This is a genomic window from Acidovorax sp. NB1, from assembly GCF_005405905.1.
Lineage (GTDB): Bacteria > Pseudomonadota > Gammaproteobacteria > Burkholderiales > Burkholderiaceae_C > Acidovorax.
On the sequence record NZ_BJHU01000013.1, the window covers coordinates 1 to 57,671 of the forward strand.

The following is a 57,671-nucleotide window of genomic DNA, read 5'->3' on the forward strand; positions in this document are numbered from 1 at the left end:
TGTGGCCAGCGTGCAGCGCGTGAGCGACCTGATCGGAGAGATCACGGCATCGTCCACCGAACAGCGCGACGGCATCGCCCAGGTCAACCAGGCGGTCACACACCTCGATCAGATGACCCAGCAGAACGCGGCGCTGGTGGAGGAATCGACAGCGGCAGCGGCCTCGATGCGCGACCAGGCACAGAGGCTGGCGGAAGTGGTGTCGGTGTTCAACGTGGGCGCGGTGGCGGCGCGGGCTCCGGTAGCGGCACCCCGGGCAACACCAGCGCCTGCGCCTCGCCCTGCGGTGGCCAAAGCTGCGACCAGCGCTCCGCGCGTGGCGTCGGCTGCATCCAAGGCATCTGCGCCGGCGCCTGGGCGCCTGCCTGCTGTCAAGGCACCGGCCCCTGCGCCCGCCAGCAAGGCTGCGGCGCAGGGAGGTGATGACGATTGGGAAAGTTTCTGAAGAGAAGGCTGGCAGCGCTTGGCGGGCCAGCGCTGGAGGCGGCTCTTTTACAGACCAGCCGCGCAGCGGGCTAGAGCTGCGCACCCTCCACCAAAAACTGCACCTTGCGCTCGCCCTTCCATTCGTTCACATCGAGGCGGAAGGCCAGCAGCACGCGCGCAGGCAGCTGCTCGGTGTGGCCGAACCAGATCGCGTCCACGGGGCTGCCCTGGTGCATGAGCTTGAGCGACAGGTGGTTTTTGGCCTCGCCCACCAGCCGCTGGCTCAGCACCTGCACTTCTTCGCTGAAGGTGGGGGGCGCAAAGCCCTGGCCCCAGACCTCGCGGTGCAGGGTGTCCACCATGTCGGCGCGGCAGTATTCGGGGGCCAGCGGGCCATCGGTCTCGATGCGGCGGGTGAGGGTGGAGGCGTCCAGCCACTCTTGTGCCACCTGGGCCAGGGCGCGCTCAAACACCTCGAACGCTTCTTCGGCCACCGTGCAGCCTGCCGCCATGGCATGGCCGCCAAATTTCAGCAAGACGCCGGGGTGGCGCTTGGCTACCAGGTCCAGCGCGTCGCGCAGGTGAAAACCGGGGATGGAGCGGCCCGAGCCTTTGAGTTCATGCTCCTTGCCCGGCGCACTGCTGGCCGCAAACACAAAGGTGGGGCGGTGCAGCTTGTCCTTGATGCGGCTGGCCACGATGCCGACCACGCCTTCGTGGAAGTCGGGGTCGAACACGCTGATCGCGGGGGGCGGTTCTTCGTCTTCCTGGAACAGGCTCTCGGCCATCAGCATGGCCTGGTCGCGCATGCCGCCTTCGATCTCGCGGCGCTCGCGGTTGATGCCGTCCAGCATGGCGGCCAGCTCGGCGGCGCGGCCCGCGTCGTCCGTCAGCAGGCATTCGATGCCCAGCGTCATGTCGGCCAGTCGGCCAGCGGCGTTGATGCGCGGGCCCAGGGCAAAGCCAAAGTCGAACGTGGTGGCAGCGGGCGCCTTGCGGCCTGCGGCGGTGAACAGCGCTGCCACACCGGCAGGCATCTGGCCCGCGCGGATGCGCTTCAAGCCCTGCGCGACCAGGCGACGGTTGTTGGCATCGAGCCGGACCACGTCGGCCACGGTGCCCAGCGCCACCAGGGTGAGCAGCGGGTCGAGCTTGGGTTGGGTGGTGGCGTCGAAAACTCCCCGCGCCCGCAGTTCGGCCCTGAGGGCCAGCAGCACATAGAACATCACGCCCACTCCGGCGATGGACTTGCTCTCGAAGGTGCAGCCAGGCTGGTTGGGGTTGACGATGGCATCGGCCGCCGGCAGCGCGGGGCCGGGCAGATGGTGGTCGGTGACGACGACCTGCAGGCCCAGCGCCTTGGCTTCTGCCACGCCTTCCACGCTGGCGATGCCGTTGTCCACGGTGATGAGCACATCGGCCCCGCGCTCGGCCACGCGGCGGGCGATGGGGGGCGTGAGGCCGTAGCCGTCCGTCACCCGGTCGGGCACCAGGTAGTCCACGTTGTGCGCGCCCAGCAGGCGCAGGCCACGCACGCCCACGGCGCAGGCGGTGGCGCCGTCGCAGTCGTAGTCGGCGACGATGATCAGGCGCTTGTTCTGCGCCATGGCGCCTGCCAGCAGGCGGGCGGCGTCGTTGATGCCTTTCAAGCCCGACGGGGGCAGCAGGCGGCCCAGGCCGTCGTCCAGCTCCTCATGGGCGCGCACGCCGCGTGCGGCGTACAGGCGCGCCAGCAGCGGGTGCACACCGGCCTGTTCCAGCGCCCAGGCGGCACGGGGGGGGATGTCTCTTGCTACTATTTTCATAGCTTATGGAGTAGGTCAGCCGCGCGCAGAGGCTTGAAAAAGCTTTGAAAACGCTGGGCCAGCGAGCGGGGTGCGCTGTGGAAGGCCAGTGCATTGCGATCGCCACACAGCGTGAGCGCTACGGGGGCGCCTGCCTCGGCCCGGCGCAGCAGGTCGGCCACGGGGCCCGCGTCCAGCGCCGTCCAGGCCTGGGCCCAGGCGCGCCAGTCTTCGCGCAGTGCGGCATCGCGCAGCGGAGTGGGCATGGCGGGGGCGACAGAAGGGGTGGGCACCGGCTGGGGCAGCGCGCCCGCGCCATGTACCCAGAAGGAGTTGACCACCGGCAGCCCCCGCGCCGCGCGCTCGTCGTTGAAGGCGTGGGTGTAGAGCAGCATCTGCATCTCGCTGTGCAGGCGGTGCAGGGTGCGGGCCTGTTTGGCATCGGGCATCCAGGCGCGCACGTCGCGCAGCAGCACACGCTCCAGCGAGGCGGTGGCCAGGTTGGCAAACAGCGGGCCACTGGCCAGCCAGCGCGTGGGCTGGTCGTAGTGCAGGGTGATGCCGTCTTCGGCAAACCAGGGCGAGACGATGGCGAGCAGCGCCCGCGATGCGGCTTCATCCAGGCCCAGCTGCTCCGGGTCGCGCAGCGTGACGTGGTCGGTGCTGACCTGCCACTGGCACGGCGTGACAAAAGCCCAGGCTTGGTCGTCCGCCCCAAGGCCCTGCTGGTGGCGGTGCCAGGCAGCCCAGGGGATATGGCCGTCATGGGCAGGCAGGCCCAGGGCGCGGGCCAGGGCGCGTTCGTGCGGGGGGGAGAAGCTGGTTTCCTCGGCGCTGTCGCTCTGCGCAGCGTGGGGGCTGAGCCGGGCCAGAAGCCGGTCCAGGTGGGGCAGGGCGAGGCCCTGTTGGACTTGCTGGCATCCCTCGGCGGTACTGCCCGCGCTGGGGATGAGCAAAAAGGTGGTGTCTGACATGGGGCCTATTGTCCGGGATGCCACAATCTGCCCCGGCCCGGGCCCGGCATTCCGCTGGAGCGCAAGGCCTTCTTTCCTCACCCATGAAAATCCCCTACGAACTGGCCCTGGGCTGGCGCTACACGCGCGCAGGCCGCGCCACGCGGCGCAATGGCTTTATCTCGTTCATCTCGGGCGTGTCCATGCTGGGCATTGCGCTGGGGGTGGCGGCGCTGATCATTGTGCTCAGCGTGATGAACGGCTTTCAGAAAGAAGTGCGCGACCGCATGCTCAGCGTGGTGTCGCACATCGAAATTTTTGCGCCCCAGGGCGCTGCGCTGCCCGACCCGGCGCGCACGCTGGCCGAGGCCAAACAAAACCCTAACGTGATCGGCGCCGCGCCCTTTGTGGCGGCGCAGGCCCTGCTGGCGCGCGGCGAGGACATGAAGGGCGCGCTGGTGCGCGGCATCGACCCGGCGCTCGAAGGCGCGGTGACCGACCTGGCCGCCACCAACGAAAAAACGCTCAACCTGCTGGTGCCTGGCGAGTTTCGCGTGGTGCTGGGGGGTGAACTGGCCCGTGCCCTGGGTGTGCGCGCGGGCGATGTGGTCACGGTGATTGCACCTGCAGGCCAGGTCACCCCGGCCGGTGTGGTGCCACGCCTCAAGCAGATGACGGTGGCGGGCACGTTTGACTCGGGCCACTATGAATACGACTCGGCCCTGGTGCTGCTGCACCATGAGGACGCGCAGCGCATCTTCCGCCTGGAGGGCCCCACGGGCGTGCGCCTCAAGCTCAAGGACCTGCACCAGGCCCGCGAGGTGGCGCAGCAGCTGGCGGGGAGCCTGAGCGGCATGCTGCTGATCCGCGACTGGACGCAGCAGAACCGCACCTGGTTTGCCGCCGTGCAGCTCGAAAAACGCATGATGTTCATCATCCTCACGCTCATCGTGGCGGTGGCGGCGTTCAATCTGGTCAGCACGCTGGTGATGACGGTGACCGACAAGCGCGCCGACATCGCCATCCTGCGCACGCTGGGCGCGAGCCCGAAAAGCATCATGGGCATTTTCGTGGTGCAGGGCGCCATGGTGGGCGTGATCGGCACGGCCGTGGGCCTGCTGCTGGGCCTGGGGATCGCGTTCAACATCGACGTGATCGTGCCCGCCATCGAAAAAGCGCTGAACGCCAGCTTCTTGCCCAAGGACATCTACCTCATCAGCAAGATGCCCAGCGAGCCACAAAGCAGCGACATCGTGCCCATCGGGCTCATCTCCCTGGTGCTGGCCTTCGTGGCCACCCTGTACCCCAGCTGGCGCGCCAGCCGTGTGAACCCTGCAGAAGCTCTCCGCTATGAATGAGAAACACCCCCCTGAGACGCTTCGCGTCTTCCCCCCGCTCTCGCATTGCTGCGCAATGCGGGCAGGGGGACGCAGCCAGCGCGGCGGGGCGGCCCTTGCGCGGCTGCCCTCGCCTGAGCTGCGCCAGTTGCATGCCATGGATAACTGAGATGAACGCTGAAAAAAACACTGTCGTGCTGGAAGCCCGGGGCCTGACCAAGCGTTTTACCGAGGGCCGGCTGGACGTGACCGTGCTGCAAGGCGTGGACCTGCAGGTGCACGCGGGCGAAACCCTGGCCATCGTCGGTGCCTCGGGCTCGGGCAAGAGCACTTTGCTGCACCTGCTGGGCGGGCTGGATGCGCCCACGTCCGGGTCGGTGCGGCTCAAGGGGGCAGAGCTGTCCGCGCTGTCGCCCCAGGCGCAGGGCCAGTTGCGCAACCAGCACCTGGGTTTTATCTACCAGTTTCACCACCTGCTGCCCGAGTTCAGCGCGCTGGACAACGTGGCCATGCCGCTGCGCATCCGCCGCATGCCTGCTGAGCAGGCCCACCAGGCGGCCGAGCAGGTGCTGGCGGCCGTGGGCCTGAAGGCGCGCGTGCACCACCGCCCGGCCGAGCTGTCAGGCGGCGAGCGCCAGCGTGTGGCGATTGCGCGCGCGCTGGTCACGCAGCCGGCCTGCGTGCTGGCTGACGAACCCACCGGCAACCTGGATCGGGGCACGGCCGATGGCGTGTTCGAGCTGATGCTTCAGCTTGCGCGCGACCACGGTACGGCTTTTGTGATGGTGACGCACGATGAATCCCTGGCCGCGCGTTGCGGCCGTGTGGTGCGGATTGCCGAAGGAAAGCTGCAGGCACCACGCGCCTGATCGCCCCTCATCCCCCGCCGGATGGGGGCGCCGTTTCACATCTGTTCAGATCCCGAGGATCTTCTTGGCCTCGGCCAGGGCCTTCATCGAGTCGTCGTGTTTGCCCGCCTTGTGGTGGGCTTCGCCGTCGGCGCGCAGTTGTTTGACCTTGGCGGCGTTGTCGGCCGAGAGACCAGGGTTGGTGGCCAGCTTGGCGTCGATGGCCTTCATCTCGTTGGGGCAGTTGTGGGCCAGAGCCATGCCTGCAGTAGTGGCCAGCAGGGCCGCCAGGGCCGTGGTGCGGATCAGGGAACGCATGGGGTCTCCTTTCGTGGTGCAGAGCCGGGCTTGTTGTGCGGGCAGGGGCGGGGCCCGGTGCCCGCCGTCTGTCATCCTTTTCTTGTGTGATCGAGGGTGTCGGGCCGCGAGCCTGGCTACATCACCCGCCCGTACCACCACACCGACAGCGCCGCCGCCAGCAGGGCCAGCACAGCGCCTGCCAGCGCGAGCAGGGCAGAGATTTCAGTCTCCCGCTTTTCCACCGTCAGGCGCGTGCTGAGGGTCTGGTAGACCTTCTTGAGGTCGGCCGCCGTGGCCGCATGGAAGTATTCGGCGTTGGTGCGCGCGGCCACGGCTTTCAGGGTTTCTTCGTCCAGCCGCACGCGCATGGACCAGCCTTCAAAGCCAATGGTTTCGCCCTGCACCGTGCCCACGCCCACGGTGTACACGCGCACGCCCCGGTCTGCGGCCCATTTGGCGGCTTCGAGCGGGTCCACGCCTGTGGTGCGCTGGCCGTCGGTGAGCATGATGATGGCGGCCGAGTTGTAGGAGCCCGGCGCCACCGGGGTGAAGGGCTTGGCCGGGTCCTGCTTGCTGATTTCGTCAATGGGCTTGGGGCGCATGGCTTGGCGGCCTCCCAGTGCGGCGATATCGATGCCCGCATCGGGAAAGATGGTGGCCAGCGACAGCATGATGCCGTTGCCCGTGGCTGTGCCGCGCTGCAGCTGGAAGCTGTCGATGGCCTTGACCAGGTCTTCGCGGCTTTGCGTGGGCAACTGGGCCAGCTGGGCGCTGCCTGCAAATGCCACGATGCCCACGCGCACATGGCGGGGCAGTTCGGCAATGAAGGCCTTGGCGGCGTTCTGGGCGGCGGTGATGCGGTCGGGTTCCACATCGGCGGCGCGCATGCTGCCCGACACGTCCATGGCCAGCATGATGGTCTGATCCTGCGAGGGCAGGGTGATCACGGCGAGGGGGCGCGCTGCGGCCAGCAGCAGGGCGATGAGGGCCAGCAGGAAGAGGGCGGGCGGAATGTGGCGGCGCAGGCGCTGGCCGGGCCCCAGGGCCTCGCGCACCAGCGCCAGGCTGGAGTAGGCGAGCGCAGTCTTCTTGCGGCGGTGCAGCAGCCACCAGTACAGCAGCACCAAGAGGGGCGCAACCAGCAGCAGCCAGAGCAGGGAGGGCCAGAGAAAAACCATGGTGCGGGTCCTCAGGTGGCGTAGTGGGGTTGGGGCGGGGTGGTGCCCGCAGTGGCGCGGGGCGCCCGCACGCGGCGCTGGCGCAGGTCCATGAAGCGCAGCAGCGCATCCACCAGGTCGTCGTCGGTGCACAGCTCCAGCGTGTCGGCCCCGGCATGCGCCAGGCCGTCGCGCAGTGTCGCCTCGCGCTCGGCCGCCAGGCGGGCGAAGCGGCGGCGGAAGGCGGCGTCGTGGGTGTCCACCTGCAGCTGCTCGCCGCTTTCGGCATCGCGCAGCGTGATGAGGCCCAGGTCGGGCAGCTCCAGCTCCAGCGGGTCGAGCAGGCGCACGGCCACCACGTCATGGCGCTGCGCAAGCTGGGCCAGGGGCTTTTCCCAGCCAGGGGCGCTGATGAAGTCGGACACCACGAACACGGTGGCGCGGCGGCGCAGGTTGGCCATGGCAGACTGCAGCAGCCGGTGCAGCTCGGTTGCCGCGTCGCCGCCTGGGGGCTGTGGCGCCAGCAGACGGTGCACCAGGTGCAGCACATGGGCACGGCTGCTGCGGGGTGGCAGTACGGCATCCACCGCATGGTCGGCCTGGTGGCTGGCGCCGCCGTAGAGCATGGCGCCCACGCGGTTGCCGTGGCGCGTGAGCAGGCGCGAGAGCACGGCCACAAAGCCGGTGAGGATGTCGCGTTTGGCGCGCCCCTCGGGGCCGAAGCTGATGGAGGGGCTCAGGTCCAGCAGGAACCAGGCGGTCATCTCGCGGTCTTCGGTAAATACGCGCACGTGGGGCTGGTTCAGGCGCGCGGTCACGTTCCAGTCGATGTGGCGCACGTCGTCGTGGGGCTGGTATTCGCGCAGGTCAGCCAGGTCCAGCCCGCTGCCGCGCATGAGGGTGCGGTAGTCGCCCTGCAGCAGGCCGTCGAGCCGGCGGATGACCTTCCACTCCAGCTCGCGCAGCAGCCGGTCAGCCTGCCCGGGCAGGGTCGGCAGCGTGTGGACCGTGGCGGAGGGGTTGTCAGGCGACTTTGTGCTCATGGTGAAGCTCAGGCCACTTTTTGCTCATGGTGCAAAGGCCGCGCGGGGGCAGGAATCTTGGCCATGATGCGCCCGATGAGTGCGTCGGCATCCAGCCCTTCGGACAGGGCCTCGTACGACAGGGCCACCCGGTGGCGCAGCACGTCGGCGGCCAGGTCGGTCATGTCCTCGGGCAGCACATAGTTGCGCCCGCGCAGCATGGCCAGGGCCTGGGCGCCCTCGGCCAGGGCAATGGTGGCGCGGGGGCTGGCCCCGCAGGCAATGAAGCCGCCCAGGTCCTTGAGGCCATGGCGTGCCGGTGCGCGCGTGGCGGCCACCAGCTTCACCGCGTACTGCAGCAGGGACGGGTCCACATACACCGTGCGGCATTCGGCCTGCAGCGCCGCCAGCTGGGCGGTGGTGGCAACTGGCAACACCTGCACGGGCAGGTCGAGCGCGCGTTGCGCAATGACGAATTCTTCCTCCTCGGTCGGGTAGTCGATGAGCACCTTCATCATGAAGCGGTCCACCTGCGCCTCGGGCAGCGCGTAGGTGCCCTCGGTTTCGATGGGATTCTGCGTGGCCATCACCAAAAAAGGCTCGGGCACCTTGTGGGTCTCGCCCGCAATGGTGACCTGGCGTTCCTGCATCACCTCCAGCAGCGCGCTCTGCACCTTGGCGGGTGCGCGGTTGATCTCGTCTGCCAGCAGCAGGTGGGTGAACACGGGGCCCAGGGTGGTGCTGAATTCGCCCGTTCTCTGGTTGTACAAACGCGTGCCTACCAGGTCGGCGGGTACCAGATCGGGGGTGAACTGGATGCGCTTGAAGCTTCCCTGGATAGTGCTGGCCAGTGTTTTCACCGTGAGTGTCTTGGCCAGGCCCGGCACGCCTTCGACCAGCAGGTGGCCCTGGGCGAGCATGGCGACCATGACGCGCTCCAGAAAGCGGTCCTGGCCCACCACCACGCGTTTGACTTCGTAGAGCACCTGCTCCATCAGGGTGGCGGTGGCGGCGTTGTTCATGGCAGAGGGCGAAGGATGGGTTTCCATGGTGCTCCTTGTCTTGTGGAGTGGCGGGGTCAGAAGGGGGGCATGCCAACGGCCGAGGCCGCGTTCTCTATGGGAACCGCAAACCCGATGCCGATGAAGGTGCGCGCGGGCGTGGGGTTGAGGATGGCGGTGACGATGCCCACCACTTCGCCATCCAGCGTGACCAGCGGACCGCCCGAGTTGCCCGGGTTGGCCGCTGCGTCGAACTGGATCAGGTTGCTGAGCTGGCGCTTGCCCTCGGGCGAGGTGAATTCGCGCTGCAGGCCCGACACCACCCCCGCCGACACGGAGGGGCCGATGCCAAAGGGGAAGCCCACGGCCACCACGTGGTCGCCCGGGCGCAGGTTCTGGGTGGATCGCAGCGTGGCGGCCTCCAGGTCATCGGGCACCTTGTGCGCCTGCAGCACGGCCAGATCGTTCTCGGGCTGCGCGCCGGTGATGCTGGCGGTGGTTTCCAGCCCGTCGTGGAAGGTGATGCCGATGCGGTCGGCGCCCGCCACCACATGCAGGTTGGTCAGGATGACGCCCTTGTCCACGATGACCACGCCCGTGCCGATGCCGCGCTCGACTTCCTCCTTGCCGTTTTTGCTGCGGCTGTAGCCCACCACGCGCACGATGGAGGGAGCGATGCTCTCGACCGCACGTGCGGCGGCCGAGGGCGGGGTGGTGGTCTCCAGCGTGCGCAGCACGGCGGCGTCAATGTCTTCCTGGGTGATCTTGCGGGTGGTGCTGCGGCTGTTGTGCCAGGCGCTGGCTACCAGCAGGGCTGCCAACAGCACCACGATGGTCCACAGCGCCCACAGCTGGCGACGGACGGCCGGAGTGTGTGGGGCGGTGGTCGGGGCGGCACCCTGCGGCGAGGGCGGCGCATCGGCCGAGCGCAGGGCGGCGGTTTCAGGCGCTGCGGGTGCGTCCACCGGGTCGGGGGCACGGCTGCGGGCGGGGCGAGAGCTGCTGTAGAGGGCGGGCCGGGGCATCCTGTCACCTTTGCTCTGGGAGCCTGCGGGTGGTCTCGGGGCGTCCCCGGAGGAGCATTCGCAGGTTCAATTGCGCTGAGGGCTGGCGCACGCAAATGACGGTAGCACGGTTTGCCCGCAAATGCACACGCAGGGCTACCGCATCCGGTGTTGGGCTGGTTCCATCGGGCATCATCGGCACATGACCGCCTGGATTGACACCCACTGCCACCTGGATGCGCCCGAGTTCGATGCCGACCGCAGTGCGGTGCGCCGCGAAGCGATGGTGCAGGGGGTGGGCCATTGCGTGATCCCGGCGGTGGAGCGCAGCAACTGGGACACCGTGCGCCTGCTGGCGCACCAGCATGGGGACAGCTACGCGCTGGGGATCCACCCGCTCTACACCGGGCGGGCGGGTGACGGGGATGTGGCGCTTCTGGAACAGGTGCTCGCGCAGCACCATGCCGACCCGCGCCTGGTGGCGATCGGAGAGATCGGGCTGGACTATTTCGTGCCGGGGCTGGACCCCGTGCGGCAGGAGCAGTTTTACCGGGCCCAGCTGCAGCTGGCCCGCCGGTTTGACCTGCCCGTGATCCTGCATGTGCGCCGGTCGGCCGACAAGCTGCTCAAGGGCCTGCGGGACCTGCCGGTGCGCGGCGGCATTGCGCATGCCTTCAATGGCAGCCTGCAGCAGGCTCAGGCCTTCATCGGCCTGGGCTTCAAGCTCGGGTTTGGCGGCGCCATGACCTATGACCGCGCCCTGCAGCTGCGCCGCCTAGCGGCCGAGCTGCCCGAGGAAGCGCTGGTTCTGGAAACCGATGCACCTGACATACCGCCTCACTGGCTCTACAGCACGGCCGCGCAGCGGGCCGAGGGCCAGCCCCAGGGGCGCAATGCTCCGGCTGAGCTGCCGCGCATTGCCGAGGCGCTGGCTGAGCTGCGTGGGCTGTCCCTGGCGGCGCTGGCCCGGGCCACCACCGCCAATGCCTGCGCAGCATTGCCCCGGCTGGCGCCCTTGCTGGCGTTGCGGGGCGCGAAGGGCGTTGATGCTGTCCAGAACGAAATTGAGGAGTAATTTGGGAGCTTTGGGCCGTGTGGTAAACGGTTTACAGCTATCTTTTTTTGCTGCCGCCCAAAAGCGCCTGCACGGTTTCGGTCCAGAATCGGCCCATGTCCGACCTCCGTACCCTCGGCTTCGCGCCTGTTCCTGCTCCCGTTCGGTGGCAAGGCTTGCCGCCGGTGGCGTCCAAAGAGACGGTGGTGCTGGTGCTGGGCAGTTTTCCGGGCGCGGCCTCCTTGCGGGCTCAGCAGTACTATGCCCACCCCCAAAACCACTTCTGGAAGATCCTGCAAGCGCTCTGGCCACAACATCCCTTGCCTGCTGCCGGGCCGGAACACTACACACAGCGCTGTGACTGGCTGCTGGCGCGGGGGCTGGGGCTCTGGGACGTCTATGCCAGCTGCGAGCGCGAAGGCAGCCTGGACATCAGCATCCGCAACCCCCAGGTCAATGACTTTGCCCGCTTGCTCGGGCGCTGCCCACGTCTCGCGGCCGTGGCCCACAACGGGGCCGAGAGCTTTCGCCACGCCCCTGCGGTGCTGGCCAGCCTGTGGATGCAGCACAGGCTGCAACTTCAGGCCGTTCGGCTGCCATCGACCAGCCCGGCCAATGCGTCCTGGAGTTTTGACCGTAAATTGGCGGCCTGGGCCGAGCTGCTATCGGCCCACCACCTGCTTTGAACACTTGGAATGACCCGCAAAAAAGAAAAACTGCAAGAGTTGCCCGAAGTCAGCGTGTCGGACGACGGCGAGGTGCGACACCTGCACCTGGGCACGCCCTGGATCCAGGGTTCCATGCGCGTTGCTGACCCGTTTGTGCTGGAGCTGGAGTACGTGCAGCGCATGATGGCCTGGTTGCTGTTTGCCGACCTGGCGCAGGTGTCCAAGGGCCATGCCATGCAGCTGGGCCTGGGGGCGGGCGCGATCACCAAGTTCTGCCACAAGAAGCTGCGCATCTGCAGCACAGCGATCGAGCTGAACCCCCAGGTGCTGGCGGTGTGCCGCCAGTGGTTCAAGCTGCCGCCCGATGGCCCCAAGCTGCGCGTGGTGCTGGCCGATGCGGCGCAGGAGATCCGCAATCCCATGTGGCTGGGCACGGTGGATGCGCTGGCTGTGGACCTGTATGACCATGAGGCCGCCGCGCCAGTTCTGGACAGCCCGGATTTTTATGCCGACTGCCGGGCGTTGCTGACCGAGAAGGGCTGCATGACGGTCAATCTGTTCGGCCGGGCGTCGAGTTTTGACCGTAGTCTCCAGAGCATGGCCCAGGCGTTTGGCAACGAGGCGCTCTGGGCCTTCAAACCCACGCGCGAGGGCAATACGGTGGTGCTGGCACAGCGCACTCCTTCCCGCCCCAAACGCACGGAGCTGGCTGAACGGGCCGAGGCGATCCAGGCGCGCTGGGGTCTGCCCACCACCAAATGGCTGCGGGCGTTCAAGCCGGTGGCTCCCTGAAAGGTTTGTGACATGACTGCTTCTGTGAACATCCCGGGCCGCCTCAAAGCCGCTACATACATGGGGCCGGTAGACTGGCGCCGCATGGTGCAGTGGCTCAGCGATGACCACGTCATTTCGCCCGAGGAGGCGCAGCGCACCATTGCCCGCTGCTCGCAGGCCGAAAGCTCCCAGCACGCGCTGGTGCGGCTGGCCAGTGTGGCCATGGAGCGCGCGAGCGACGGCAAACCGCTCGATATCGAGGCATTGTCCGAGTACCTGGCCACGCGTGCCGGGTTGGCCTATCTGCGCATTGACCCTCTCAAGGTCGATGTGGGCCGCGTGGCCGACAGCATGAGCGCCACCTACGCCGAGCGCCACAAGGTGCTGCCGGTGCAGGTGACGGCCAAGGAAGTGGTGGTGGCCACGGCCGAGCCCTTCATCGACGACTGGGTGGCCGAGGTGGAGCGCCAGTCACGCCGCACGGTGCGCCGGGTGGTGGCCAATCCGCAGGACATCCATCGATTCACTGCCGAGTTTTTTGCGCTCGCCAAATCTGTTCGTGCTGCGCAGAAGGCGGGGGGGAACTCGGGGGGCAGCAGCTTCGAGCAGCTGGTGGAGCTGGGTAAAAGCAATAAGCAGCTTGATGCCAACGACCAGGGCGTGGTCAAGGTGGTGGACTGGCTCTGGCAGTATGCTTTTGACCAGCGCGCGAGCGACATTCACCTGGAGCCGCGCCGCGAGCAGGGCGTGATCCGCTTCCGCATCGACGGGGTTCTGCACCCGGTGTACCAGATGCCCATGGGGGTGCACAACGCCATGGTGTCGCGCATCAAGCTGCTGGGCCGCATCGACGTGGTGGAAAAACGCCGCCCGCAGGACGGCCGCATCAAGACGCGCAACCAGCGGGGGGACGAGGTGGAAATGCGCTTGTCCACGCTGCCGACCGCATTTGGCGAAAAAATGGTCATGCGCATTTTTGACCCGGACAACGCGGTCAAGGACCTGGATGCATTGGGTTTTGCGCAGCACGATGCGCAGCGCTGGGAGGCTCTGGTCAAGCGCCCGCACGGCATCATCCTCGTGACTGGGCCCACGGGCTCGGGCAAGACCACCACGCTGTACTCCACGCTCAAGCGTGTGGCCACCGAAGAGGTCAACGTGAGCACGGTAGAAGATCCGATCGAAATGATCGAGCCCAGCTTCAACCAGACCCAGGTGCAGCCGCAGCTCGACTTCAACTTCGCCGAAGGCTTGCGCGCGCTGATGCGCCAGGACCCGGACATCATCATGGTGGGCGAAATCCGTGATCTGGAGACCGCCGAAATGGCGATTCAGGCCGCGCTGACGGGCCACCTGGTGTTTTCGACGCTCCACACCAACGATGCTCCCAGCGCCATCACCCGCATGATGGAGCTGGGTGTGCCTCCCTACCTGCTCAATGCCACCCTGCTGGGCGTGCTGGCCCAACGGCTGGTGCGCACGCTGTGCAAACAGTGCAAGCAGCCGGACGAGACGGCCTCGCGCGAGGCCTTGGCCGAGGTCGTCAAGCCCTGGAAGATCAATGGCGCCTACCAGCCCTACAAACCCGTGGGATGCGTGGACTGCCGCATGGGGGGCTTTCGTGGTCGCATGGGGCTCTATGAATTGCTCACGGTGAGCGAGGCACTCAAGGACAGGATTACCCAGGCCCCATCCATCGACACCCTGCGCCGCCAGGCCGTGCAGGACGGCATGCGCCCCCTGCGCTTGGCGGGGGCGCTGCGTGTGGCAGAGGGCTTGACCACCATGGATGAGGTGATTGCGGCCACACCGCCCCTGGAGTAGTTGGCGCTGCGCCGCTTGGCGTTCTCTTGGGCGTTGCATTGGCATTGCACGGGTTGTCCACAAGGCGTTTCTTGCGCTGAAGGGGGGCTGAGGCGTTACCGGATGTAGGTGGAATCCACATTCGCGCGGGCCCTGCTTGCACTCACAATCGCGCAGTCAAGATTTCCGCCTAGGAGACAATTCGTGAAAATCAAGAGTCAAAAAGACTTTTTTTCCGGCCTCATGTTCATGGGGGTCGGGGTGGCGTTTGCGTGGGGTGCAACCACGTACAACGTTGGTAACGGCGCCCGCATGGGCCCGGGCTACTTCCCTCTGTTGCTGGGTATTTTGCTGGCCCTGATCGGGGCAGCCATTACCTTCAAAGCCAGCACCGTGGAAACACAGGACGGCGACAAGATCGGCAAGTGGGCCTGGAAGCCGCTGTTCTTCATCCTGGCGGCGAACTTCGCTTTCGGCGTCCTGCTCGGCGGCTTGCCCAGCCTGGGCATTCCGGCGATGGGTCTTATCGTGGGCATCTACGCACTGACCTTCATCTCCAGCCTGGCTGGCAATGAGTTCAACGCCAAAGCAGTGTTCGTGCTGGCCACTGTGCTTGCCATCGGCAGCTATGTGGCATTCGTCTGGGCGCTCAAGCTGCAGTTCCCTGTGTGGCCAAGTTTCATCACGGGTTGAGCAGGAGCACCGACCATGGATTTGATTAACAACCTCTCGCTGGGTTTTGGCGTGGCCTTCACGTTCCAGAACCTGATCTACTGCTTCATCGGCTGCCTGTTGGGCACCCTGATCGGCGTGCTGCCCGGCATTGGCCCGGTGGCCACCATCGCCATGCTGCTGCCCGCCACCTACGCACTGCCCCCCGTGGCGGCGCTGATCATGCTGGCCGGTATCTACTACGGCGCGCAATACGGCGGCTCCACCACCGCCATCCTGGTGAACCTGCCAGGTGAATCGTCGTCGGTGGTGACCGTGATCGACGGCTACCAGATGGCCCGAAAAGGCCGAGCGGGCCCGGCGCTGGCGGCAGCCGGCCTCGGTTCGTTCTTCGCCGGTTGCGTGGGCACGCTGATCCTGGCTGCCTTTGCGCCTCCGCTGACCGAAGTGGCCTTCAAGTTCGGCCCTGCCGAGTACTTCTCGCTGATGGTGCTGGGCCTGATTGGTGCGGTGGTACTGGCTTCGGGCTCTCTGCTCAAGGCTGTGGGCATGATCGTGCTGGGCCTGCTGATGGGCCTGGTGGGCACCGACGTGAACTCGGGTGTGGCCCGCTTCAGCTTCGACATTCCTGAACTGACCGACGGCATTGGCTTTGTGACCATCGCCATGGGCGTGTTCGGCTACGGAGAAATCATCGCCAACCTCTCGCGTCCCGATGACGAACGCGAAGTGTTCACTGCCAAGGTCGAGGGCCTGTTCCCGACCAAGGAAGACTTCAAGCGCATGATTCCTGCCGTGCTGCGTGGAACGGCCTTGGGCGCTGCCCTCGGTATCCTGCCGGGTGGCGGGGCTCTGTTGGCTGCCTTTGCTGCCTACACGCTCGAAAAGAAGACCAAGCTCAAACCCGGCGAAGTCCCTTTCGGCCAAGGCAACATCCGTGGCGTTGCATCGCCTGAGTCTGCCAACAATGCCGGCTCGCAGACCTCGTTCATTCCGCTGCTGACACTGGGCATCCCTCCCAACGCCGTGATGGCGCTGATGGTGGGTGCCATGACCATCCACAACATCCAGCCTGGTCCCCAGGTGATGACCAGCAACCCCGAACTGTTCTGGGGCCTGATCGCTTCGATGTGGATCGGCAATGCCATGCTGATCATCCTGAACCTGCCTCTGATCGGTATCTGGATCAAGCTGCTCACGGTGCCGTACCGCTGGCTGTTCCCTTCGATCGTGTTGTTCTGCGCCGTGGGTGTGTACTCCACCAACAACAACACCTTCGACATCTGGATGGTGGGTATTTTTGGCCTGATCGGCTACATCTTCCACAAGCTGGGAACCGAGCCCGCGCCTTTGCTGCTCGGCTTCATCCTGGGCCCGATGATGGAAGAAAACCTGCGCCGCGCGCTGCTGCTCTCGCGTGGTGACTGGAGCGTGTTCGTAACGCGTCCGCTGTCTGCCGGTTTGCTGGCGGCCGCAGCCCTGCTGCTCATCATCGTGCTGCTGCCTGCCGTGAAGAACAAGCGCGAAGAAGCCTTCGTGGAAGATTGATAGCCCCCGGGCTTCCCGCTTTCCCCGACTGAACAACGGCACCCTCGGGTGCCGTTGTTTTTTGGGCAGAGGCATCCGCTGCTTGCGGCTTCTGCCGGTACACAATCGCGGGCAGAGGTCCGCATGTCCACTCCATTCCATCCCGCGCAGCATCCCCACCGGGCCATGCTGCACAACGAAATCCACGCCCGCCCTCCGGAGGCGATGAACGCTCCCCTGGCCATCGCCCACATCGTGATGCTGGCCGATGCTGCCGGGCGTGAGGCGAGCCGGGCCCATGTGGCCGCGCTTTTGCGCGATCACCACATGGCGCTGCCCGATGCGCACACCACCCACCTGCGGATGGATCTGGGCGCCTTTCGCATGCGCTGGGAACTGCACACCGAGTTTGTCACCTGGACCTTCATGGTGCCAGCCCCGGTGGAGGCTTTCGGCGAACGCGAGCCCGCCAGTGCCATTGACGCAGTGCCCCGCGACTGGCTGGCCGCCTTGCCAGGCCAGTGCCTGTGCAGCCTGAACCTGTGGGTGCTGCCCACGCACACCTTTGGCTCGGGGTCTCTGGTCAAGCATGTGCTGCACGAGGACACGCTGGTGGCATCCACCGTGGCCGATGGCCATGGTGAGGTCTACACCGACTTTGCGATCCATGCAGATGGCTTCTCGCGCATGGTGCTGCTGGCGGGTGGCATGACCCCACGGCGCCTGGGGCGCCTTGTGCAGCGCCTGCTGGAGATCGAAACCTACCGCATGGCTGCGCTGCTGGGGCTGCCTGCGGCCCGTGAAGCGGCCAGCGTACTGGCCTTTGCCGAGCGTGAATTGGCCGAACTGGCCAACGCGATCCGCACGGCCAACCGCGACGATGAGCCCGCGCTGCTGGACCGCCTGACCCGGTTGGCCGGGCAGGTGGAGAGCCAGTACGCAGCCTCGCATTCGCGGTTTTCGGCAAGCAGCGCCTATTTCGAGCTGCTGGACAAGCGCATTGAAGACATCGCCGAGTCGCGCCTGGCGGGCATGCAGACCATCCGGGAGTTCATGGACCGGCGCCTGACCCCCGCACGCAGCACCTGCGAGTGGGCGGCGCGCCGCCAGGACGCACTCTCGCAGCGCGTTTCGCGCATGAGCAACCTGTTGCGCACGCGCGTGGAGATCGAGCAGCAGCAAAGCAGCCAGGCGCTGCTGACCACCATGAACCACCGGCAAGACCTGCAGCTCAAGATGCAGTCCACCGTGGAGGGCTTGTCGGTAGCCGCGATCACCTACTACATCGTGGGCCTGGTGAGCTACCTGGCCAAGGGGGCACAAAAATTGGGCTGGCCTCTGTCGGCCGAGACCACGGCGGCCATTGCCATCCCCATGGTGGCTGTGGGTGTGTGGTGGTCGCTGCGGCGCCTGCATCACCGGGTGTTTCACAAGCAGGGCTGAGCGGGCTCGTCTTCACCTTAGTGTTCGCCTTCGGGGGCGGCTGATGCGGACTTCAGGCATCTCCCCCGCCATCGCTGATGAAGGGGGCGCCCGCGCGCAGCTTCGATGGCGCGGGTGGTGTATGCCTGTCACACTCGTTGGCTTGCGGGCTCGGCAGGTGCTGCATGCTGAGCCAGACTGTGTTCTGAAAAACGAGGCCCTGTGTCTTCAGCCCCTTCCCCATCCTCACAGAGGCCCACCCCCGTGCCTGCAGCCAGGGCACACATGGCATCCGGCCTTCTGCTGGCGCTGTTGGGTTCCATCGCATTCAGTGGCAAGGCCATCATCGTCAAGCTGGCGTACCGCCATGGGGTGGACGCGGTCACGCTCATCATGTACCGCATGCTGTTTGCGCTGCCCATCTTTGCCGTGATGGCTTGGTGGGCCAGCCGGGGCAAGCCACCCCTGAGCCGCAAGGACTGGCTGGGCGTGCTGGGCCTGGGGGTCACGGGCTACTACCTGGCCAGCTTTCTGGACTTTGCCGGGCTGGCCTACATCAGCGCCAGCCTGGAGCGGCTCATCCTGTACCTCAACCCCACCCTCGTTGTGCTGCTGGGCTGGCTGCTGTATGGCCGGGGCATCCGCTGGGCCCAGGCCGCAGGCATGCTGGTCAGCTACTGCGGCGTGGTGCTGGTGTTTGGCCACGAGGCCAACCTGCAGGGCACCAACGTGGCCTGGGGGGCGCTGCTGGTGTTTCTGAGTGCGGTGAGCTATGCCATCTATCTGGTCTACAGCGGAGAGCTGGTGCAGCGCCTGGGGGCGTTGCGCCTGGTGGGGCTGGCGACCACGGTGGCCTGCCTGTGTTGCTTGGCGCAGTTTGCAGTGCTGAGGCCCCTGAGCGCCGCTGTGGTGGCGCCGGAGGTGATCTGGCTGTCCGTGCTCAATGCCACGCTGTGCACGGCCGCGCCGGTGTTGATGGTCATGATGGCCATCGAGCGCATTGGCGCGGGCATGGCCGCCCAGGCAGGGATGGTGGGGCCGTTGTCCACCATCCTCATGGGGGTGTGGATTCTGGGCGAGCCTTTCACCGTCTGGGTGGCGGCGGGCACGGCGCTGGTGGTGGCCGGGATTTTTGTCTTCACCCGCCTGGCGCGCCGCCCGGGGGCTTGACGCAGGGCCCTCTGGCCCTGGCACCCGGGGAACGGTAGTGCCTTACCCCGCCTTTTTTGCTGCGGGCGTCGGCCGGTTGGCAGGCGCTGGGGCCGTGGGAGCGCTACCGCCACCCAGGCGCTGCGCAATCGTCGCCCGGGAGCCGCCCAGCCCGTCAAGCTGCCGGCCCATGGACTGCTCCAGGTAGTCCAGGCGGGCCTGGGCGGCGGGGTGGGTGGACATGGTCAGCGTGAACATCGGGTTGTCTGGCGTCACGCTGCGCAGCTGCTGCAGCACCGACACCAGCCCGTAGGGGTCGAACCCGGCCTTGGCGGCCATCGCCACGCCGCTGCGGTCAGCTTCAAACTCGTCGGACTGGCTCAGCCCTTTGGTGTAGACCGTGCGGAACAGCGACAGCAGCTGGTCCTTGACGAGCTGGCCTGCCACGTTGCCCGTGCGGATCTGCGAGGCCAGCAGCTGGGTGCCCACACCGGCCATGGCGCTTTGCCGGATGGCCTGCAGGTGGTGCTTGGCGGTCACGTGCGCGATCTCGTGGGCCAGGATGCCTGCCAGTTCGGACTCGTCGGCGCAGCGGTCGATCAGCCCCTTGGTCACAAACACATAGCCGCCGGGTGCAGCAAAGGCGTTGTAACCCGCGTCGTCCAGCACCACAAAGGTCCAGGGCAATCCAGGGCGGGGCGACTGCAGGCTGATCCACCGGCCCAGGCGGTTCACGTAGCGCTGCAGGGCCATGTCGGGGTGGGCCGGTTTGGCGCCCAGCAGCAGGGCGGCCAGCTGGCGACCGATCTCGATCTCTTTGGGCTCGTCGATGTTCTCCATCGACTGGGTGAGCAGGCTGATGAGGTCGTCACCTTGTGCTGCCGGCGCGGCCTTGCCGCCCGTGATGGCCGAACCCAGGCCACCGCCCAGGGAGTTCAGCAGGTTGTTCATGACGTTTTGGCTCTGGGCGGCCAGGGGGGCCGCCGCCATTGCCGCGAACAGGGCGACCGCCCCGGCGCAGCGCTTCCAGCTGGAATTCCGATGCATGGTCATTTCCTCAGTTCGGGCTGTAGTTGGGGTCGGACGGATTGCCCGAGCTGCCGCCGGAGCGGTTGCCCGCACCCGAGCCGCCCGAAGGCAGCGCAGGCTGGGCCATGGCCGGAACATCCCGCGCATGCAGCGAGGCCGAGCTGGCAAATTGGCGTGCCTGGTCGGCGTTCACCCGCATGCCTTCAACCCTGCCCACGGCGGCCGGGTTGGGTTGGGCCTTGGCGATGTCTTCAGCGTCCAGCCCGCGAATGCCCACGGTGGAGGTCGCCGTGGTGGTGGACCCGCTGTTGCCGCCAAACAACCCCCCCAGGCCCCGCAAGCCACCGGCAGCGGAGTTGTTGCTGTTCGCTGCCGCACCCGATTGGGGCCCCAGGTCGAACATGTGCACCCAGCCCGTGGCCCCCTGCGGGGTGCTCACTTTGGTCCAGGGGCCCTTGCGCTCGCTGCTGCGTGTGACGACCGTGTTGGCCTCCAGGGGCGCCAGGCTGGCACCGTTGTCTGCCGGGCTGTCGCGCAATTGTGTGGCGCGTTTGACCACGGCGGCTTCCTGGGCATGCGAAGCGCCTGCCACCAGGGCCAGTGCGGCCCCAGCCAGCCAGGCGGCCAGGGCGTCACGGTGCAGCCATTTCATCTTGCAACTCTCCACTTATGATTTGACAGGGCTGCAGGGTGCAGCACCAGAACCGGAGATTGTTATGGATTTGGGTATCGCAGGCAAATGGGCGCTGGTGTGCGGCGCGAGCAAGGGGCTGGGCTATGGCTGTGCGCAGGCGCTGGTGCGCGAGGGCGTCAACGTCGTCATCAACGCCCGCAATGCCGATGCGCTCGATCAGGCTGCTACCCGTTTGATAGCTGAATGCGCAAGCCAGTCGCGCGCAAAGGGCCAAAAAGATGCTGAAATCTCTGCACCCCAGGTGCTGGCCGTGGCGGCAGACATCACCACCCCTGCCGGGCGCGAGGCCGTGTTCTCCGTGGCGGGTGGGCCGGGTCGGGATTTCGACATCGTGGTGACGAACGCGGGCGGGCCTCCCACGGGGGATTTCCGCGACTGGGATCGCGATGCCTGGATCAAGGCCGTGGACGCCAACATGCTCACGCCCATCGAACTCATCCGGGCCACGGTGGATGGCATGGCGGCGCGGGGTTTTGGCCGCATCGTCAACATCACATCGAGTGCTGTGAAGGCGCCCATCGACATCCTGGGCCTGTCCAATGGCGCGCGCAGCGGCCTCACGGGTTTTGTGGCGGGGGTGTCGCGCAGCAAGATCGCGGCGCGGGGCGTGACGATCAACAACCTGCTGCCCGGCAAGTTCGACACCGACCGCCTCGCGGCCACCGTGACGGCCGCTGCTGGCAAGGCGGGCAAAAGCGTCGATGAGGTGCGCGCCGCCCAGCAGTCGCAGATCCCGGCGGGCCGCTATGGCACGGCCGACGAGTTTGGTGCCATCTGCGCCTTTTTGTGCAGCCAGCAGGCGGGTTACATGACCGGCCAGAATGTGCTGGCCGATGGCGGCGCCTACCCCGGCACCTTCTGACGGCCTTGTGGCAGGGCGCGCATGGTGGCAAGGGTGGCAAGGAACGGCATGCCAGCAGCCTCGGGCGCTGCGGCGGGGGCGTTTCATTGGCAGATGCCACGCACCAGTTCTCTCGAAGGCTCACGCGTGGCGTTTTGCCGACAATATGCCTTTGGAGCTGAAAAATTGGTGGAATACTTCTCGCCATTGTTTGCCATGCTCACCACCCCCCGCACCTTGAATTTTTCCCACTGGCGCCATGCCCTGCTTTTTTGTGTGGCGCTGGCTGCATGGGGCGGGGTGCATGGGGCAGACCCTGCGGGCAGCAAGGCCGCCGCGCCCTACAAGCTGCGCGTGGTGGGCGGGCTGGCCGGGGTGAACCAATACACGCGCCAGGAAGAGCCGTTCTGGAACAAGGAGCTGGCCCGCCTGAGTGGCGGCAAGTTCCAGGCAGAGATCGTCCCCTTTGATCGGGCCGGGGTGCCTGGCAACGAAATGCTGCGCCTGCTGCAGCTGGGCGTGGTGCCGTTCGGCACCACTCTGATGAGTTCGTTCACCTCGCAATACCCCGAATACACCGCGCCCGATCTGGCGGGCCTGAACCCCGACATCGCCACGCTCAAGACCACCCTCACCGCGTTTCGCCCCTACCTCGAAAAGGCCCTGCGCGAACAGCATGGCGTGGAGGCGCTGGCGATCTATGTGTACCCGGCCCAGGTGGTCTTTTGCAAGAAGCCGCTGCGCGCGCTGTCTGACCTGTCGGGGCGCCGCGTCCGCGTGTCGTCGTCCACCCAGGCCGACTTTGTCGGGGCCCTGGGCGGCGTGCCGGTGCTGACCAGCTTTTCCCAGATCGTGCCCAGCCTGACGGCGGGCAACACCGAATGTGCGATCACGGGCACCATGTCGGGCAATTTGCTGGGCCTGCCCACACTCACCTCGCATGTGCACACCCTGCCTGTGACCTGGGGGCTGGCCATTTTTGGCGCCAACCAGGCGGCCTGGGCGGGCCTGCCCGCCGACCTGCGCGAGCTGCTCAAGCGCGAGCTGCCCCGGCTGGAGTCCGCCATCTGGGCCGAGTCCGAACGCGAGACCGCCGAGGGCCTGGCCTGCAACCGGGGCGCGCCCACCTGCACCGGGGGCACCAAGGGCGCCATGGTGGTCGTGCCTGCATCGCCGCAGGATGAGCGCAGCCGCCAGGAGATACTGGCCTCCACCGTGCTGCCCCGCTGGGTGCAGCGCTGTGGCGCGCGCTGCGCCCAGGCCTGGAACCAGACGATCGGCCCCGCACGTGGCCTGTTGGCCGCACCCGCAAAATAAATGAGAGAGCCCACGACCCCGTTGCGCATCAAGGCCTTTGTCGGGGCCGGGGTTGTGGTGTTTGTGGTGGCAGTGGCCATCGTGGCGGCTGCCGTGGCCTGGAATGCCCGCAAGGTGGCGCTGGACGATAGCGAGGCCCAGGCCACCCGTTTTGTGGCGGGTGCCGAGGCGGCGCTCAACCGCTCGCTGCTGACGGTGGATGTGCTGCTGGCCAGCATGGACGAGCTGCTGAACCTGTCGAACATGACGGCGCCCTGGATCGACGCGGAATCGGCCAGCCAGCGCCTGCGCGGCTCCACCCGGCAGAACCTGATGGTGCGCTACGTGGCGCTGCTGGACGCCACCGGCAAAACCATGGCGTCCTCCGACCCGGCTGGCGGCGCGCTGGCCGTGCAATTGCCAGCGGGCTTTCTGGAGTCCGTGCTGGAGCAGCCGGTGTCCACCCTCATGGTCAGCGCGCCGGTCGTGAGTTTTGCCAGTTCCGAGCGCGTTCTGTATTTCGCGCGCCACCTGCGCCTGGCCGACAGCACACGTGTGGCGGCGGTGGCCGAGCTGCCCGTGGGCGCCCTGGGCGCGGTGCTGCTTCAGGGCGTGGACATCAGCGGCCTGCAGGTAACGCTGGAGCGGACTGGCGGGCAATTGCTGCTGGGCGTGCCTGGCCGCGAGGAAGTCATTGCTCCCACGCTGGCGCCGCCGCTGGCCGAGCTGGCCGACCTGGGCCTGGAGTGGAGGGCTCCGGCACGCCTCACCGGGGCGCCCGCCCTGGTGGTGTTTCGTCCCATCCTGTACCAGGACCTGCGGATTTCCGCGAGCATCCCGCTGCACGAGGCGTTGAGCAGCTGGCGCGACCAGCGCGACGCCATCGGCCTGACTGCACTGGTGTTTGTGGCCATGATCCTGGCGGCGGGGGGGCTGGCGTTTCGTTACCTGGACCGCCTCTCGCAGGCCCGCGTGGCCATAGCCCAATCCAAAGCCACGCTCGACCAGGCGCTGGAGTCCATGGTTAGCGGCTTTTTGCTGCTCGACAAGAACAACTGCGTGGTGCAGTGGAACAGCCAGTTCGAGGTGATCTTCCCGTGGCTCAAGGGCATCATCGCCCCCCGGCTGCCGTTTCGCACGGTGATCGAGGAAACCGTCAAGCACCACCATCCCCGCCTGGCCGACGACGAGCACGCGCGCTGGGTGGACCAGCGGCTGTTGCGGCAACAGCAGCCCCAGCACGAACCGCATGAACAGGTCTACTCCAACGGCCGCACCATCCAGATCACGGAGCGCACCACGCCCGACGGTGGCCTGGTCATCAGCTACCACGACGTCACGGCCCTGCGGCGCGCGAGCGCCGAGATCGAGAACCTTGCTTTCTACGACCCGCTGACCAACCTGCCCAACCGCCGCCTGCTCATGGACCGTATGCAGCAGGCCATTGCTTCCAGTGCGCGCAGCGGCCAGTACGGCGCCCTGCTGTTCCTCGACCTGGACCATTTCAAGACCCTGAACGACACCCGGGGCCACGAGGTGGGCGACATGCTGCTGCGCCAGGTGGCCCAGCGCCTGAAGACCTGCGTGCGGCGCGAAGACACGGTAGCGCGGCTGGGCGGCGACGAGTTTGTGGTCATGCTGGGCGACCTGTCGGCCAGCAGCGAAGAGGCGGGCGCCTATGTCCGCCGTGTGGGCGAAAAAATCCTGCGCAAGCTCAATGTGCCCTACACCCTGGGGGGCCATGCCCACCACAGCACACCCAGCATTGGCGCCACGTTGATGGGCGGCGCGATCCAGTCGTCGGTGGATTTGCTCAAGCAGGCCGACATTGCCATGTACCAGGTCAAGTCGCAGGGGCGCAATGCGCTGTGCTTCTTTGACCCGCAGATGCAGATCGCGATCAGCCTGCGCGCGCAGCTCGAAGCCGATTTGCAGGCGGCGCTCACGGCGCGCCAGTTTGTGCTGCATTACCAGCCGCAGTTCCACTTGGACGGGCGCATGGTGGGCGCCGAGGCGCTGATCCGCTGGCAACACCCCGAACGCGGCCTGGTGGCGCCAGGGGCCTTCATCGGCGTGGCGGAAGAGAGCGAACTCATCGTGCCCATGGGCCACTGGGTGCTGCGCACGGCCTGCGAACAACTGGCCGCCTGGCAGGGCAATCCGCGCTTTCAGCACCTGCAGTTGTCGGTCAACGTGAGTGCACGGCAGTTCCGCCAGCGCGACTTTGTGGCGCGCGTGGTCGAGGTGCTGCGCGAAACCGGCGCGCGCCCCCACCTGCTCAAGCTCGAGCTCACCGAATCGCTGGTGCTGGACAACGTGGACGACACCATCGCCAAGATCGGCACGCTCAAGACCAAGGGCGTGCGTTTTTCGGTGGACGACTTCGGCACCGGCTACTCGTCGCTGGCCTACCTCACGCGGTTGCCGCTCGACCAGCTCAAGATCGACCAGTCCTTCGTGCACAACCTGGGCGTGCGCCATACCGACGACGTGATCGTGCAGACCATCCTGGGCATGGCGCGCAACCTGGAACTGGACGTGATCGCCGAAGGTGTGGAGACCGAGGCACAGAAGAAGCTGCTGGCCCAGTACGGCTGCACCTACTTCCAGGGCTACCTGCTGGGGCGGCCCACCCCTGTGGCGCAGCTGGAGGCGCTGCTGGATCCCATCGCCACCACCGCCGAAGACCTCGACCTGCCCGGCTGAGGGCCACAAGGCGGGCGGCGCTCACAAGCCCGGCAGGCCCCACATCCGCCACATACTGCCGCCTGCCTTTGCTGTCCATGCCCCTGGTGGCGGCGCCAGGGGTTGCAGGAATAATTGCTATATTTTTAATAGCTTGAAATGTATGATGGACGCGCGGCAAGGCCGATTTTTATTCAGGTCCTGCAGCCCTCAGCGCCGCGACGACACCACAATCCCGCCCACGATCAGTGCAAACGCCACGCCGTGGAACGCCTGGGGCGTTTCGCCCAGAAACGCGGCCGACAACAAGCCCGCAAACAGCGGCGTGAGGTTGACAAAAAACCCCGCCACCGCAGGCCCCGCCCGCTGCACGCCCACACCCCAGCAGCGGTAGGCCAGCACGGCAGGGCCGACGGCGATGAAGGCCAGTGCCGCTACCAGCGGCCAGCCCCAGGTGGTGTGCGCGTGGCCGGTGGCCCATTCGGCCCCGGCAAAGCTGCCCGACCAGGCCAGGCCAAACACCATCTGCGCCATGAGGAAAGCGGCCCAGTCGCTCCGGATGCTGCCCGGCTCGCTGGTACGCGCCAGCAGCCAGCTGTAAAACGCCCACGAGATGGTGGCCAGCAGCATGAACAAATCGCCCGGCACCAGGCGGAACGCCAGCAGCTGCGACCATTCGCCCCGGCTCAGCACCAGCAGCACGCCACACACCGACAGCAGCGCGCCCATCACCTGGCGCCGTGTCACGGCCGCCCCGAAGAACAGCGCGCCCACGGCCAGCATCCACACCGGCATGCTGGAGCCCACCAGCGTTGCATTGATGGGCGTGGAAGTCTGCAGCGCCATGTACTGCAGCGCGTTGTACAGGCCAATGCCCAGCAGCCCCAGCAGCGCATAGCGGCGCCAGTGGGGCCACAGCGGGCTGTCCTTGCGCAGCACACCGTGGGCCAGCGGCAGCAGGATGGCAAAGGCCAGCACCCAGCGGATGAAATTGAGGGCAGCGGGGGAAATCAGGTCATGCACCAGCCGCCCCGTGACGGCGTTGCCAGCCCACAGCAGGGGCGGAATCACCAGCAGCACGGCCGTGCCGGGTGTGAGTTTTTGAGTCATGGGGCTGCACTGTAACGGTGCGCGCGCTGCGCTGCAGCATGCGTTGGTAACGCCCTTGAAACGTGCCGGGCAGCCGCGCTAGGTAGCGGGCACGGCCCGCCGTTTCATGGCAGGATGGCCGCCGTTTTGGTCGGTACCGGCCTTGTCCGTACTTTGATCCCATTTGTCGTTCGCAACAGGAGCCACCCATGACCCTCGCCGTTCAGATCCGCCAGCACGGCGGCCCCGAAGAACTCCACCTCGTCGATGTGCCCGTGGGCAACCCCGGCCCCGGCGAAATCCGCATTCGCCACCACGCCATTGGCCTGAACTTCATCGACGTGTACCACCGCACCGGCCTGTACCCGCTCACCATGCCCGCCACCATCGGCATGGAAGGCGCAGGCGTGGTCGAGGCCGTGGGCGAGGGTGTCACGCACCTGAAGGTGGGCGACCGCGCCGCCTATGCCAGCAACCCGCCGGGTGCCTACTGCGAAGTGCGCGTGATGCCCGCCAAATGCGTGTGCAAGCTGCCCGACGCCATCAGCTTCGAGACCGGCGCGGCCATGATGCTCAAGGGGCTGACGGCGCAGTACCTGCTCAAAAAGACGCGCCCGGTGGAAGGACTGGAGCCCGGCGATTTTGTGCTGTTCCACGCAGCAGCCGGTGGCGTGGGCCTGATCGCCAGCGAGTGGGCCAAGGCGCTGGGCCTGCAGCTCATCGGCACGGCGGGCTCGGATGCCAAGTGCCAGCTGGCCTTGGCCAACGGCGCGGCGCATGCGATCAACTACAGCACCGAGGACTTCGCCGCCCGCGTGAAGGAGATCACCGGCGGCAAGGGCGTGAAGGTGGTGTACGACTCGGTGGGCAAGGACACCTGGGACAAGTCGCTGGAGTGCCTGCGCCCCTTCGGCCTCATGGCCAGCTTCGGCAACGCTTCGGGCCCCGTGCCGCCGTTTGCGCCGGGCAGCCTGGGGGCCAAGGGCTCGCTCTACGTCACGCGCCAGACGCTGTTCACCCACATCGCCACGCGCGAAGCCACCCAGGCCATGGCCGACGACCTGTTTGCCGTGGTGGCCAGCGGGCAGGTGAAGATCCACATCGACCAGCGCTACCCGCTGGCCGAGGTGCAGCAGGCCCACCGGGACCTGGAAGCGCGCAAGACCACGGGCTGCACCATCCTCACGCTGTGAACACCGGCGTGCAGAACTCTGCGTTCGACCACTGGCTGGCGGGCGCGCGCGCGTCGGCCCAGTTGCCCCCGGCCCAGCCGCGCCAGCCGCTGGTGGTGGGCGGGCAGGTGGTGGGGTCGGTGGCGGATGGTTTTTTGAGCCAAATTGGCCTCCACCGCCTGCTGAATAAGCGCTATAAGCTATCAAATGGTGAGCATTCTGGTGCGCCCGCCTGGCACCTGGATGTGCCCGCCGAGGCGCCTGTAGACGCCATCACCGATGCGCTCAACACCCTGGCTGAGGCCTTGCGCGAGGCGGGCCTGTGTGGCCCCTGGCGCAACGAGCAACTGGCGGTGACCAACCCCCAGGGCGATGTGGTGGGCACTGTAGAGCGCGGCGCCGTGCGCGTGCTGGGCATTGCCACGAGCGCCGTGCACCTGGTGGGCCTGGCGCCCGATGGCCGCATGTGGGTGCAAAAGCGCTCGATGACCAAACCCAACAACCCCGGCCTGTGGGACACGCTGATGGGCGGCATGGTCTCGGCCGCCGATTCGCTGCCGCAAGCCTTGGCGCGCGAAACCTGGGAAGAAGCCGGCCTGCACGTCGAAGCCTTGCAGGGTCTGCGGCACGGCGGCCATGTGGACTTCAGCCGCCCGAGCCGCGAGGGTGGCGGCGCGGGCTATATGCGCGAGCGCATCGACTGGTTCTGCGCCCAGGTGCCGGGCGGCATGGAGCCCAGCAACCAGGATGGCGAGGTCGAGCGTTTTGACCTGCTGCCGCTGGATGGGCTGCGTGCGCAGGTCGCCCAGGGCCTGTTCACGCTGGAAGCTGGCCTGGTGATCGCGGGCTACCTGGGGCAGTGAGCCCGGCTGCGGGCAGGCAGTCCAGCCCCTGCAGCGTGGCCTGCACCGCCACATCCAGCGGAGTGTGGGGCTCGGTGCCCAGCACGGCCAGGAGGCGATCGTTGGCCATGCGCACGGGCTGCTGCCACAGGTAGCGCATCTCCCGCAACTCGCGCAAGGTGGCCACCAACGGCGATGCCAGCGTGACCAGCCACCACGGAAACGCCTGCACCCGGGGCGCCGCGCCGCCGTTGCGCACCACGGCGCGGTCAATCGCACCGGCCATCTGCGTGCCGTCGGCATCCCAGTGCCCCGCCATGTGGAAGGGCGCAAACGCGGGCAGCTCTGCGCGCCGCTCCAGCAGCAGCACCATGGTGCGCGCCACATCGGGCAGGTAGGACCACTGGTGGCCCACGCCCGGGCGGCCGGGCTGCTTCACACTGGCCACCGGCTGGCCCGGCCGCACCAGGCCCTGTGCAAACCAGCTGTTGCCCACCTGGGGGCCAAAGTAGTCACCCGCCCGCACGATGATCACGCGGCAGGTGCCTGGGCCCAGCGGGTGGGGCTGGGTGGCCTGCTGCAGGCGGCGCTCCAGTTCCACGCGCACGGCGCCTTTGCGGGTGTGGGGTTGCTGCGCTGCGTCCTCGCGCAGCACCGGGAAGGCGTCCGGCCCATAGTTGTAGAGCGTGCCGGGCAGCACCACCGTGGCCCCGGTGGCGGTGGCCGCCGCAATGGTGTTGTCGATCATCGGCAGCACCAGCTCGCCCCAGCGCCGGTAGCCGGGCGGGTTGACCGCGTGCACGATCACGTCGCAGCCCGCAGCTGCGGCCACCACGTCCTCGCGCCGCATGGCGTCTCCACGCACCCAGGTCATGCCGTCGCGCTGCTCGCGGGCCTGCGCCACGCCCCGGTGCAGCGCATGCACCTCCCACCCCCGGTCGCGCAGTTGGCGCGCCACCTCGCCGCCAATGCCGCCGGTGGCGCCCAGAACCAGAACCTTGTTGCCTTGTGCCATGAAAGTGCTCCTTGTGTGGCCATGGATGTGGCCGTTGCCGTGGTGATGGATGCCAGTGTGGCGCGGCGCTTGTCAAAAGAAAATTGCTGAAAACAAAGGTAACGCTATACATTTATGTATGACGCAAGCTTCTACAGAATCGATTGGCTGGGAGCTGTACCGCTCCTACCTGGGTGTGCTCAGCGAAGGCTCGCTGTCGGGCGCCGCCCGGGCCCTGGGCGTGACCCAGCCCACGGTGGGGCGCCACATCGCCGCGCTGGAGCAAGCCCTGGGGCTCACCCTGTTCACCCGCTCGCAGCAGGGCCTGCTGCCCACCGAGGCCGCACTGGAATTGCGCCCCTACGCCGAGGCCATGCAGCATTCGGCAGCGGCCCTGGCCCGGGCGGCCAGCGGCCACGGCGAGGGCGTGCGGGGCACCGTGCGTGTGACGGCCAGCGAGGTGATGGGGGTGGAAGTGTTGCCCCCGCTGCTGGCCCAGCTGCAGGCCCGGCACCCCGGGCTGACCGTGGAGCTGGCGCTGAGCAACCGCGTGCAGGACCTGCTCCACCGCGAGGCCGACATCGCCATCCGCATGACCGAGCCCCGCCAGGAGGCCCTCATCGCCCGCCGCGTGGGCGTGGTGGCGCTGGGCCTGCACGCCCATGCCACCTACCTGCAGGCCCAGGGCACACCCACATCGCTGGCAGACCTGGCGCACCACCGGCTGATCGGCTTTGACCAGGAAACCCCGTTCATCCGCGCCGCGCGCAAGCTGCTTCCCCCGTGGCGCCACGAGGACTTTGCCCTGCGCAGCGACAGCGACCTGGCCCAGCTGGCACTGATCCGTGCGGGCGGCGGCATCGGCATATGCCAGGTGGCACTGGCGCGGCGCACACCGCAGCTGGTGCACCTGCTGGCACCGCAGTTCAGTGCCGGGCTGGACACCTGGGTGGTGATGCACGAAGACCTGCGCAACAGTCCGCGCTGCAGGTACACGTTTGATGCCTTGGTGACGGGGCTGCTGCAGTACACGGGGTTGGCTGAGGAGAGGGTGGGCGTGGCGGCCTGACGGTCTGTTCTCTCCGAGGCCGATGCCCCCAGACTCTGTACTTCGCAAGATACGGGAGCCGGGGATACCCGCAGCGGCGCCAAAAGCACCTCAAGTTCGCTCTGGCCTGGCCGAAACAAGGTCAAGCGTTGGTTCTGCCGCGCTCCACACAACAACACGAAAACTCCAGCGAGCGGAATGGGCGGGGAATCCACGTGGCTTCGACAATCAATACCAACGTGCCATCGCTGACGGCCCAGCGCAACCTGGGCATGAGCCAGACCTCGCTGAATAACTCTATCCAACGCCTGTCGTCGGGTCTGCGCATCAACAGCGCCAAGGACGACGCTGCCGGCTTGGCGATTTCCGAGCGTTTCACCAGCCAGATCCGGGGCCTGAACCAGGCTGTTCGCAATGCCAATGACGGTATCTCCTTGGCGCAAACCGCCGAAGGTGCGTTGAAGGCATCCGGCGACATCCTGCAACGTGTGCGTGAGCTGGCAGTGCAGTCGGCCAACGCCTCCAACAGCGCTGGCGACCGACAGGCCCTGCAACAGGAAGTGGGCCAATTGGTGTCCGAACTGGACCGCATCTCGCAGACCACAGAATTCAACGGCGCCAGGCTGCTGGATGGCACATTCGGCACCCAGCAGTTCCAGGTGGGTGCCAACGCCAATCAGACCATCGTGGCGGCCACGGGTAACCTGCGTACCAACGCATACGGCAACAACCAGGCCGTGGCCATGGGCCCTCCTACGAACCCCAACAACAACTACGCCGGTTTGCTGGCGGGTACTTTGACGGTGAATGGATTCGCTGGCGGCCGGACGGTTGCTGTGGGGTCGGTGGCCACTGCGTCGCAAATTGCCGATTCGATTAATGCTGTCAAGGCAGATACCGGTGTGGGGGCCACAGCACGCACCGAGGTGAGCCTAGCCTTTGGCGCGGCAGGCTCGTACCTGATCGGCGTGTCGACGGACCACACCATGTTGAACATGATCTCCTTCACCCTGTCGTCCAGCAACACGGCCGACGGTTTGGCTGCGGTGGTCACGGCGGTCAACGATCAGTCCGCGAAGACGGGGATTACCGCTGCGTTGAACTCCAATGGCTCCCGCGTATTGCTGACTCAGGCAAAGGGCAATGACATCCTGATATCGGACACCAACACCCCGAACCCCGGGACGGTATCCGTGCAGAAATTGGATGGGGGTGGCGCCAACGTGGGGGCGCCTGTTGTGCTGGCTGTCAACGGCACGGCGGATAACGCGAGAACCATGGGTTATGTCACCCTCGATTCCGAAAAATCGTTCTCCATCACGCCTACGACGACGAACATGGCAAGTGCTGGAGCGTCGTCTCTCCAGACCGTGTCAACTCTGGATGTAACGACTTTTGCAACAGCGACCTCCGCACTCAAAACGGTGGACTCGGCCTTGGCCTTCATCAATGGCGAGCGCGCAAAACTCGGTGCACTGCAATCGCGTTTCGAAACCTCTATCAGCAACCTGCAGGTGACATCCGAAAACCTGTCTGCCTCGCGCAGCCGCATCCTGGATGCTGACTTCGCGTCCGAAACCGCCAACCTGTCACGCTCGCAAATCCTTCAACAGGCTGGTACGGCCATGGTGGCCCAGGCCAACCAGCTGCCGCAAGGCGTGCTGGCCCTTCTGCGCTAGCCCCGTCGCAGCCCTGTTTGTCACAGGGCACGGGCGGGCGCCAGCAGGTGTTCTGCTTCTCTTTTCTCAGCCCTGGTCCACCATCGTCTTGAGCCGGCTGGGCGCCAGTGCGCCGGCCGATTCCAGGATGGGGTAGGCCACCGAACACAGCAGCGAGTTGATGCGCTTGAGTTCGCTGATCAGGTCGATGTGCAGCGAGCTGGTCTCGATGCTGGGCACCGTGTTGTCCGACAGGCGCGCGAGGTGGGTGGCCGAATAGGCGTGTTCCAGGTCGCGGAAGCGGGCTTTTTCTTCCAGCAGCTTTTGCGCATCGCGCACGCTGCCGTTCAAGAACACACTCATCGCCAGCCGCAGGTTGTCGATCAGCCGGGCGTGCAGCTCGTTGATCTCTTCCATGCCCGCCTCGGAGAACTGGCGGCCCTTCTTGATCTTCTTGTCCTCGATGTCGATCAGCACGCGCTCGATGATGTCGCCGATCTGCTCCATGTTGATCGTGAAGCTGATGATGTCGGCCCAGCGTCGGCCCTCGCGCTCGTCCAGGGCCTCGCGCGAGATCTTGGTCATGTAGTACTTGATGGCCGAGTACAGGCCGTCCACCTCGTCATCGAGCTTGCGCAGGTCCTCAGCCAGCTGCAGGTCGTCCGTCTGAATCACCTTTTGCAGGCCCAGCAGCATGGACTCGACCACGTCCGCCTGGTGCAGCGCTTCGCGTGCGGCGCAGGAGATGGCCAGGGACGGCGTGGCCAGGGCAGACGGATCCAGATGCTGGGGCCGGGTGCCTGCGGCGGCCGGGGCTTTTTCGGTGGGCAGCAGCCGCTGCACGGTGCGCGCCACGGTGCCGGTGAGGCCGATGCAGACAATGCCCACGACCACGTTGAACGCCAGGTGGAACAGCACCACCAGCGCGGCGGTTTCGGGCACATAGGGCCGCACATGCTGCAGCCACAGACCGGTCAGCGGCGTCATGATGACCACGCCAATGATCTTGAAAAACAGGTTGCCCAGCGGCACCTGGCGGGTCTGCACATTGGCTTTCATGGTGGTCAGCACCGCCAGCACGCCGCTGCCCAGGTTGGCACCCAGCACCAGGCCCAGTGCCACATCGGCCGGAATGCCGCCCGAGCCCGCCAGCGCCGCCGTGAGCAGCACCGTGGCCAGGCTCGAATACGCCACGATGGCCAGCACGGCGCCGGTGAAGATCTCCAGCAGCAGGTCGCTGGTGAGCGCGCCCAGCAGGGTTCGCACAGTGGGCGACTGGGTGAGCACGGTGGTCGATTCGGTGATGAGCCGCAGCGCCAGCAGCATCAGCCCCAGGCCGATGAGCACGCGGCCTACGCGGCCTACGGCGGTGTCTTTGCGCGAGATGAACAGCACCACGCCCACAAAGATGAACAGCGGCGAGAGCCACGACAGGTCCATCGAGAACACCACGGCCATCACGCTGGTGCCCACGTCGGCCCCCAGCATCACGGCCAGCGCGGCGGGCAGACCCACCAGGCCCTGGCCCACAAAGGACGACACGATGAGTGCGGTGGCCGTGCTGGACTGCACCACGGCCGTCACCCCGATGCCCGAGAGCACGGCGGTGAACCGGCTGCTGACGCTGTGCGCGATGAGCTGGCGCAGGTTGGCGCCAAACACGCGCAGGATGCCGGTGCGCACCAGGTGGGTGCCCCAGATCAGCAGCGCCACGGCCGCCAGGAGATTGAGGAGATGCTTCATGAAAAACCGTTGTTTCTTCTTCTTGTGACCTGCGCAAGATTCCGACCAGTCCCATCGGGGCTGGCACTGCGTTCATGACCCCATTGTGCGGCGCCTTGCCGGGGGAGTGTTGCCTGCTGTGCATCGGCCGCATGTGTGGTACATGCCCGCGCCGCGTGTGGCCCCACCCGCAACGGCTGCTGCAAAAAACAACCGCAACCCTGATTTGTCATAAAACTGACATATAAGCATACTCCTGAATCGATAGCGTCTGTGCAGATGCCCTTGCCATCGCAAGGGGCCTGTGCATCTGGTGCGGTTGGGGTGGGGCGTTGCTCCTGCCAGTGCCCAAAGCACAACGGCCCGCGTTCTGCGGGCCGTTGGTGGATGGGGGTGTGGCGCGGCTCGCAGGCCGGTTGTGCCGCCTCAGCGTTCGCGCCGCATTCTCAGCAACTCATCCAGGATCAGGCAAGCGGCCCCGATGCTGATGGCCATGTCCGCCAGGTTGAAGGCCGGGAAATGGCCACCGTGGAAGAGGCCCGAGAGGAAATCCCAGTGGAAGTCCAGAAAATCCACCACGTAGCCGTGCATCAGGCGGTCCACCACATTGCCCACGGCGCCGCCCAGGATGCTGGCCAGCGAGAAGCAGAACAGCTTTTGCCCCGGGTGCGCGCGCAGTTGCCACACGATGAAAATCGTGGCCACCGCGCCAATGCCCGTGAACAGCCAACGCTGCCAGCCCCCGGCATTGGCCAGGAAAGAGAACGCCGCTCCCGTGTTGTGCGCCCGCACGATGTTGAAGAAGCTGGTGATGACCGTGGAGTCGCCCAGCTGGTAGTGGTTCAGGATCAGGGTCTTGGTGATCTGGTCGGCCACCATCAGGAGCGCGGCCCAGGCCAGCCAGACCCAGATGCGCGGGCCGTTGCGTGCGGGGGTGCTCGCCATCACGCGTGGGCCCGGCTCTCGCCGCTGCCGAACAGGTTGGCGGTGCAGCGGCCGCAGATGGTGGGGTGGGCAGCGTCCTGGCCTACGTCGTCGCGGTAGTGCCAGCAGCGCTCACATTTGGCATCAGAACTGGGGTTTACGCGGATCTGTAGCTCGTTTCCAGCTATCAGTTCGATAGCGGATGTGATGAACACAAATTTCAGATCGTCGCCCAGGCTGGCCAGCAGCGCATGGTCTTCGGGGGCTGCCGTCAGCGCGACGGTGGCCTGCAGGGACGAGCCCACCTTGCCGTCGGCACGCAGCGCTTCGATCTCCTTGTTCAACGCGTCGCGGATCTCGCGGATGCGCGACCATTTGGCCAGCAGGCCTTCGTCGGCGCCAGCGATTGATCCGTAGGTTTCCAGGAAGATGGAGTCGGAGCTGCCGAACACCTTCCAGGCTTCTTCGGCCGTGAAGGACAGGAACGGCGCCATCCAGCGCAGCATGGCGTGGGTGATCTGGTAGAGCGCGGTCTGCGCGCTGCGGCGTGCCAGGCTCTTGGGCGCGGTGGTGTACAGGCGGTCCTTGAGCACGTCCAGGTAGAAGCCGCCCAGGTCTTCCGAGCAGTACAGCTGCAGCTTGGCCACCACGGGGTGGAATTCGTAGACCTTGTAGTGCGCGAGCACGGTGGCCTGGAATTCGGCTGCGCGCGTGAGGGCGTAGCGGTCGATCTCCAGCATCTGGTCAAACGGAACGGCATCCTTGGCGGGATCGAAGTCGCTCACATTGGCCAGCAGGAAGCGCAGCGTGTTGCGGATGCGGCGGTAGGCGTCCACCACACGCGCGAGGATCTTCTCGTCGCCCGCGATGTCGCCCGAATAGTCGCTGGCGGCCACCCACAGGCGGATGATTTCGGCGCCCAGCTTCTTGTTGATTTCCTGCGGGTCAATGCCGTTGCCGAGCGACTTGCTCATCTTGCGGCCCTGGCTGTCCACGGTGAAGCCGTGGGTCAGCAGGCCGCGGTACGGCGCGCGGCCTTCCAGCGCCGAGGCAAGCAGCAGCGAGCTATGGAACCACCCGCGGTGCTGGTCATGGCCTTCGAGGTACAGATCGGCCTCAGGACCCGTGTCGTGGTGCACCTCGGGGTGCGTGCCGCGCAGCACGTGGCTGAAGGTGGAGCCGGAGTCGAACCACACTTCCAGGATGTCGGTGCTCTTGGTGTAGTGCGGCGCGTCTTCGGCGCCCAGGATTTCTTCGGTCGTTACGCGGCTCCAGGCCTCGATGCCGCCCTTTTCGACAATGTCCGCGGCCTGGTCCATGATTTCCATGGTGCGTGGGTGCAACTCGCCCGAATCCTTGTGCAGGAAGAACGGGATGGGCACGCCCCAGCTGCGCTGGCGCGAGATGCACCAGTCGGGCCGCCCGGCGATCATGTCGTGCAGGCGGGCCTTGCCGTTCTCAGGGTAGAAGCTGGTGTGTTCGATGGCGTCGAGCGCGATCTGGCGCAGCGTCTTGGCGGGCTTTTCACCGGCCTTGGTGAACACGCCTTCGCCTTCGTCCATGCGCACGAACCACTGGGCAGCGGCGCGGTAGATCACCGGGGTCTTGTGGCGCCAGCAGTGGGGGTAGCTGTGCGTGATGTCCTTGGTGGTCATCAGCCGACCCGCGTTGCGCAGCGCTTCGATGATGACGGGCACAGCCTTCCAGATGTGCTGGCCGCCGAACAGCGGGAAATCGGCCGCATAGGTGCCGTTGCCCTGCACGGGGTTCAGGATCTCGTCGAGCGCCATGCCATGCGCGCGGCAGGAGTTGAAGTCTTCCAGGCCGTAGGCAGGGGAGGAGTGCACGATACCCGTGCCGTCGTCGGCAGTGGCGTAGTCGGCCAGGTAGACGGGCGACAGGCGCTTGTAACCCTGGGTTCCGTCCTCGCTCTTCACGTCGTACAGCGGGTGTTCAAATTCCAGGCCGCCCAGGTTTTTGCCCAGGGTGGTGGCCAGCACGCTGCCGGTGAGGCCGTAACGCTCCAGGCAAGACGCCACCAGCGGCTCGGCCACGAGCAGGATGCGTTCGCCCGTGTCCACCAGCGCGTAGGTGATCTCGGGGTTCAGGTTCAGCGCCTGGTTGGCGGGGATGGTCCAGGCGGTGGTGGTCCAGATGACGACAAACGCGTCCTTGGCCAGCGCGGGCAGACCAAAGGCGGCCGCCAGCTTGGCCGGGTCGTGCGACTTGAAGGCCACGTCCAGTGTGGTGCTCTTCTTGTCCTGGTATTCGATCTCGAACTCGGCCAGCGAACTGCCGCAGTCAAAACACCAGTACACGGGCTTGAGGCCCCGGTACACAAAGCCGCGCTCCATCACGCGCTTGAAGGCGCGGATTTCGCCCGCCTCGTTAGCCGGGTTCATGGTCTTGTAGGGGTTGTCCCATTCGCCTAGCACGCCCAGGCGCTTGAAGTCCACCATCTGCTGCGCGATCTGCTCGGTGGCAAACGCGCGGCTCTTGGCCTGCATGTCGTCGCGGCTCAGGTTGCGGCCGTGTTTCTTCTCGATGGCGTTCTCGATCGGCAGGCCGTGGCAGTCCCAGCCCGGCACATACAGCGCGTCAAAGCCTTCGAGCTGGCGCGCCTTGGTGATCATGTCCTTCAGGATCTTGTTGACCGCATGGCCCATGTGGATCTGGCCGTTGGCGTAAGGCGGGCCATCGTGCAGGATGAACTTGGGGGCGCCCCGGCGCGCGTCGCGCAGGCGCTTGTAGATGCCTTGGTCTTCCCATTCCTTCACCCAGCCTGGCTCGCGCTTGGGCAGGTCGCCGCGCATGGGGAAGGGGGTGTCGGGCAGGTTCAGCGTGCTGCGGTAATCCGTGGAGGGAGTGCTGGCGTTGTCGTCGGACATGAGGGAGCCTTAAAAACGGGGCAATCCGGGGCAAGGCCCGGAGCAAGAACGGGGTTGGAGCGCTAAAGATGACGGGCCCGTCAGGCGGGCGCTGCGCGAAGCAGCTCCCTCAAATTCGATCGCGGGTGGTCTGGCGCCGGGTTTCGGTGTGGTTGTGTGCCTGGGCCGAGGCAAAGTAGGCACGCGCGTCGGCGCAGTCTTTGGCGATACCCTTCGTCAAGGCATCCAGACCGTCGTATTTCAGCTCGTCGTGCAGTTTGTGTAGCAGTTCCACGCGCACGATTTTACCGTACGCCCCCTCAGGGCCCAGATCGGCAGGCCAGTGCAGGCAGTGGGTTTCCAGCAGCACGCGGCCACCGTTCACGTCGTTCGGGTCCAGCGAGGGGCGCACGCCCAGGTTGGCCACCCCCGGCAGCGGGGCATCGGCCAGGCCATGCACCAGCACCGCAAAAATGCCGCTGGCGGCGGGCTTCCAGTGCGCAAACCGCAGGTTGAGCGTACGAAAACCGTCGCCCGCGCCTTCTGTCGTAGCGCCCAGCTCGCGCCCGAGCTGGCGGCCGTGCACCACGTGGCCACTGATGGTGTAGGGCCGCCCAAGCAGGCGTGCAGCCGCCTCCATGTCACCCGCTGCCAGCGCCTGGCGCACGGCCGAACTGGACACGCGCAGCCCATGCACCTCGTAGCTGTTCATGCGCGCCACGTCAAAGCCCTTGGTTTGCCCCGCCGCATCCAGCATCGCGTAATCACCCGCCCGCTGGCGGCCGAAGCGGAAATCGTCGCCCACCAGCACATAGCGGGCCCCCAGGCCACGCACCAGAACTTCATCGATGAAAGCGTCGGGCGACTGGCTGGCCAGCCGCGCGTCAAACGGCAGCACCACCGTCTGCTGCACACCGCAGCGGGCCAATTCGGTGAGCTTGTCGCGCAAGGTGCCGATGCGGGCAGGGGCCAGTTCCGGCTTGTTATGGGCCCCGGCAAAGTAGTCACGCGGGTGGGGCTCGAAGGTGAGCACGCAGCTTTCTACGCCCCGGTGTGCCGCCTCGCTGTTCAGCAGGGCCAGCATGGCCTGATGCCCCCGGTGCACACCATCGAAGTTGCCGATGGTCAGCGCACAGGCATTGGCAATGCCCGGGTGGTGGAATCCGCGAAAGATCTTCATCGGTTTGTTATCTTTTTGATAGCAGCATGCGCAAGTCCATCAAGCGCAGGACGCCAATTTGTCACAAAAAGAGTATATTGTGACCCACGGCTGGCCCCGCGCAGGGCTGCCCGCGAGACATCTGTGTTCAGAATCCTTTGGGACTTGCGCAAATCGGGATGCAATAAACGCCTGTTCCCTCGGGCGAACCACTTGCCAGAGTCCTGTTATGCGTAAGTCATGTCCTTGTGTACTTTGTGTTCCAGGAGGCGTGTTTTGAAGGTCTTGAAGCTGTCGGCCCAAGGGCTGCCCCAATCGTGGATTTCGCTCGAACAGGCGGTGATTCATTACGCCGCCGGGGAGGTGCGCTGGGAGTCTGGCGGCCAGATCGCCCGGTTCCGGGGCGGACACAACGCCATCACGGGCGAGCAGTCGGTGATTGCCATCAACAGCATCATCGGCACCAAGGGGGTGCCCAGCATCAACCCGTTCGACCTCAAGCCCAGCCTCACCAACAGCAAACTCTTTGCCCGCGACCGCAATGTGTGCGCCTATTGCGGCGGCCACTTCCACGAGGAACACCTGACACGCGAGCACATCGTGCCTTTCGCGCGCAACGGGCAGGACCACTGGATGAACGTGGTGACGGCCTGCCGCCCCTGCAACCACCGCAAAGGCCCGCGTACGCCCGAACAGGCGCACATGCCGCTGCTGTATGCGCCCTATGTGCCCAGCCTGTGGGAAGACTTCATTCTGCGCAACCGACGCATCCTGGCCGACCAGATGGACTTTCTGATCGCGCATGTGCCCAAGTCATCGCGCCTGCTAGCGTGATGCCCCGCCCTCCGTAGCGGGGTGGGCTGAAGAGGATTAATGCGCCAGGGCGTCAGCGGGCGGGGTAGAGTGGGATCAGGCGGCCTTGCAGGCCGTCACCACGAAGCCGTTCACGGGCTGGTGGTTTTCCTCGCGCAGGGCCGTGTCCCGCACTTCCACGGTGGCAAAGCCTGCGGCGTGGCACAGGGCTTCCACATGGCTGCGCTTGTGGGCATAGCGGCCCGAGGGCAGAAGCACCAGATCCGGGCCTTGCTCGGGAGCCGTTTCAAACGAGGACACCATCATGCCGCCGGCTGTCAGCACGCGGTGCGCGTTGGGAATCGCCTGGCTCACGTCGCCCGCGTAGATGAACACGTCCAGAGCAGCAATCACCTGGTAGAGCGCGTCGGGCGTCTCGCGCAGCGCATCGTGCAGGTTGACGGTGTGGAATCGGTCATACACGTTGTGGCGCGCTGCCTGCTCAATCATCTTCATTGACGGGTCCACGCCTACCAGTGCGCCGTCCAGCCGGCCCAGGTAAACCCCTAGCAGGCCGGTGCCACAACCCAGGTCCAGCACGTTGATCTTCTTGTCAGGGTGGCGTTCCAGTATCTGGTCGCCCACCTGCTTGGGCAACTGGTACTTGAGGCCCCGCACCATGTGCAGGTCGTAGAACTCCGCCAAGCTGTCGAACATCGGACGGGTCAGCTCAGAGGGTTGCTGCCTGGGCGTTTCGCCACGCGCAAGTTGAGCGTAGTACTGGTAGACCGCGTCATTCGGCGCCAGCTCCAGCAAGGCTGTGGTGCTTGATCCGGCATCAGCGGGTGTGCCTGCAGCCATGCATGCCTGTACACGTCCGATCAGAGTCTGGGGATCCTGGGGACTTTCGGCGACCAGTGCGTTCCACAGCGCCAAAGATTCTTCGTGCTGGCCTTGCGCGCTCAGGTCGCTGGCCAACAGGCGCCGCAGCATCACATCACCCGGCACCAGCTCCAGACCCCTGCGAAGGTGGCGGATGGCCATTTCTGTATGCCCTGCGCGATGGGCAATGTCTACCACGCCAGCCAGAACCTGCAGGTTCTTGGGCTCGATCAGTGCGACTTTTTCGGCGGCTTCCACCGCTTCCTTGAACTGGTTCTGGCGCGCCAGCAATAGCGCTAGCTCAAGAAGGCCAGGGCCCCAGTCTGGGGCCAGCGACACTGATTTGCGCAGGGCCTCGAATGCACCCTTCACATTGCCAGCCTTTTCTGCCAGCAGGCCACCCAACATGAAAACGCGCGGGTCTTGCGGCCATTGGGCATTGGCCTTGTTAAGCGTCTGCGCCGCATTCTTGAGGTCGCCTTGGGCAATTTGTTCGCGGGCCTTGGTCAGGTGTTCGAGGTTGGGGTCGGTCGCTGTAGCGCTCATGGGTGCTGAATGGTTGCAAACGGACCGCTGGGCGGTCTGCCAGGCTCTTCGAGCCCGTGTCGATAGGGAGTGTGGATGAAGAATTATCCAGGATTCCCGTCGTCGGCCATTTGGGGTGGAGGAACTGCGGGTCGGGGTATCAGCTTTGGCCAATGCGCTGGGCTTGCAGCGTCAGTGTGAAGCAGGTGCCCTCTCCCACGATGGATTCGACGGTGATGTCTCCACCATGCAGGCGCGCCACCCGGCGCGCCACCCACAGTCCGAGGCCAAAACCTCTGCTTTGGTCGGTGCGGTCGCCCCGTTCGAACCGATCGAAGATTCGGTTCATAACATCCAATGACATGCCGGAGCCCTCGTCCGCAACGGAAATCTCCAGAAATCCTGATTCACTTTTGCGTGCTGCGATGAAAATTTCACCCGCTGACGCATATTTCACGGCGTTATCGACAAGGTTGGACAGTGCGATGTGCACCAGCGTTGCGTCGCACACCCATTCCCCGGGGGCGGCATCGGTAAATAGCTGCAAATGATGGCGCGGGGACCAATGCACCAGTTGGGCCGCGTGTTGCAGCAACTCGCTCACCTTGATTGGCGACGCTTGTAGTGAGAATCCGGTGCTATCCAGCCGTTCGTTGATCAGGCAGCTGTCCACCAACGAAGTCAGGCGCCTGCACGCCCTGCGGATTTGCGCTGCGCGATCCGTCTGGGATTGCAATTCGGTTGACGGAAAAGTTTGCTGTTCGGCTGCCGCACTGTCAATGACGGCCAGAGGGGTTCTGAACTCATGGCTGATCATCTGAAAGAACTGCCTTTGCTCGTGTCGCAAAGTGCGTTCGCTCTCCAGGGCCTGGCCCAATGCAGTTTGGGCTTCCGAGAGCTGGGCGGTGCGCTGCTCAATGCGCTCCTCCAGGGAGTGTTCGGACAAGGCCAGCCGTTCGATGGCCTGATCCTTGGCAAACTGTGCCTGCCGGTACCGCGTCACCATGCCAACAAAAACTGCACAGGCGAGTAGCGTCGTGAAGGCGATGGCCTCCAGTTGCCAGAGCAAGGTCGCATCGATGTCCCACGGAATCAGGCCTGTCATGAGGATGGCGATAGGGATCCCTCCCACGCTGTGCAAGCCGTAGGCCATCAGCAGCAGTGCGCTTGCCGCGATGCGATCTTGTCGCCGCAGGGCCATCACGCACAGGACCACGCCCACCACGTCGCTGGTGAGCAGGGAGACCAAATTGACCCATGCTACGGCCGGATAGAACCCCAGGGGCACGCTCAATGTGCCGAGCAGGTTCAGCGTGATCAGGAAGCCCAGGAGTCTGTTGGTCCATTGATAGCGGGTTCCGCGCGTGAGCTGTTCCTTGATTTGCCAAGCCAGCGTGGCTGGCAGCAAAAACGCCCCGATGCCTACGGCATGGCTAGCCCATGTGGTCAGTTCTGGCGGCGACCAGAGGCTTCCATAGCCACGCACATTGAATACGTGAATAGTGCTGATGGTTCCCAGCACGGCCAGTGAGAAAAGTGCGCGGGTGCGGAAAATGGCGGTTGCCGCCCAGACACCGACAAGCAAGGCCGCCATGGCGCCAAAGTACAGCCCCATGCTTCTTTCGGACTGTGCAAGTGTTGCTGCGAGTGCCTTGGTGGTGAGAACGTCCGCCTGGAATTGTGTAGCGCTGGTGGTCTGGATCCGAACCAGTGCCGTTTGACCAGGGGTCAGGTGAAAGAGATGCTGCCGGACGCCTGTCTTCGGGCGGATTGGCACCAGGTCGCCGTCGATCTGTGCGGCCCATTTCCCGTCAACATCCCTCTGGTACAGGGTCACAAAGTCGATGTAGGTGGGTTCTGCAAGCAGCCAAAGACCTTCCTGCTCGTGGCCCGGAGGGAGTGCTGGCACCTCGAACCGAAGCCACACGGTGTAGCCCAGATACCCTGCGCTCAAAGGCATGTTCAAGCGGGATGTCATGGCACTCGATCTGGTGTCAGCCACGGCTTCAGGTCCGAGCTTGCCGCTTTGGTCATCCAGTCTCTCCATCGGAATGTCCCAGCCCAGTTGTAGAGACGCAGCTTGCGTGGATGCACGGACGTGTGTCGGCCACAAGACGGCCAGCACAACCAGGCAGACCCACGTGGTTACCTGGCAAAAGCAGGTTGCTTGCAGGCGGATTTTGGTCAGGGCGTGTGTGAGTTTTTGTGAGTTGTTGTGCATGGCTGGCTTGTCGATGCGCTGACACAATGGTACGTAGCCAAATGTTTCGAACCCGTCACCTATTCCTGTCATGTCTGCAGAACCGATCATCGCAGTCGTAGAAGACGACGAAGACATCCGCAGCAATGTGTGCCGGTTTCTCGGTCGCTCGGGTTTTCAGTCCTGGGGAGCGGAGTCTGCAGAGGATTTCTATGTCCGCTTGTTGCGCAACCGTGCTGATCTGGTGGTCATCGATATCGGATTGCCTGGAGAAGACGGCCTGAGTTTGTTGACTCGGCTGGCAGCGCAGGGAGTCCCCACCGTGCTGATGACGGCACGCGCAGATCTGGTCAGCCGAATCAAGGGACTGGAGGCTGGCGCTTTGCAGTACTTCGTCAAGCCAGTCGATATGCAGGAACTGGTTGCCGGTATTCGGTCTCAGTTGCGCAACAAGCAGTTGCACGGTGGCGGTGATGCAGGGGCTGCTGTGCCATGGCAACTGGATACCGCAAATGGCGTGCTGCGTGCCCCTAATCAGCAGACCGTAGCCCTCACGACCCGTGAACTGGAGCTGTTGTCCTGCCTCATGCTGACACGGGGCGTGGTCGTGAGCAAGCAGGCCCTGGTGCAGGCCGTGGGTGGTCGAGAGCTTGAAGACGATTTCCACCGCATCGAGTCTGCGCTGACGCGGCTACGCCGCAAGACCCTGGAAGCCACAGGCACGGCTTTGCCGGTGCGTGCGGTGTTTGGCAAAGGGCTTGTTTTCGTGCCTTAGACAAGTCACTGAGGGAGACGCCATCGGTTGTGCCGGTGCTGTCCCACCCGCTCTCCCAACTCCATAGAAGCTTTTTTCGGAGGCCTGATGGCCGCTGAGGGGAGAGGCTTGCCTGCGCGCCAGATTGTTTGTGTGAAGTGAGTTTTCCCGCAGCCACCCGTGTTGGCGGCGGATCTACCAAGAGGGGGAATGTGTTGAAAACGATAAGTGTTTGGAAGGCCGCGCAGGCTTTTGCGCGCCATTGTCTGCGAGAGGCGTTGACTGCCAGTGCAGGAGTGTTGTGTGCCGCCTCCGTAGCGCATGCGGGTGTGGTCAACGGTGATTTTGAAGCTGGAGACTTCACGGGCTGGACGGTCACGCATTACCGCAACAACGGTATTGCCACTTTTCCGCCCACCCAGAAAAGTCATCTGAATCTACAGCCTCCTGTCACTGCGCCTTTGACCCAGGTTGTCAGTGCTGCATCTGGGACGCCGGCCGATGCACCAGATGCACTGGGGCAGGCGATCACCATCCCTTTCCAAGGCTCCTACAGCGCTCGCGTCAATGCGCGCGGCAACAACTACCGGGCCAGTGGAATTCAACAGTCGGCACAAATGGCCCTGTCGGACGTGGATCCTGTCGATGGCAAGGTGCACCTTCGCATGGCTGTGGCACCGGTGATTCAGGACGGAGGGCACAACCCCAACGAACAGGCCTACTTCTATGTCGAAGTACGGAACGTCACCAAGGGCACGCGCCTTTTCTACACCTTCAATTTCGCAGCCCAGCCAGGCGTTCCATGGCAAACCGTGGGCGGCTACCAGTACACAGGGTGGCAGGCGATTGATGTGGCGCCGGGCAGCGGGTTGCTGGACGTGGGCGACACCGTGGAGGTGGAAATCATCGCTGCCGGGTGCAACCAAAGCGGCCATTCTGGTGAAGTCTATGTGGACTCCATCGGACCGTTCTTTGCGGGCCTTCTGGTATCTGCCACGGGTCCAACCACCGCGCAGCCTAGCGACAATGTGACCTATACCTACACCTACAGCAACAACAGCGGGGTGATGGTTTTTAACAGCCAGGTCAGCGCGACCAGTCCGCAGATTCGCAATAACACCAACAGTGCGACCATTGACGCCGTGTTCCAGTCGGTGAGTGTGCCTGCGGGGGCATCTTGCACCACGCCCGCCGCAGGGTCTGCCGGCACAGTGACCTGTGACTTCGGCTCTTTGGTCGATCACCAGAGCGGTACCTTCCAGATCGTCTGGGGTATCCCTGCGAATGCGAGCACCACGAGCCCGAACAACTCGCTGAATCACGGCACCTACTCCATGTCTGCTACGGGCGCCAGCACGGTGCTGGGTCCCATGGTGCAAACGCAGGTGGTCAGCGGTGCCACGCTCACAGACCTGGTGGTTGCAGTGAGCGATGGGGCATCGGCGAGTGCCGTGGGCAGCACGCCCACCTACACGGTGGTGGTCACCAACAACGGCCCCTCGCCAGTGATTGGTGCCGCCTTGACCCAGCCCGCCGTTTCTGGCCTGACTGTGGGAAGTTGGACCTGCAATGGCGCGGGCGGTGGTGCGTGCCAGGCGGGCGCACCTGCTGCAGGCGCACTGCCCGGCGGAGGTGTCTTGTTGGATATTCCAGTGGGTGGCAGCGTCACTCTCACGTTTGGCTCGACGGTGACGGGCCCCACGTCTGCGTCCACGGTCTTCAACATTGCGCCCCCAGCAGGTGTGACGGACAACAACACCGCAAACAATACAGCGGGTGACACCAACTCTGCTGCTGCAACCCTGCACAACCTCAGTCTGACCAAGTCAGGTGCAGGCAGTGGGACGGTGGTGAGTGTTCCTGCCGGCATGAACTGCGGGGCCACCTGCGCCATGCCCGTGGCCGATGGCGGTCAAGCCATCCTCACAGCGACTGCTGCAGCGGGCAGCATTTTCACGGGCTGGTCTGGTGCGTGCACCGGGACGACCAACCCTTGCACCGTGCCTGCCATGACGGCCGATGCCGCTGTAACCGCCAACTTCGCGTTGTCGGCCACCGTCACCATGACGTCCGGTGCTGGTGGGACCGTATCGCCCGGAACTTCACGCACGGTGGCAGTGGGCGGCGCAGTGACCTACACACTGACACCAGGTACCGGGAATATCCCTAGCGCCAGCGGCACTTGCAATGGTGTGCTTACAGGCAACACCTACACGATCAATCCGGTGACAGCGGACTGCAACGTGGCATTCAGTTTTGCCGCTTTGTCTGTGACGGCCTCTGCAGGTCCCAATGGATCTGTTACCCCACTGGGCGTGACCAACGTGGCAGCACCGGGCAACACTGTGGTGTACACCGTGACGCCCAGCCCGGGCTACACCGCACGGGTCGCATCTGGGGGCAGCGCATGTGGTGGCAATCTGGTGGGTAACACCTACACCACCAATCCAGTGAATGCATCCTGCACGGTGGCGTTTTCGTTCGTGATGGTGCCGACGTCCATTCCCACCTTGTCAGAATGGGGCCTGCTGATCCTGTCGGCTTTGATGGCGCTGTTCTTTGTGGGCATGCACCGTCGTCAGATGCGCTGAGCTGATTTCAGCCACATGTAGCGAATCGGGTTCTGCGGCGCCATGTGCCGCCGGACCCTTTTCTTTTTGTCTTAGAGGGTGACGTGATGTATCGAGCAGTACGCCGGATCTATAGACCTTGGGTCGCTGGGCTGGGGGTTCTTGCGGCTTTTGCGGGGCCCCTGTTTGCGCAGACCTCATCGCTGCCTGTCAGAAAACCTGGATTGTGGGAGGTCACCGTCCGGGGCGCGGGAGATTCCATGATGCGGCAGCAAAAGGTACAGCAATGCACCAGCGACGAGGCTGAATCCGTCATGCTCTTGTCTGTGGTCCCGGGGCAGGAGCACTGCCACGATGTGGCGGTGAAGAAGTCGGTCAAAGGGCACGCAATACGCACCGGCTGCTTCGTGCATGACAACCGTGTGGAGGCCGTAGTGGAACTGTCGGGAGACTTGCAGACAGCCTATCAGGGCGTGTTCGAGGTGAAGTACTCCAAGCCAGTGCGCTTCAACCCCGGGCGGACAGAATTTGAGGGGCGCTGGCTTGGTGCGTGCAAAGCGGGTCAGCGCGCGGGAGACATGCTGCTGCCAAACGGCGCGACGGTGAACGTGGTGGACGACCGCAAACGCGCAGAAACCCATGGGCACGAAGGGCACAAACACTGAAGATGCTTTACCCCAAGGGCGCATCGCGCGGATGCCAATTCCGCGCTCCGCCCCAGTGAAAGAGGTTGGTCAAAGCTGCGTGGGAATGCGCCGCCTGTGGTGCTTGGTTATTGGCTGACTTCCAGCATCACCACACGTCCCTGCGCTGCAGGCCAGGTCTGGCCCGTCACCTTCTCCCCATTGAACTCCGCCGCGATGGGGCGTTGCCCACCGGTGGTTTTGACCTTGGCGGATGCCACGCCCGCGCCTGCGGGCACGCCAGCAGGTGCGGCGCCGTCCAGCAGCATCTTGTCGCGCGCCGGGTCCAGGTAGCCGCGGGGGCGGGTCAGCGTCACGATGGATTCCGCCCCTTTGTCTGCGTCTGCCATGCGCTCAGCGCGCAGGTGGACCAGGCCGCTGCTGCGCGGGAAGCCGCTGCGGTAGATGTGGGTGGTGGCGTAGCCCGGCGCCGAGACGACAAACTCGACAGGCGACCCGGTGGGCACCGTCAGCGGTCCCCATTGGCCGTCGGCTCCCACGGTTTTGCGCAGCAAGGCGTTGCCAGTGCGGGCGCCGGTGGCGACATCGGTGGCATACACCTCGAGCTGTGCACCCGCCAGCGGCAGGTTGTTGCTGAAGTTGCCGGTTTTCGGGTCGGCAGGGTCCACGCCCAGGCCCGTGACTTTGCCGTTCAGCACCACGGATTTCTCAGCCGCGATGTCGGTGCGTGCGGGGGCTTTGCCGGTGATAAAGCGGTAGGTGGCTTCAAACGCTGCGGGTGAGTACGAGGTTTCGCGGTGGTCGATGCGCGGGATCACCACGTTGGTGGCGCCTTTGAGTTCGGGTCCGGCCGCCGTGACGTTCGTGGCCGTGCCTTTCTGGCCGATCCAGACGCCGTCGGGCTGCGCGAACTTGTCGTTGTTGTCCGAGCGGATGGTCATCCATCGCACCGGGCCGCTCACCTCGTCGCCTGCGGCGTTCTTGGGGGCGTTCAGGCCCTTGAGGAAGGGGCCGGTGCCCGAGAACTCGTTGCCTTCACGAAAGCCGGGGATGGCCCACACGCCGTGGTTGGGGGTGCCGCCCAGCACGGCGTGGCTCACGGTGGTGGCGCCGCCGCCGTTGTAGATGTAGTTGCGGATGGCGTTGCCGCCGCGCGAGTTGCCCACCAGCACGACCTTGCTGGCGCCGGTGGCCTTGAGAACTTTGTCCACTTCGGCCTTGAGGTAGGCCATGTGTTCTGCGGTGGAGGTGCGGCCGGGCTGGGGCTTGGCGTCTTCATCGCGCGAGAGCGGGTAGGGCAGGTCGATGGCGTGCAGGCGCTCGCGCGGCCAGCCGTTGGATTCGAAGCGCCACACCGTGGTTTGCCACAGCGCGGCGGTGTCGCCGTTGCCGTGCACAAAGACGATGGGCGGGGCCTCGGCCAGGCCGGGGCTCTGGGTGGCACAACCGGCCAGGGCCAGGGTGGCTGCGGCAGCAGCGGTGGCGAGGAGGAGGGATCGGCGTTGCAGCCACAGCGTATTCATCGGAAGGTCTCCTGAAAGAAAAAATGCCCGTGGGCCGGTCAGCCCACGAGCATTGCACAAGTGCGTGACAGCCCTGTTTTACGCGAACACGCCAGCCGTGTCCTGCATGCGGGCCGACACCTCGCCCAGGTGGTGCAGGGTGTCGCCGAAGGTCATTTCGAGTTGCGTGAGCTTCTTGAAATAGTGGCTGCCGATGTACTCGTCAGTCACGCCGATGCCGCCGTGCAGTTGCACCGACTGCTGGCCTACAAAACGCATGGACTGGCCCAGTTGCACCTTGGCGCGGGCCATGGCGGCGCGGCGTTCGGCCACGGGAGCGCCCAGCTTCAGGCTGGCGTAGTAGCTCATCGAGCGGGCCAGCTCCAGCTGCATCTTCATGTCGGCCACACGGTGGCGTAGCGCCTGGAAGCTGGCGATGAACACGCCGAACTGCTTGCGCTGGTTCATGTATTCGACGGTGAGCGACACGGTCTTGTCCATCACGCCCACGGCCTCGGCGCAGGTGGCGGCGATGCCGGTGTCCACGGCCAGCTCCAGCGCGGCCAGGCCGTCGGTGGTGATGAGTGTGGCGGGGGCGTTGGCCAGCTGCACTTCGGCGGCGCGGCTGCCGTCTTGCGTGACGTAGCCGCGCGTGGTCACGCCCGCTGCGGAGCGTTCCACCAGGAAGAGGGCGATCTTGCCGTCCAGCTGTGCGGGCACGATGAAGGCGTCGGCCTGGTCACCCGTAGCTACTATGCTTTTCGTAGCTGTTACGGCATATCCAGCGGGCGCAGAGGTCGCTTTTGCCTCGCAAACGTCCAGGCGATAGCGTGCCTTGCGCTCCTGGTAGGCCAACACCACCAGGGCTTCGCCGCTGGCCACGCGGGGCAGCCAGGCGCCTTGCACGTTGGCCGGTGCGTAGTGCGACAGCACGCTGCTGGCGATGAAGGCCTGGGCGATGGGTTCGAGCACCATGCCACGGCCCAGTTCCTCGGCCACCACCATGGCGTCGATGGCGCCCTGGCCCATGCCGTCGTGCGCCTCGGGCACGGTCAGCGCGGTCAGACCCAACTCGGCCAGTTCGCCCCAGGCGGCGCGGTCAAAACCGCCAGCGGCCACGGCAGCGCGGCGGCGCTCGAACGTGTAGCCCTTGTCCACCCACTTGCGCACGGCGTCGCGCAGTTGTTCCTGGTCGTCAGAAAAATCGAAATCCATGTTCTTGTCTCCTTAGCCCAGAACCGTCTGCGCGACGATGTTGCGTTGCACTTCATTGCTGCCGCCGTAGATGGTGGTCTTGCGCAGGTTGAAGTAGGTGGATGCCAGCGGCGCGTTGGCGGTGACGCCGCCGGGGAAGTTGCCCTGCCAGCCGGCTTCCATGGCCTCTTCGATGAAGGGCAGGCTGAACGGACCGGCGGCCAGCATCATCAGCTCGGCATAGCGCTGCTGGATCTCGCTGCCCTTGATCTTGAGCAGACCGGCGATGTCGAGCGAGTTCTTGCCGCTCTTCTCGGCCGACAGCACGCGCAGCACCAGCATTTCCAGCGCCACGATGTCCACTTCGAGCAGGGCGATCTGGTCGCGGAAACGCTGGTCGTCCCACATGCCTTCGGTTTTGGCGATGCGCTTCAAGCGTTCCAGCTCGCGCTTGCTGCGGTTCACGTCGGCGATGTTGGTGCGCTCGTGGGAGAGCAGGTGCTTGGCGTAGGTCCAGCCCTTGTTCTCTTCGCCGATCAGGTTCTCGGCGGGCACTTCGACGTTGTCGAAGAACACCTCATTCACTTCGCACTCGCCGTCCAGCAGCTTGATGGGGCGCACCGTGACGCCCTTGGACTTCATGTCCAGCAGCAGGAAGGAGATGCCGGTCTGGGGCTTGCCTTCGTTGCTGGTGCGCACGAGGTTGAACATCCAGTCGCCGTGCTGGCCCAGGGTGGTCCAGGTCTTTTGGCCGTTGACGATGTACTTGTCGCCCACGCGCTCGGCGCGGGTCTTGACGCTGGCCAGGTCCGAGCCTGAACCGGGTTCGCTGTAGCCCTGGCTCCACCAGACTTCGCCGCTGGCGATGCCGGGCAAAAAGCGCTTTTGCTGCTCGGCATTGCCAAACGCCATGATCACCGGGGCCACCATCACGGGGCCGAAGGGGATGATGCGGGGCGCACCGGCGAGGGCGCACTCTTCTTCAAACAGGTGTTTTTGCACGGCCGTCCAGCCGGGGCCACCAAACTCTTTGGGCCAGCCAAAACCCAGCCAGCCCTTCTTGCCCAGGATCTTGGCCCAGCCCTGCATGTCGGCTCGGGTCAGGCGCAGGGCGTTGTGCACCTTGTGCGAAATGTCCTGCGGGAGGTTGGCGTGAACCCATGCGCGAACTTCTTCGCGGAAGGCCTGTTCTTCGGGGGTGAATGCGAGATCCATCGGTTTGTCTCCAAATGAACCGCATTTGTAGCACGGTCGTTCGTTTTAAGCCTGTCCGGGTGGCGACATTCCGACGGCCATGCCCAGGAATCTGCGCGACAGAAGAAGCAGGGGCTGCAACGCGCGATCCTCGGTTTTCGCGCGTTTCGGCATTTCGCTTCGATGCCTTCTGCTGCTCAGACTCCCAGCTCGGCACAAAGCCGTTGCACGGTGGCCTGCAGGGCGGCGACCTGGCCTTCGAGCATTTCCACACGGGCCTGCAGCGCGGCCGAGGCGTTGCCGCCCCCGCTGCTGCTGCCCGGCGCGGGCGCGCTGGCGCTGGTGTCCACCGGCCCGCACATCAGGTGGGCCCAGCGCTGCTCACGGGCGCCGGGCGCGCGGGGCAGCTGCGCCACCAGCGGGCCGCCTTTTTCGGCGCTGCGCTCCTGCAGTTCGTCCAGAAACGCCTCGACCGAGGAGATGTCGGCAAACCGGTACCAGCGCTCAGCGTTGATGCGCAGCTCGCCCGCCGTCTGCGGGCCGCGCAGCATGAGCAGGCCCAGCAGCACGGCCGACTGCTCGGGCACGCCCACGCCGCGCTGGAAGTTGTGTTCCCAGCGCGTGGTGCGGTTGCCGCTGCTCTCGAAAGCCAGGGTCAGCAGCTTGAGCGAATCCAGCGCCTCCTGCGCCTCGGCGTCGCTGAGGTTCATCACCGGGTCGCGGCTGGTTTTCTGGTTGCAGCCGGTGACCAGGCCGTTGAGCGACATGGGGTAGCTGTCGGGCACGGTGCGCGCCTTTTCCATCAGGGTGGCAAGCACGCGGGCTTCGTGGGGCGTGAGGGGGCGGGTGACGGGGTCGAAGGGCATGGCTGGGATAATCCGGGGCAAATATGAAGAACATCGTCATTCTGATCTCTGGCGGCGGCTCCAATATGGCCACCATCGTCCGCACCGCCCAGCAAGAGAACTGGGCGCAGCGCTACGGCGCCCGCATCGCCGCCGTGATCAGCAACAAACCCGACGCCGCCGGGCTGGCCTTTGCGCGGGAGCAGGGCATCGCCGCCGAGGCGCTGGACCACAAGGCCTTTGCCAGCCGCGAGGCGTTTGATGCTGAACTGGCCGCCACCATCGACCGCCACCAGCCTGCGCTGGTGGTGCTGGCGGGGTTCATGCGCATCCTGACGCCCGGATTTGTGGCGCACTATGCCGGGCGGCTCATCAACATCCACCCCTCGCTGTTGCCCGCCTTTACCGGGCTGCACACCCACCAGCGCGCCATCGATGCGGGCTGCAAGTTTGCAGGCGTGACGGTGCACCAGGTGACGGCCGAGCTGGACGTGGGCCCCATCCTGGACCAGGCCGTGGTGCCGGTGCTGCCGGGCGACACGGCCGAGACGCTGGCCGCGCGGGTGCTGACGCAGGAGCATGTGATCTATCCCCGCGCCGTACGGGCGCTGGTGCAGGCGCTGTAGGTCGTCACCCGGTTGCCTGGGTCCCTGCCACCTGCAGGGAGTTGATTGCTATTTAAATGATAGCTATCAAGACAATATGGTCGCGCGCAGAGGCCTTTTTTTAATGGGTTTTTGGCGCACGCAGCTCGTCAACTGACGGGCGAATCGCACTGCGTGCCCCGGGGGGGCGGTTGCACTCTCTGCCCCCCGGCTTCCCTTCTCCTTCTTGCCGTGCCTGCTGGGGCCGCGTCAGGCCACTGCGTTCAGGCTGCTGGCGTTGGAGGATGAGGTGGTACTCCAGCCATTGGCGGCCAGCGCGTACTGCTGCCGGGCAAAGTCGGCCAGCCGCGCCAGGTCGGTGCGGCCGCCAGACTCGCTGCTGCCGGTGGCTGACTGCGCCTGGCGGGTCAGCTGGTCGATGAAGGCCTGCGACTCGGTGGTGCTGATGCTGGCGTCGCCATCGGTGTCGATGGCGTTGAACAGCGCTGTGATCGCGTCCTGCTCCACGCTGCTGGTGCCACCGGCCAGGCGCTCGGCGGCCGAGACCACGCCGTCCTCGTTGGTGTCCAGCGGGTCGTAGCTGGTGGCCTGGCTGCTGCCCGATGCACCTGCCGCGCCGCCAGCACCACCCGGTCCACCCGGCCTCTCAGGAGGCGGTGGCATGCCGCCCATGGCCTGCATGCCACCCGCTTCTCCGCCTGCGCCCGAGGGGCGGCCTGCGTCGAACTCGGCTTCGCTCAGGCTGCCGTCGCCGTCCGCATCCAGCTGGCTGAACACCTCGTCGCTGCTCACGCCCATTTGGCTGGCCGTGCCGCCGGACATGGCCTCCAGCAGCGCCTGCAATTCGGTCTTGCTCACGCTGCCGTCGCCATCGCTGTCCACCTTGCCAAACAGATCGTCGCCCGCCCGGCCGGTGCCGCTGCTGCTGTCGCCACTGCGTGACTGGGCAAAGGCCATGGTGGAGGGGGGCGGGGGCAGCACGCTTTGGATGGTCTGGCCCAGCTCGTCGGCGTTGAGGCTGCCGTCGCCGTCCGCGTCGTACTGCTTCACCAGGTCGGCTGCGCTGGTCTGGCTGCTCACGCCGGTCTTTTTGGCTACATCGTCCAGCAGGCCCTGCAGTTCGGTGTCGCTCACGCCGCCGCTGCCGTCGGCATCGATTTTGGACAGCAGCCGCTCCGGCGACGGCGCCGGGCGCGATGCCCGCTGCACGCTCGCACTGGACCAGGCACTGCTGACGCTACTGATGGTCGTCATCGTCGTTCCTTTCGTTCCAAGGGAGGGCCCTGCCGGGCCCTCCACAGCGGAAGCCCTCGGCCATGGCCCAAGCCCATTTTTTGGGGGGCGTGTCTCCGGGGTTTGTCCGCTTTGTACCAAGGCCGATACAAAGGGCGCCCGCAAGGCCCGAACAAGGGGGCAAATCCCCGCCAGATCGGGCCGAGGGCGGTGGGGGGGGCTCCCTAAACTTAGGGCGTTCTTCTTGGGGCGTTCTTTGGCGCCCGTGCCTGCCCATGCAACACATCCTGGTGGTGGACGACGATGTCGAGATCACCACGCTGCTCACCGAATACCTCACCCGCTTTGGGTATGCCGCCCACGCGGCCTGCGACGCAGCGGCGATGCGCGCGCAGATGCTGGCGCACCCCATCGGCCTGGTGGTGCTGGACGTGATGCTGCCCGGCACCGATGGCATCACGCTGGCCCGCGAGCTGCGCGAGCGCTCCCGGGTGCCCATCATCATGCTCACTGCCCGTGCCAACCCCTATGACTGTGTGCTGGGGCTGGAGATGGGGGCTGACGACTACATGGGCAAACCCTTCGAGCCGCGCGAGCTGGTGGCGCGCATCCAGACGGTGCTGCGCCGCACCGGCGGCGAGGGCGCACCGGCCCGCCAAGGGCCTGACGAGGTGGTGCGTTTTGACGGCTGGACGCTGCACAGCATCGAGCGGCACCTGGTCTCCCCGCAGGGCATGGTCGTGCCGCTGTCCAACGCCGAGTTCCGCCTGCTATGCACCTTCCTGCGCATGCCGCGCCGCATCTTCAGCCGCGACCAGCTCATGGAGCAGGCCCGGGGCCGGGCCATGGACGCGTTCGAGCGCAGCATCGACCTGCTGGTCTCGCGCCTGCGCAGCAAGCTCGCGGACGACCCGCGCTCACCCTCGATGATCCGCACCGTGCGGGGCGCCGGTTACCTGTTTCACGTGCAGTCGCTGCAGGGGCAGGTGGGGTGGCCGCATTGAGAGCAGGGCGCCTGGGCACCTTGGCCCGGCGCGGGCTGCCGGACACCCTGTTCGGGCGTCTCGCGCTGCTGCTCATCGTGGCGGTGATCGCGAGCCATGTGCTGGCCCTCACGCTGATGTTTGAACTGCGCCCGGCCCACCCGGAGCACCCTCCGGGCCCGCCCGGCCTGCCGCCCCCTGCGATGGCGGCCGATGGGCGGCCCCTGCCACCGCCCGGCCCGGGGCCCCGTGGCGAGCGGCCTGGCTTCTGGAACGCGCCGCCCGCGCTGCAACTGGGCCTGCTGCTGGACATCAGCGTGCGCCTGGCCGCGCTGGTGGCCGTGGCCTGGTGGGCAGCGCGCTGGCTGTCGCGCCCCATGCACCGGCTGGCCACCGCCGCGCAGGAGCTGGGGCGCAACATCCACCGCCCCCCACTGCCCGAGGACGGCACGCTGGAGTGCCGCGACGCCAGCCGGGTTTTCAACCAGATGCAGGCGCATATCCGCCAGCAACTGGCCGAGCGCGACCGCTTTGTGGCGGCCGTGTCGCACGACCTGCGCACGCCCCTGACGCGGCTTCGCCTGCGCACCGAAAGCCTGGGCGACGCCCGCGCGCAGCAGCTGTTTCGCCGCGACATTGCAGAGATGGACGCCATGATCGCCTCCACGCTGGACTACCTGCGCGGCGTGGCGGGCGCCGAGGCCTGGGTGTTGCTCGACGTGCAGGCGCTGGCAGAAAGCATGGCTGACGACCAGATGGCCATGGGCCACCGGGTCACGGTGGCCGGGCAGGCGGCGCCCCTGCGTGTGCAGGCCGTGGCGCTGCGGCGCTGTCTGGACAACCTGGTGGGCAATGCCGTGCGCTACGGCGGCAGCGCCGAGGTCACGCTGCACGATGCGGCCGACGCGTTGACCATCGAGGTGCGCGACCACGGCCCGGGCCTGCCGCCGGAGGAGTTGGAGCGGGTCCTGGAGCCCTTCTACCGTGTCGAGGCCTCGCGCAACCGCCAGAGCGGCGGGGCAGGGCTGGGGCTCACCATCGCCAGCGACATCGTGCGCCGCCATGGGGGCCAGCTGGTGCTGCGCAATGCCGCAGGTGGCGGGCTGGTGGCGGCCGCCCGGTTGCCGCGCACTGCGGCGTGACCTCGGCGGTCAACCAGCATTCAACTGGCGGGCGGTTGCTCCGCGCATTTTGCGAAGCGGGGCTGCAGCACTCCGTTGATGAGCACCTGCTCTTCAAACATGGCGGCCGGGCGCACCCACAGCCCCCGCTGGCCGTACAGCGCGCGGTACAGCGTCATGGGCTCCAGGGTTTCGCTGTGGCGCACGGTGTCGATCACCTCGTAGAGCATGCCCTTGTAGTGGCGGTACAGCCCTGGGGGCGTGCGGATCAGGGCGGGCAGGTCGTCGTCGGTCATGGTGGCTGTGGGGTTGCTGTGAATGGTTAGGATGGCGGCTTATAAAAATCCAGCAAGAGTGAGGGACGTCCGTGGATCAGGCAGATTTTGTGCACCTGGTGCGCATGAGCGAGCATGCCAGTGCCGACAACAGCCGAGCGTACCGCCGCAGCGTGGCGGCGTTTGCGGCGCTGGGCTATGCGTGGGTGCTGGGGTGCTTTGCGCTGGCCGTGGGTATTTTGATGTGGGTGGTGCCGCAGTTGCTGCACGGCCGTTTTCGTCTGGCCCTGGTGTGGGCCTTGTTGGGGGCTGGCGGCCTGCTCTGGGTCAGCCTGCGCGCGCTGTGGGTGCGGTTCGATGCGCCCGGCGGGGTGGAGATCACGGCGCTGGATGCCCCCGACCTGTTCGAAGCCCTGGCGCGCATTCGCCGCAAGATCAAGGGGCCGCCCATCCACAAGATCACGCTGAATGATGAGTTCAACGCCAGCATCCAGCAACTACCGCGTTTTGGCCTGCTGGGCGGCGCCGTCAACCACCTGAGCATCGGCCTGCCTCTGCTGATGGCGCTGGACAGGCCGCGTTTTCTGGCCGTGCTGGCCCATGAATACGGGCACCTGCGCGGCGACCATGGCCGGTTTGCTGCCTGGATCTACCGCACGCGCCTGTCGTGGATGCGCCTGAACCACAGCCTGGCCGACGACGAAGGCCCGGTGGCCGCGGCCACGCAGGCCTTCATGCGCTGGTACTTCCCGCGCTTTTCGGCCAAGACCTTTGCCCTGGCCCGCCAGGACGAGTACGAGGCCGACCGCATTGCCGGCAAGCTGCTGGGCCGCGACGTGACGGCCGCTGCGCTGGCCGAGATCGAGATCCGGGGCGCCTGGCTGCAGGCCGAGTTCTGGGGCAACCACTGGTGTGTGGCGGCCGACAACCCGCTGCCCGTGGGCCCGTACCGCAGCATGCGCCGCCAGCTGGCCAAGGCCCCGGACGCCGTGTTTGCCAACGATGCACTGCGACAGGCCCTCAAGCGCCTGAGCAGTGTGGACGACACCCACCCCGGCCTGCGCGATCGCATCGAGGCGCTGGACGTAGCCCCCACCGTGCCGGACTGGTCGCGCGGCAATGCCCTGGCCCTGCTGGGGCCGGATGCCAAACGTTGGGTGGCGCATTTCGACAAGCAATGGTGCCGCGACAACGCCACCGAGTGGAAGCAGCACCACGCCTGGCTGGGCCGCGTGCGCGCCCGCGCCGAGGCCTTGGGCGCCTCTACTGCACAGAGCAGTGCCGCCGAACTGGTGGAGCTGGCGCGCCTCAAGCGGCACCTCGACCCGCATGCCGAAGTGCGGGCACTCTACGAGCTGGCGCTGGAGCGCAGCCCGGACTACCCGGCGGCGCTGCGCGGGCTGGTGCCCTGCCTGCCCGAAGGCGACCGCG

General features: G+C 65.9%; 48 protein-coding genes and 1 pseudogene (1 of these 49 running past the window's edge). 26 read left to right on the top strand and 23 right to left on the bottom strand.

Annotated features, from left to right (window positions below; translation table 11 throughout):
* Positions 1-445 (top strand): annotated as a pseudogene (locus tag AvAM_RS04785) (methyl-accepting chemotaxis protein); the annotation flags it as partial.
* Between the two features lie 70 nt (positions 446-515).
* Here the strand turns inward: AvAM_RS04785 and recJ are convergent.
* A complete protein-coding gene (recJ, locus tag AvAM_RS04790) occupies positions 516-2,231 on the bottom strand; it encodes a single-stranded-DNA-specific exonuclease RecJ (protein ID WP_137746018.1) in 1,716 nt (571 codons plus the stop codon).
* On the bottom strand, positions 2,228-3,184 hold the full coding sequence (locus AvAM_RS04795) for a phosphoglycerate mutase (protein WP_137746019.1): 957 nt from the start codon (positions 3,182-3,184) through the stop codon (positions 2,228-2,230). The genes recJ and AvAM_RS04795 overlap by 4 nt, the downstream gene beginning before the upstream one ends.
* Positions 3,185-3,267: 83 nt before the next feature.
* On the opposite strand from AvAM_RS04795, the gene AvAM_RS04800 reads away from it, so the two are divergent.
* Entirely contained in the window at positions 3,268-4,521 is a 1,254-nt protein-coding gene (locus AvAM_RS04800) for a lipoprotein-releasing ABC transporter permease subunit (protein WP_094285343.1), read from the top strand.
* Between the two features lie 149 nt (positions 4,522-4,670).
* Positions 4,671-5,369, top strand: coding sequence for a lipoprotein-releasing ABC transporter ATP-binding protein LolD (lolD, locus tag AvAM_RS04810; protein ID WP_137746020.1), 699 nt, complete (start codon positions 4,671-4,673; stop codon positions 5,367-5,369).
* Between the two features lie 45 nt (positions 5,370-5,414).
* Here the strand turns inward: lolD and AvAM_RS04815 are convergent, their stop codons facing one another.
* The 5 genes from AvAM_RS04815 to AvAM_RS04835 form a co-directional block, all read right to left on the bottom strand.
* The gene (locus tag AvAM_RS04815) at positions 5,415-5,666 is read right to left on the bottom strand and encodes a hypothetical protein (RefSeq protein ID WP_137746021.1); all 252 of its coding nucleotides are present in this window, start codon (positions 5,664-5,666) and stop codon (positions 5,415-5,417) included.
* Between the two features lie 116 nt (positions 5,667-5,782).
* Entirely contained in the window at positions 5,783-6,826 is a 1,044-nt protein-coding gene (locus AvAM_RS04820; protein ID WP_137746022.1) for a VWA domain-containing protein, read from the bottom strand.
* A gap of 11 nt (positions 6,827-6,837) precedes the next feature.
* Positions 6,838-7,848 carry a DUF58 domain-containing protein gene (locus tag AvAM_RS04825; protein WP_137746023.1) on the bottom strand — a complete coding sequence of 337 codons (1,011 nt, stop codon included), beginning with the start codon at positions 7,846-7,848 and terminating at the stop codon, positions 6,838-6,840.
* Between the two features lie 8 nt (positions 7,849-7,856).
* Entirely contained in the window at positions 7,857-8,876 is a 1,020-nt protein-coding gene (locus tag AvAM_RS04830; protein ID WP_137746024.1) for a MoxR family ATPase, read from the bottom strand.
* A 29-nt stretch (positions 8,877-8,905) separates the two neighbouring features.
* Complete coding sequence (locus AvAM_RS04835; RefSeq protein WP_137746025.1) at positions 8,906-9,853, bottom strand: S1C family serine protease; 948 nt, start codon at positions 9,851-9,853, stop codon at positions 8,906-8,908.
* 181 nt (positions 9,854-10,034) lie between these two features.
* On the opposite strand from AvAM_RS04835, the gene AvAM_RS04840 reads away from it, so the two are divergent.
* From AvAM_RS04840 to AvAM_RS04875, 8 genes are all read left to right on the top strand, one after another.
* Positions 10,035-10,907 carry a TatD family hydrolase gene (locus AvAM_RS04840; protein WP_137746026.1) on the top strand — a complete coding sequence of 291 codons (873 nt, stop codon included), beginning with the start codon at positions 10,035-10,037 and terminating at the stop codon, positions 10,905-10,907.
* A 95-nt stretch (positions 10,908-11,002) separates the two neighbouring features.
* Positions 11,003-11,572: a DNA-deoxyinosine glycosylase gene (locus AvAM_RS04845; RefSeq protein WP_137746027.1), complete on the top strand. Its 570-nt coding sequence runs from the start codon at positions 11,003-11,005 to the stop codon at positions 11,570-11,572.
* Positions 11,573-11,581: 9 nt separating this feature from the next.
* On the top strand, positions 11,582-12,346 hold the full coding sequence (locus AvAM_RS04850; protein ID WP_137746028.1) for a spermidine synthase: 765 nt from the start codon (positions 11,582-11,584) through the stop codon (positions 12,344-12,346).
* A gap of 12 nt (positions 12,347-12,358) precedes the next feature.
* Positions 12,359-14,152, top strand: coding sequence for a GspE/PulE family protein (locus AvAM_RS04855; RefSeq protein WP_137746029.1), 1,794 nt, complete (start codon positions 12,359-12,361; stop codon positions 14,150-14,152).
* A 183-nt stretch (positions 14,153-14,335) separates the two neighbouring features.
* Complete coding sequence (locus tag AvAM_RS04860) at positions 14,336-14,824, top strand: tripartite tricarboxylate transporter TctB family protein (protein ID WP_137746341.1); 489 nt, start codon at positions 14,336-14,338, stop codon at positions 14,822-14,824.
* A 15-nt stretch (positions 14,825-14,839) separates the two neighbouring features.
* Positions 14,840-16,351: a tripartite tricarboxylate transporter permease gene (locus AvAM_RS04865; protein WP_137746030.1), complete on the top strand. Its 1,512-nt coding sequence runs from the start codon at positions 14,840-14,842 to the stop codon at positions 16,349-16,351.
* Between the two features lie 123 nt (positions 16,352-16,474).
* A complete protein-coding gene (locus tag AvAM_RS04870; protein WP_137746031.1) occupies positions 16,475-17,773 on the top strand; it encodes a DUF3422 family protein in 1,299 nt (432 codons plus the stop codon).
* 264 nt (positions 17,774-18,037) lie between these two features.
* Entirely contained in the window at positions 18,038-18,922 is an 885-nt protein-coding gene (locus AvAM_RS04875; protein WP_137746032.1) for a DMT family transporter, read from the top strand.
* A gap of 42 nt (positions 18,923-18,964) precedes the next feature.
* Here AvAM_RS04875 and AvAM_RS04880 read toward each other — a convergent pair whose 3' ends face one another.
* Both AvAM_RS04880 and AvAM_RS04885 read right to left on the bottom strand, forming a co-directional pair.
* A complete protein-coding gene (locus AvAM_RS04880) occupies positions 18,965-19,948 on the bottom strand; it encodes a M48 family metallopeptidase (RefSeq protein WP_249367945.1) in 984 nt (327 codons plus the stop codon).
* Positions 19,949-19,958: 10 nt separating this feature from the next.
* Positions 19,959-20,582 (bottom strand): SH3 domain-containing protein, encoded by a 624-nt coding sequence (locus AvAM_RS04885; RefSeq protein ID WP_137746034.1) that lies wholly within the window; start codon positions 20,580-20,582, stop codon positions 19,959-19,961.
* A gap of 64 nt (positions 20,583-20,646) precedes the next feature.
* On the opposite strand from AvAM_RS04885, the gene AvAM_RS04890 reads away from it, so the two are divergent.
* The 3 genes from AvAM_RS04890 (at position 20,647) to AvAM_RS04900 (ending at position 25,467) form a co-directional block, all read left to right on the top strand.
* Positions 20,647-21,486: an SDR family oxidoreductase gene (locus AvAM_RS04890; protein ID WP_137746035.1), complete on the top strand. Its 840-nt coding sequence runs from the start codon at positions 20,647-20,649 to the stop codon at positions 21,484-21,486.
* Positions 21,487-21,681: 195 nt separating this feature from the next.
* The gene (locus tag AvAM_RS04895; protein WP_137746036.1) at positions 21,682-22,782 is read left to right on the top strand and encodes a TRAP transporter substrate-binding protein; all 1,101 of its coding nucleotides are present in this window, start codon (positions 21,682-21,684) and stop codon (positions 22,780-22,782) included.
* Complete coding sequence (locus AvAM_RS04900; RefSeq protein ID WP_137746037.1) at positions 22,783-25,467, top strand: EAL domain-containing protein; 2,685 nt, start codon at positions 22,783-22,785, stop codon at positions 25,465-25,467. It begins immediately after the preceding gene.
* A gap of 189 nt (positions 25,468-25,656) precedes the next feature.
* Here AvAM_RS04900 and AvAM_RS04905 read toward each other — a convergent pair whose 3' ends face one another.
* A complete protein-coding gene (locus AvAM_RS04905; RefSeq protein WP_137746038.1) occupies positions 25,657-26,556 on the bottom strand; it encodes a DMT family transporter in 900 nt (299 codons plus the stop codon).
* 188 nt (positions 26,557-26,744) lie between these two features.
* Between AvAM_RS04905 and AvAM_RS04910 the strand changes: the two genes are divergently transcribed.
* Complete coding sequence (locus AvAM_RS04910; RefSeq protein ID WP_137746039.1) at positions 26,745-27,728, top strand: quinone oxidoreductase; 984 nt, start codon at positions 26,745-26,747, stop codon at positions 27,726-27,728.
* Complete coding sequence (locus AvAM_RS04915; RefSeq protein ID WP_137746040.1) at positions 27,725-28,570, top strand: NUDIX domain-containing protein; 846 nt, start codon at positions 27,725-27,727, stop codon at positions 28,568-28,570. The genes AvAM_RS04910 and AvAM_RS04915 overlap by 4 nt, the downstream gene beginning before the upstream one ends.
* Here the strand turns inward: AvAM_RS04915 and AvAM_RS04920 are convergent.
* On the bottom strand, positions 28,524-29,564 hold the full coding sequence (locus AvAM_RS04920) for an NAD(P)H-binding protein (RefSeq protein WP_137746041.1): 1,041 nt from the start codon (positions 29,562-29,564) through the stop codon (positions 28,524-28,526). The genes AvAM_RS04915 and AvAM_RS04920 overlap by 47 nt on opposite strands.
* Before the next feature lie 118 nt (positions 29,565-29,682).
* Here AvAM_RS04920 and AvAM_RS04925 point away from each other — a divergent pair, with 118 nt between their 5' ends.
* A complete protein-coding gene (locus AvAM_RS04925) occupies positions 29,683-30,612 on the top strand; it encodes a LysR family transcriptional regulator (protein ID WP_137746042.1) in 930 nt (309 codons plus the stop codon).
* Positions 30,613-30,806: 194 nt separating this feature from the next.
* Positions 30,807-32,270 (top strand): flagellin, encoded by a 1,464-nt coding sequence (locus AvAM_RS04930; protein ID WP_137746043.1) that lies wholly within the window; start codon positions 30,807-30,809, stop codon positions 32,268-32,270.
* Between the two features lie 66 nt (positions 32,271-32,336).
* Here AvAM_RS04930 and AvAM_RS04935 read toward each other — a convergent pair whose 3' ends face one another.
* The 4 genes from AvAM_RS04935 to AvAM_RS04950 all read right to left on the bottom strand — a co-directional run bounded on the left by AvAM_RS04935 (position 32,337) and on the right by AvAM_RS04950 (position 38,942).
* Complete coding sequence (locus tag AvAM_RS04935; RefSeq protein WP_137746044.1) at positions 32,337-33,992, bottom strand: Na/Pi cotransporter family protein; 1,656 nt, start codon at positions 33,990-33,992, stop codon at positions 32,337-32,339.
* A 405-nt stretch (positions 33,993-34,397) separates the two neighbouring features.
* Positions 34,398-34,916, bottom strand: coding sequence for a signal peptidase II (gene lspA / locus AvAM_RS04940; RefSeq protein WP_137746045.1), 519 nt, complete (start codon positions 34,914-34,916; stop codon positions 34,398-34,400).
* Complete coding sequence (gene ileS / locus AvAM_RS04945; protein ID WP_137746046.1) at positions 34,916-37,783, bottom strand: isoleucine--tRNA ligase; 2,868 nt, start codon at positions 37,781-37,783, stop codon at positions 34,916-34,918. The genes lspA and ileS overlap by 1 nt, the downstream gene beginning before the upstream one ends.
* A gap of 109 nt (positions 37,784-37,892) precedes the next feature.
* Entirely contained in the window at positions 37,893-38,942 is a 1,050-nt protein-coding gene (locus AvAM_RS04950) for a bifunctional riboflavin kinase/FAD synthetase (RefSeq protein ID WP_137746047.1), read from the bottom strand.
* A 255-nt stretch (positions 38,943-39,197) separates the two neighbouring features.
* Between AvAM_RS04950 and AvAM_RS04955 the strand changes: the two genes are divergently transcribed.
* Positions 39,198-39,755 (top strand): HNH endonuclease, encoded by a 558-nt coding sequence (locus tag AvAM_RS04955; RefSeq protein WP_137746048.1) that lies wholly within the window; start codon positions 39,198-39,200, stop codon positions 39,753-39,755.
* Between the two features lie 75 nt (positions 39,756-39,830).
* Here the strand turns inward: AvAM_RS04955 and AvAM_RS04960 are convergent, their stop codons facing one another.
* Both AvAM_RS04960 and AvAM_RS04965 read right to left on the bottom strand, forming a co-directional pair.
* Positions 39,831-41,141, bottom strand: coding sequence for a tetratricopeptide repeat protein (locus AvAM_RS04960; protein ID WP_137746049.1), 1,311 nt, complete (start codon positions 41,139-41,141; stop codon positions 39,831-39,833).
* Positions 41,142-41,280: 139 nt separating this feature from the next.
* Complete coding sequence (locus AvAM_RS04965; protein WP_171012139.1) at positions 41,281-43,341, bottom strand: sensor histidine kinase; 2,061 nt, start codon at positions 43,339-43,341, stop codon at positions 41,281-41,283.
* 70 nt (positions 43,342-43,411) lie between these two features.
* On the opposite strand from AvAM_RS04965, the gene AvAM_RS04970 reads away from it, so the two are divergent.
* The 3 genes from AvAM_RS04970 (at position 43,412) to AvAM_RS04980 (ending at position 47,309) form a co-directional block, all read left to right on the top strand.
* Positions 43,412-44,095, top strand: coding sequence for a response regulator transcription factor (locus AvAM_RS04970; protein ID WP_137746051.1), 684 nt, complete (start codon positions 43,412-43,414; stop codon positions 44,093-44,095).
* 440 nt (positions 44,096-44,535) lie between these two features.
* Positions 44,536-46,665, top strand: a complete 2,130-nt coding sequence (locus AvAM_RS04975; RefSeq protein WP_212742255.1) for an IPTL-CTERM sorting domain-containing protein — start codon at positions 44,536-44,538, stop codon at positions 46,663-46,665.
* A gap of 86 nt (positions 46,666-46,751) precedes the next feature.
* Positions 46,752-47,309 carry a DUF3617 domain-containing protein gene (locus tag AvAM_RS04980; protein ID WP_137746053.1) on the top strand — a complete coding sequence of 186 codons (558 nt, stop codon included), beginning with the start codon at positions 46,752-46,754 and terminating at the stop codon, positions 47,307-47,309.
* A gap of 107 nt (positions 47,310-47,416) precedes the next feature.
* Here AvAM_RS04980 and AvAM_RS04985 read toward each other — a convergent pair whose 3' ends face one another.
* From AvAM_RS04985 to AvAM_RS05000, 4 genes are all read right to left on the bottom strand, one after another.
* The gene (locus AvAM_RS04985) at positions 47,417-48,811 is read right to left on the bottom strand and encodes an alpha/beta fold hydrolase (protein ID WP_137746054.1); all 1,395 of its coding nucleotides are present in this window, start codon (positions 48,809-48,811) and stop codon (positions 47,417-47,419) included.
* Positions 48,812-48,889: 78 nt separating this feature from the next.
* Entirely contained in the window at positions 48,890-50,005 is a 1,116-nt protein-coding gene (locus AvAM_RS04990) for an acyl-CoA dehydrogenase family protein (RefSeq protein WP_137746055.1), read from the bottom strand.
* Between the two features lie 12 nt (positions 50,006-50,017).
* Complete coding sequence (locus AvAM_RS04995) at positions 50,018-51,199, bottom strand: acyl-CoA dehydrogenase family protein (protein WP_137746056.1); 1,182 nt, start codon at positions 51,197-51,199, stop codon at positions 50,018-50,020.
* A 176-nt stretch (positions 51,200-51,375) separates the two neighbouring features.
* Entirely contained in the window at positions 51,376-52,044 is a 669-nt protein-coding gene (locus AvAM_RS05000; protein WP_137746057.1) for a YceH family protein, read from the bottom strand.
* A 23-nt stretch (positions 52,045-52,067) separates the two neighbouring features.
* Here AvAM_RS05000 and purN point away from each other — a divergent pair, with 23 nt between their 5' ends.
* Positions 52,068-52,649, top strand: a complete 582-nt coding sequence (gene purN, locus AvAM_RS05005; protein ID WP_137746058.1) for a phosphoribosylglycinamide formyltransferase — start codon at positions 52,068-52,070, stop codon at positions 52,647-52,649.
* 228 nt (positions 52,650-52,877) lie between these two features.
* Here the strand turns inward: purN and xopAW are convergent, their stop codons facing one another.
* Positions 52,878-53,882, bottom strand: coding sequence for a XopAW family type III secretion system calcium-binding effector (gene xopAW, locus AvAM_RS05010; protein ID WP_137746059.1), 1,005 nt, complete (start codon positions 53,880-53,882; stop codon positions 52,878-52,880).
* A 254-nt stretch (positions 53,883-54,136) separates the two neighbouring features.
* On the opposite strand from xopAW, the gene AvAM_RS05015 reads away from it, so the two are divergent.
* The gene (locus AvAM_RS05015) at positions 54,137-54,865 is read left to right on the top strand and encodes a response regulator (protein ID WP_137746060.1); all 729 of its coding nucleotides are present in this window, start codon (positions 54,137-54,139) and stop codon (positions 54,863-54,865) included.
* Positions 54,853-55,986, top strand: coding sequence for an ATP-binding protein (locus AvAM_RS05020; RefSeq protein ID WP_137746061.1), 1,134 nt, complete (start codon positions 54,853-54,855; stop codon positions 55,984-55,986). The genes AvAM_RS05015 and AvAM_RS05020 overlap by 13 nt, the downstream gene beginning before the upstream one ends.
* A 20-nt stretch (positions 55,987-56,006) precedes the next feature.
* On the opposite strand, the gene AvAM_RS05025 is transcribed toward AvAM_RS05020, so the two are convergent.
* Positions 56,007-56,261 carry a DUF1653 domain-containing protein gene (locus AvAM_RS05025; protein WP_137746062.1) on the bottom strand — a complete coding sequence of 85 codons (255 nt, stop codon included), beginning with the start codon at positions 56,259-56,261 and terminating at the stop codon, positions 56,007-56,009.
* A gap of 71 nt (positions 56,262-56,332) precedes the next feature.
* Between AvAM_RS05025 and AvAM_RS05030 the strand changes: the two genes are divergently transcribed.
* Positions 56,333-57,671, top strand: partial view of a M48 family metallopeptidase gene (locus tag AvAM_RS05030; RefSeq protein WP_137746063.1) — the 5' portion only. Its footprint extends 515 nt past the window's final position; 1,339 of the gene's 1,854 nt are visible here — the first part of the coding sequence; its start codon is at positions 56,333-56,335; its stop codon lies beyond the right edge, outside the window.

Coding starts and splice junctions, on each gene's coding strand:
- lspA (WP_137746045.1), bottom strand. CDS start 34,916: ATGGCGAGCACCCCCGCACGCAACGGCCCGCGCATCTGGGTCTGGCTG.
- AvAM_RS04815 (WP_137746021.1), bottom strand. CDS start 5,666: ATGCGTTCCCTGATCCGCACCACGGCCCTGGCGGCCCTGCTGGCCACT.
- AvAM_RS05000 (WP_137746057.1), bottom strand. CDS start 52,044: ATGCCCTTCGACCCCGTCACCCGCCCCCTCACGCCCCACGAAGCCCGC.
- AvAM_RS04995 (WP_137746056.1), bottom strand. CDS start 51,199: ATGGATCTCGCATTCACCCCCGAAGAACAGGCCTTCCGCGAAGAAGTT.
- AvAM_RS04845 (WP_137746027.1), top strand. CDS start 11,003: ATGTCCGACCTCCGTACCCTCGGCTTCGCGCCTGTTCCTGCTCCCGTT.
- AvAM_RS04820 (WP_137746022.1), bottom strand. CDS start 6,826: ATGGTTTTTCTCTGGCCCTCCCTGCTCTGGCTGCTGCTGGTTGCGCCC.
- AvAM_RS04885 (WP_137746034.1), bottom strand. CDS start 20,582: ATGAAATGGCTGCACCGTGACGCCCTGGCCGCCTGGCTGGCTGGGGCC.
- AvAM_RS04795 (WP_137746019.1), bottom strand. CDS start 3,184: ATGTCAGACACCACCTTTTTGCTCATCCCCAGCGCGGGCAGTACCGCC.
- purN (WP_137746058.1), top strand. CDS start 52,068: ATGAAGAACATCGTCATTCTGATCTCTGGCGGCGGCTCCAATATGGCC.
- lolD (WP_137746020.1), top strand. CDS start 4,671: ATGAACGCTGAAAAAAACACTGTCGTGCTGGAAGCCCGGGGCCTGACC.
- AvAM_RS04925 (WP_137746042.1), top strand. CDS start 29,683: ATGACGCAAGCTTCTACAGAATCGATTGGCTGGGAGCTGTACCGCTCC.
- AvAM_RS04850 (WP_137746028.1), top strand. CDS start 11,582: ATGACCCGCAAAAAAGAAAAACTGCAAGAGTTGCCCGAAGTCAGCGTG.
- AvAM_RS04890 (WP_137746035.1), top strand. CDS start 20,647: ATGGATTTGGGTATCGCAGGCAAATGGGCGCTGGTGTGCGGCGCGAGC.
- AvAM_RS04900 (WP_137746037.1), top strand. CDS start 22,783: ATGAGAGAGCCCACGACCCCGTTGCGCATCAAGGCCTTTGTCGGGGCC.
- AvAM_RS04875 (WP_137746032.1), top strand. CDS start 18,038: ATGGCATCCGGCCTTCTGCTGGCGCTGTTGGGTTCCATCGCATTCAGT.
- AvAM_RS04965 (WP_171012139.1), bottom strand. CDS start 43,341: ATGCACAACAACTCACAAAAACTCACACACGCCCTGACCAAAATCCGC.
- AvAM_RS04910 (WP_137746039.1), top strand. CDS start 26,745: ATGACCCTCGCCGTTCAGATCCGCCAGCACGGCGGCCCCGAAGAACTC.
- AvAM_RS04835 (WP_137746025.1), bottom strand. CDS start 9,853: ATGCCCCGGCCCGCCCTCTACAGCAGCTCTCGCCCCGCCCGCAGCCGT.
- AvAM_RS04880 (WP_249367945.1), bottom strand. CDS start 19,948: ATGCATCGGAATTCCAGCTGGAAGCGCTGCGCCGGGGCGGTCGCCCTG.
- AvAM_RS04830 (WP_137746024.1), bottom strand. CDS start 8,876: ATGGAAACCCATCCTTCGCCCTCTGCCATGAACAACGCCGCCACCGCC.
- recJ (WP_137746018.1), bottom strand. CDS start 2,231: ATGAAAATAGTAGCAAGAGACATCCCCCCCCGTGCCGCCTGGGCGCTG.
- AvAM_RS04800 (WP_094285343.1), top strand. CDS start 3,268: ATGAAAATCCCCTACGAACTGGCCCTGGGCTGGCGCTACACGCGCGCA.
- AvAM_RS04985 (WP_137746054.1), bottom strand. CDS start 48,811: ATGAATACGCTGTGGCTGCAACGCCGATCCCTCCTCCTCGCCACCGCT.
- AvAM_RS04825 (WP_137746023.1), bottom strand. CDS start 7,848: ATGAGCACAAAGTCGCCTGACAACCCCTCCGCCACGGTCCACACGCTG.
- AvAM_RS04980 (WP_137746053.1), top strand. CDS start 46,752: ATGTATCGAGCAGTACGCCGGATCTATAGACCTTGGGTCGCTGGGCTG.
- AvAM_RS04935 (WP_137746044.1), bottom strand. CDS start 33,992: ATGAAGCATCTCCTCAATCTCCTGGCGGCCGTGGCGCTGCTGATCTGG.
- AvAM_RS04990 (WP_137746055.1), bottom strand. CDS start 50,005: ATGGATTTCGATTTTTCTGACGACCAGGAACAACTGCGCGACGCCGTG.
- AvAM_RS04855 (WP_137746029.1), top strand. CDS start 12,359: ATGACTGCTTCTGTGAACATCCCGGGCCGCCTCAAAGCCGCTACATAC.
- AvAM_RS05025 (WP_137746062.1), bottom strand. CDS start 56,261: ATGACCGACGACGACCTGCCCGCCCTGATCCGCACGCCCCCAGGGCTG.
- AvAM_RS04950 (WP_137746047.1), bottom strand. CDS start 38,942: ATGAAGATCTTTCGCGGATTCCACCACCCGGGCATTGCCAATGCCTGT.
- AvAM_RS04960 (WP_137746049.1), bottom strand. CDS start 41,141: ATGAGCGCTACAGCGACCGACCCCAACCTCGAACACCTGACCAAGGCC.
- AvAM_RS04870 (WP_137746031.1), top strand. CDS start 16,475: ATGTCCACTCCATTCCATCCCGCGCAGCATCCCCACCGGGCCATGCTG.
- AvAM_RS04970 (WP_137746051.1), top strand. CDS start 43,412: ATGTCTGCAGAACCGATCATCGCAGTCGTAGAAGACGACGAAGACATC.
- AvAM_RS05015 (WP_137746060.1), top strand. CDS start 54,137: ATGCAACACATCCTGGTGGTGGACGACGATGTCGAGATCACCACGCTG.
- AvAM_RS04840 (WP_137746026.1), top strand. CDS start 10,035: ATGACCGCCTGGATTGACACCCACTGCCACCTGGATGCGCCCGAGTTC.
- AvAM_RS04905 (WP_137746038.1), bottom strand. CDS start 26,556: ATGACTCAAAAACTCACACCCGGCACGGCCGTGCTGCTGGTGATTCCG.
- AvAM_RS04920 (WP_137746041.1), bottom strand. CDS start 29,564: ATGGCACAAGGCAACAAGGTTCTGGTTCTGGGCGCCACCGGCGGCATT.
- xopAW (WP_137746059.1), bottom strand. CDS start 53,882: ATGACGACCATCAGTAGCGTCAGCAGTGCCTGGTCCAGTGCGAGCGTG.
- AvAM_RS04895 (WP_137746036.1), top strand. CDS start 21,682: ATGCTCACCACCCCCCGCACCTTGAATTTTTCCCACTGGCGCCATGCC.
- ileS (WP_137746046.1), bottom strand. CDS start 37,783: ATGTCCGACGACAACGCCAGCACTCCCTCCACGGATTACCGCAGCACG.
- AvAM_RS04865 (WP_137746030.1), top strand. CDS start 14,840: ATGGATTTGATTAACAACCTCTCGCTGGGTTTTGGCGTGGCCTTCACG.